This window comes from Agrobacterium sp. ES01 (assembly GCF_050320885.1).
Lineage (GTDB): Bacteria > Pseudomonadota > Alphaproteobacteria > Rhizobiales > Rhizobiaceae > Allorhizobium.
Genome location: NZ_JBNQTH010000004.1, coordinates 113620 through 171290 on the forward strand (window position 1 = coordinate 113620; position 57671 = coordinate 171290).

The window sequence follows — 57671 nt, forward strand, 5'->3', positions numbered from 1 at the left end:
CACCGATGATCTTGCCTTGTGCGTCGCGGATGGGCGATATCGACAGGGCCACGTCCACCGATCGCCCGTCGCTGCGCAGGCGTGTTGTCTTGGAAATCTCGACGCTCTCACCATTGGCGACACGGGCAAGAATATCGTCCTCCTGTGGATAAAGGTCAGACGGCACGATCATTCTTATATTCTTGCCGACCGCGTCTTCTGACGCATAGCCGAACAGCTTCTCAGCACCTCGGTTCCAAGCGACGATCCGGCCGTCCAAAGATTTGCACAACACAGCGGTGTCATTGCTTTCGACCAGTGCCGTAAACATCGCACTCTTGTCGAATATCGGCGCTTGCTCTTCCATAGGGGGTCGCCTTTCGCGAGCCTCTCGGCATCTAGAGGTCATCTGAGCATTCTTCCGGCGTTCCTGTTCGCCGAATTCGAGTGTCCAAGACATTCTTGCGTGCGCTTTGTGGAGGAGACCGGTGTGCCATCTGTCCTGAACTGCGAAGAGCACCGATCAATGTCCTGCCTCAGTTCACCCTTACCTTGTTGTTGTTTAGCGCTTCTGCCCAAGCTATGACCTTTCGGATGGCCGCATCCAGTTGCTCGGACGTGTTCGATCCGGGATCCTTGACGATATAGTCCATGGCCCCGCGGCGGGCGGCTTCTGCCTGAATCTTCTGGCCGCCGGAACCGGTGAAGATGATCAGTGGAAGCACGCGTCCCAAGGCCATTTCCTGCAACCTATCCAGAACGCGCAGTCCATTGACTTCCGGCATATAGAAATCGATCAGCGCACAATCGATGTGGTGTTCCTGAAACAGATCCAGGCCTTCCTTTGCATTTCTGGCGGTATAGACGCTGTAGTTGGGATCGGCTTGTTCAATAAGTTCCGAGAAGAGTGCCAGATCGGACTCACTGTCATCGATCATCAATATGTTTGTCACCAGTGGTCCTCCTTGATCACGACCTCATGCCTTGTAAATGAAATGTTGCCCTTCGGCGTCGCTTAGGGACAGTCCGGGCAGTCGCGCGATTACCGGGGCAAGTTTTTCGTAATCGAGCGGTTTAACCAGGTAGTCGGCTGCCCCGAACGATAGCGATGTGTTCATATCCTGATCGCTATCTGAGCCGCTGCAGATGATCACCGGTATCTGCTTCAGCAGGTCCTTGTATGCCATCAGTTTGAGCACTTCGAAGCCATTGATATCCGGCATGTTCAAGTCCAGCAGCATGAGATCGGGCAGGGGGGCATCTTCGAAAGGCGGTTCCTGTTCGATATATGACATCGCTTCGCGCCCATCGCCGACCGAAATCAGGTTCATCATGACCTTGTCGCGTTCCAACAACACCTTGGTCAGAACCACGTCGTAATGCGAATCGTCGACCAGCAGCACGCTAGCTAGTGACGGTTTGTTTGACATGGGTAATGCCCTTCCCTGGTTGACTCGGGAGTTCGAAAAAGAATGTCGATCCTTCACCGAATTCGGACTCAACCCAGATCTTGCCTTCATGTCGTTCAACGACTTTCTGGCAGATGCTCAGTCCAAGTCCAGTTCCGGGAAATTCCTCTGTTTTGTTCAAGCGCTGGAAAACGTTGAATATTTTTTGAGAATGCTCCTGCTTCAAACCGATGCCATTGTCCTTGATGGCAAACTGATATCCATGCTCCAGGCGCTGTACGGATACATGAACCCGTGGCCTTCGACCTCGGCAGAACTTCAGGGCGTTGCCGATGAGATTCTGGAAAAGCTGGAATATCTGCATGCGGTCCGCGCGGATCCAGGGCAGGATATCGTGGGTCACTGTCGCCTCGGAATTGTCCAGGCTGTGTTTGAGGTTGTCGAGAACTTTTTCGATCTCCTCATTCAGGTCTATATCCTCCAGAGCCAGATTCTGGTTTTCGAGCTGAGAATAATTCAAGATTCCCTTGATCATCTTTTGCATCTGGGTGGAGCATTCGTGAATGTATTTCAGGTATTGCCGTCCGCTGTCATCCAGCCCAGTTGCGTGATCCTGAAGCAGCAGCGAGGCAAAGTTCTCGATTGACCGCGCTGGCTCCTTCAGGTCGTGCGAGCAGACATAAGCAAAACGCTCAAGTGACTCGTTGGTCCGGCTTAGATGTTCAAGTGCAAGCCGACGCTCCGTCACATCATAGATGAAGCCGGTCATGCGCTGCGGCTCTTTGCGCTCGCTCCACATGGCCTGCCCACTGGCGTTGGCCCAGAAATAGGTTCCATCTTCACGACGAAGACGGAACTCCACGTCAAACTCGAATCCTCGATCGAGATGTGCCTGCAAGATATCCATAATGTCGCGGCGCTCGTCTTCGTGGATCCTCCGCTTCAATTCGTCCATCGAGGGCGAAAAATTCGGGTCCCTTATACGAAGCATGGATAGCAAAAGATCAGACCAATGCATCCGGCCGCTTTTGATATCCCAGTCCCACATACCTGCCTGCGACCCTTCGGTCGCAAGCTGATAACGTTCCTGACTGTTGCGCAATTCATCCAGGGCCTGCTGCTCCTGGGCGTTGTTGACGTAAGTGAGAACGGCCCCGTTCACCTTACCGTCGCTATCAAGATATGGCTGAATTCGCTCCATATAGTAGGTTCCGTCACATTTGAGCTGCCGCGCGCGAAGCTTTCCTGTGTCAACGACCTCCACAATGTTACTGCGTAGTTGCGGTATGTCGATTTTCGTCGCGATGCCGGTGATCGGTTCGCCGATTGAGTTGTGGGTGATAAGGAAGATCTCACGCGCACTATTGTTATAGCGCGTCAATCGCAACGACTTGTCGACGACCACAATCGGGATGTTGATGCTTTCCTTGATGTTTTCCAGGTTCTCATTGGAGATCGCAAATTCCGCGGTCTTGATCTGAAGTTCCTCGTTGACGGTCAGCAATTCCTCGTTGGTCGACTGGAGTTCTTCATTGGCAGTCTCTAGCTCTTCATTGGCGGACTGCAGCTCTTCGTTGGTCGACTGCATTTCCTCGTTGGTGGACTGAAGTTCCTCGTTGGACGTTTCCAGTTCCTCTACGACCGTCTGCAGATGCTCCTTAGTCGCTGCCAGTTCCTGCTCCAGTTCCGCGAGCATGGGATCTGTGGCCCTTCCGCGAGAATCGCCATCTTCCGGAGTCGCGAGCAATTGCTCGCGGCGGTCGAAGGAGACCAGCAGAAGTTTTTCGCTGGACTGCTTTAAGGGAAGTGGGCGGATGTGAATGTCGACCCGATGGGGGACATTGTTGATCATCAGCTTTTTGGGCAGAACTGATTTTTGCAAGTTCTCTCGCTGGACCTTGTAGACCAGCGCTCGCAATTCCTGACGGAATTCGCGTCGGGCAATTGACACCAGATTGGTGCTGGCTTCGCCAGGTGACAGCTGGATATAGGGCTGAACATCTCCGTAAATACGCAGGATGTTCATGTTCTCATCGATCAGCAGGCTGTCCGGAGAGAGAGCCGAGACGACCGCATCGGGAAAGTCGTGATTGGTTTTCCTCTGAGCCGGTGGAGGGGTCGCCGTGACACTCTTCGATACATTCGAATAGGATGCTTTTGCCGAGCGGATGGCATCGTAGGATGACACCAGTTTGCGCTGGTAGATCTTGGCGCGATTGTCGAGGGGCTGAAACAAGTTGGCGCCAGTGCCTAACGCCTCCGACTTGCCGAGGTAGAGGATACCATTTGGGTTTAGTGCGTAATGAAAGAGGTTCATCACGGTCGACTGAAGCTTGCTGTTGAAATAGATCAGCAGATTGCGGCAACTGATGAAGTCGAGGCGCAGGAACGGTGGGTCGCTGAAGACGTTGTGACGAGAGAACATCACCATGTCCCGCACAGACTTCAGAACTTCGTAATTCTCGTCCTTGTGGCGAAAATAGCGGTCGCGGAGATCTGTGCTCATGCCTTCCAGAGTGGTGGCGGAATATACGCCCTTTCTGCCGAGTGACAGGGCATCTGTGTCGATGTCGGTTGCAAAAAGCTGGAAGTTATATTGCTGCTGTAATTGTCTTATCCCGCCGACAGCCTCGGCAAACATGATGACAATCGAATAGGCTTCTTCACCCGTCGCGCAGCCCGGGATCCATACGCGCAGATCGCTTCCGGCCTCCTTTTCGCTCAGCAGTTTCTTGATGACATTGGTAAGACTTTTAAAGGCCTCCTTGTCCCGGAAGAAATAGGTGACGCTGATCATGATGTCCTTGAACAACAGGTCGAGCTCTTTGGGGAAGGACTTCACGTAAGCGAGGTAGTCGTCCAGATCTTCCGACGAACAGGCGGTCATTCGCCTGTTGATCCGGCGGTAAAGGGTTCCGGACTTGTAGTCGCGAAAGTCCACGCCTGAACTCTCCTTCAGCAGATGGAGCAGTTCGTGCATGGTGGATCGGCTGACTTCTTCTTCCTGCAGCAGTTTGAGATTGCTGGGCGTACGGATGATCGACAGAATCTGCTGACCGATACGCGCGGCCGGAAGCACGAGATCGATGGAGCCGGCGGCGATCGAATTGGCCGGCATGCCGTCATATTTGGCTTCTTCCGGGTCCTGGGCAATCGTCAGGCCGGCTTCAGCCTTGATTGCGCGCACCCCGTGGGAGCCGTCCGATCCGGTGCCGGACAAGATGACGCCGATGGCATGATCGCCGATTTCCCGGGCGAGCGTTGCGAAGAAATAATCGATGGATGGCTTTGGCGAGAGCTCGTAGGGCGGGCGGCTGAGATGCAATTCGCCTTCGTGAACATAGACGTCGCTATTGGGCGGCGTGATATAGATGACCCCTGGTTCAGGCGTCAGGCCATCTCGGACCTCTTCAACCGGCATCGACGTCTCTCGGCCCAACAATTGCACAAGCATGCTCTGGTGCTTTGGCGAGAGATGCTGGGCGATGATGTATGTGATGTTGGGTGCAGACCGGGGAAGCGTCTTTAACACTTCACGCAGAGCTTCCAGTCCACCTGCCGACGCACCAATGCCGACCCAGTACAGACCGTCTTTGACGTGTGTTGTCTGACCATCCTTCTGCTTCCGGTCGGCGTCATCCTTGAAGGTATCCGCCCTGTTCCTGGCGCCGGACGATGGCTTTCTTATCGTCGTCTTCTCTGTCGCTTTCTTCGCCACTGGTCTGATCGCCTCGTTACTGTTTGCAAAGCTTCGGAGTGCTGAAGATCGTGAAAAGGTCCGATTTCATTAAGGATTACTATTTTTACCACAAGTTGCAATACAAGCGCGGGCTTATGTAGCAAATTATTGTGATCGATCCTCATTTCGCGTTCTCCTGGCGCAACTTACCTTGGAGCAGGCGCGAAATTCTTGAAATTCTCTGTGGACGAATAGGCCTTCCGCTGATTGCAGCATGTCGGGTTTGCATCGGTCGGCCTAAGTTCCCAATTCCGTTTGCATTTGAATGTAACCCCGGCCGGTCTGCCGCTTGTTTTCGAGATTGAAATGGCTTCCAATACCGTTCCCACAGCTCCTGCAGCCGCAGCATTCGTTACGATGCTGGACCTTGCCCGTTCGCAGCGACTGTCTGTCACGGATCTGTTTCAGTATGCGGAGACACGCGGGCTTGCCGGTCAAGGCGGTGAAGCGATTGAGATCTACAAGGCGTGGATTGCCTACAACGATACGCATCCATTCCTGCATCTGGTTTGCTTCAACTACTCGGTTGCTCTGCGGCAGTCGGGCGATATCCCTGGTGCCATTCACGCGCTCCGCGCATGCCTGAAACTGGATCCTCAGTTCGGCCAGGCGCACATCAATCTCGGGCGCGCCTTGGAAGACAGCGGATTATTGATGCAGGCGATCCAGCAATGGCAGAGCTATGTGGAGTTGACGAAGGACAGCACTGCAGATCGTGTGCTGCACCGGCTGATGACCTTGCAGCATATCGGCCGTGTGATGGAAAATGCCGGGCTGATGGAAGACGCGGAGAACGCGCTCTGGCAGGCGATTGAACTGCGTCCGGACAAGACGGAAGCGGGGCAGCACTGGAGTGCTCTGCGGCAACGGCAATGCAAGTGGCCGATCCTGGTATCTTCGACCCATGTAACGACGCGGCAATTGCTCGATGCCATGTCACCTCTTGCACTGGCCTGCTATTCCGATGATCCGATGTTCCAGTTGGCGCGAGCCTATAAATACAACCAGTCCTTTGTCGGTCGCCCTGATACGAGTGCGTTTGTGAATAAAACGCCCAAACTCAAAACCGGCACAGGTGAGCGTCTGCGCGTGGGTTACCTGTCATCGGATTTGCGCGATCACGCAGTCGGTTTTGCGCTTCGTGAAGTGCTTGAATTGCACGACAAGGAGAGCGTGGAGGTTTACGCCTATTATTGCGGCGATCCCGTTGCCAACGACGTGACGCAAACGCGGATGAAGGCGGTCGTGGACTGCTGGCGCGACATTGGTTCGCTCTCTGACGAGGCCGCAGCCCGCCAGATTGCGGAGGATGATATCGACGTTCTCGTGGACGTGAACGGTTATACCAAGCATGCCCGCACCAAGATATTCGCTTATCGTCCGGCGCCGGTGATCGTCAATTTCTGCGGCTATCCCGGTTCCATGGGCAGTCCGTTTCATCAGTATATGATTGCAGACGAGCACATCATTCCTGCGGAGCACGAGATCTACTATTCGGAGAAGGTGTTGCGGATCGCATGCAATCAGCCCATTGACCGTAAGCGTGAGATTGCGGATGCGCCTTCGCGGAAGGAGGCGGGGCTGCCGGAAGATGCATTTGTGTTCGCCTGTTTCAACGGCATGCAGAAGATAACCGAAAGCACCTTCTCGCAATGGATGACCATTTTGAATGCCACGCCTGGCAGTGTGTTGTGGATACTGACCGGCGGAGAGACCGTGGACAAGCGCTTGCGGGAGATTGCCGCCCAGGCAGGCGTTGCGGAAGGTCGCCTGATCTTCGCCGCAAAGGCACCGAATGCCAAACATCTCGCACGTATTGCTGTTGCTGATCTTTTTCTGGATACATTTCCCTACGGCGCACATTCCACAGCGGGAGACGCGCTTACCGTCGGACTTCCCGTCCTCACTTTTCCGGGCAAGAGCTTTGCATCCCGTTTCTGCCACAGCATCGTTGCTGCAGCCGGTGTTCCGGAACTGATTTGTACGGGTCCTGAACACTATGTCGAACGTGCGATCGGTTTTGCGAAGGACCGTCAGTCACTTGAAGCCGTCAGAGAAGCGCTGAAGTCTCGTCGCGCGACAAGCGCCCTTCGCGATATTCCGGGCCTGGCGCGTCGTCTGGAGGAACTCTACTGGCAGATGCAGGGCGAATGCGAGCGCGGTGAGACGCCGGTTCCGGATCTGCGCAATCTCGAGCTCTATTATGAAATCGGTGCAGAACTGGCGGACGGAAATGCAGCGTTTGTGGATGAGGATCGCTACCGCGCCCGTTATCGTGAAAAGCTGAAGGCCTGGAACGACTATGCGCCGATCGTGCCGGACAACCGCTTCTGGACGGAAGCGGAGGCTTTATCGCTGTGATCATTGAACGCGGCAATCAACCTGTTGCAATCGTTGGGGCCGGGCTTTCGGGCGCGGTCATCGGGCGAGAGCTTGCAGAGGCTGGTCATCGGGTGGAGATCTTTGAAAGCCGCACGCATGTCGCTGGAAATTGTCACACGGAGCGCGATGCCGAAACCGGCGTGTTGGTTCATGTCTTTGGCCCACACATCTTTCATACAGATGACAGCGACGTCTGGGACTATGTCAACCGCTACCAGAAGTTCATGGCCTTCAAGAGCCGCGTGAAGACAACAGCCAAGGGTCAAGTCTACTCGCTGCCGGTCAACCTGCATACAATCAACCAGTTCTTTGGGAAGACGTTGCGACCCGACGAAGCGCGTGACTTCATCGAAACGCTTGCGGATAAAACCATCGAAGTGCCTGAGACTCTGGAGCAGCAGGCTCTTCGTTTTGTCGGGCGCGAGTTGTATGGGGCGTTTTTCGAGGGTTACACCCAGAAACAATGGGGCTGTGCGCCCAGCGAGTTGCCGGCATCAATCCTCAAGCGATTGCCCGTGCGCTTCAATTATGATGACAACTACTTTTTCCATAAATATCAGGGCATGCCCGAACATGGCTATACAGACATGGTCGAACGCATTCTGGATCATGCCAATATCACAGTCCATCTTGAGACGCGGTTCGAGCGAAGCCTTGCCCAGGACTATGCGCATGTCTTCTATTCCGGGCCGCTCGATGGCTATTTCGATTATGAAGAGGGGCGTCTCGGGTATCGTACTCTCGATTTCGAGCGCTTTGTCTATCAAGGCGATTATCAGGGCTGCGCGGTCATGAACTATGGCGACCTATCGGTGCCTTACACGCGCGTGACAGAGCACAAGCATTTCTCTACCTGGGAGCAGCATGAGGCCTCTGTTTGCTACAGAGAGTTCTCGCGCGCTTGCGGCTCTGACGATACGCCCTATTATCCGATCCGGCTGGTAAAGGAAAAAGAACAGCTTCGCCGATATGTTGATCTGGCTGAAAAGCAAACCGGTGTGACCTTTGTCGGTCGACTTGGTACCTATCGCTATCTCGACATGGATGTGACGATCCGCGAGGCCCTGGATACTGCGCGTGTGTATCTTTCTTCAGTGGCGCCCATGCCGGCCTTTGTGCACGCTCCGATATAGTTTGATCGCGCTCCTACAGCTTCAGGCAAGCCAGTTCTCATAAAAATCAGTTCGCTGGGCGATGGCCTGTGCGGCTGGGTGCGTTTTCATGCCCATTTGTTCGCGCATAAGCCGTTGTCGCTCACGGATATTGTGATTTTTAATGGTAGCATTGAAGGCTTTTCTCCATGACTTCGACCATTTCTTCCATGACCACGAGTCAGATCAGATCACTGTCAACAGCGGCGGTGGCAGCGTGGTCAACAGAGGATGTGAGTTCGCTTTCAACGCAGCAGATCAATGTCTTGTCGTCCGCGCAGATTTCGGTGCTGGATACTGAAGATGTCGATGTGCTGACGTCCAAGCAGCTGGGGGCGGTTTCTCCGAGCGCCGTTGTCGGTTTGACATTGTCTCAATTGGCTGTTCTTGACCGCCAGGATATCGAAAGTTTCAGCTCCTCGCAGATCGCCTCGTTCTCGACGACGCAGATCGGCAATTTCACGACGGTTCAGGCTGAAGCCCTTACGTCATCTCAGGTTTCAAGTCTCAACAGCGCTCAACTGGCTGCGTTGGGTCCTGATGATTTGATGACCTTCTCAACCGCTGATATGGCCGCGATCAACGCCTATGCAGTCGCGGGCTTATCCACTGAGGTCATGGCTGCACTCTCTACAGCGCAGGTTTCCGCCTTGAGCACCGGTGCTGTCGCACGATTGTCGACGGCGCAGGTCTCTGCCTTGACCTCGGCTCAGATCGCTGGCCTGAATACCTCGCAGATTGCTGCCTTGACGGCGTCGCAGATTTCGGTTCTGGGCACGGATGATATCGCGGCTTTGTCCGCTTCACAGGTTTCGGCCATCAGTCCAACCACAATCCGCTATTTGTCCACAGCGCAGATCACGGCGCTGAGCACGGGTCAGGTTGAGGCGCTGACATCCAGCCAGATCGCCACGCTGACATCTCAGCAACTGAGTGCTTTCGGCGCTGATGATCTCCTTACCTTCTCGACTGCGGATGTCGCTGCAATCAACCAGTCGTCCATCGCCGGGATTTCGGCTGACAATATCGCCGATATGACGACCGATCAGATCGCTGCGCTGAGCGTCAACGTCGTCAAGGGATTGTCGAGCGAGCAGCTCATTGCGTTGAGCACCGCGCAGGTGGAGGCGCTGACGGCGGCGCAGATTGCAGTCCTCAGTGCGGCCCAGTTGTCGGCCTTCGGTTCGGATGACATAGCGACCTTTACCGATGCCGAATTTGGCTCCATCAATTCCAGCGCCATTATCGGGCTTACGACCGAAAGCGTTGCTGCGTTGCGCACCAGCCAGTTGACATCGTTGAATTCGGCGGCAACTGCACGTCTGACAGCAGCTCAGATAGCAGTGTTGAGCACGGATCAGGTGGCAGCGCTGTCGACGCAGCAGATTTCCGCTCTCAATGCCACGCAGATTGAAGCGCTGGGCGCGGTCAATATCGCTGTGATGTCCACCGATCAGATCGCGGCGGTGGCGACAACGTCCATCAGTCGGCTGACTGTCGATCAGATCGAAGCCTTGAATACGGCGCAAACCGAGGCGCTTACGTCGCGTCAGGTTTCAGCGCTTTCGACATCCCAGCTGGCTGCTCTTGGTTCCGATGATCTTTCGGTCTTTTCTGTTGAGGACATTACGGCAATTTCGGCGCGCTCTGTCGGCGGGCTGTCGACTGATGTTCTGTCGTCATTGTCTACCGAGCAAATTGCCGCAATCAGCCGTGAGGCAGTCGCGCGCCTGAGTGTTGAGCAGCTCAATTCGCTTGGAAGTGCGCAGCTTGCTGCGCTCTCTGGTAGTCAGATGGCCGCACTTACACCGTCCCAGGTTGGCGGTCTTAGCACCGCAGCCGTGTCTGTGCTTTCTTCAGACCAGATCACCGCGCTCAGTGCCACATCGCTGCGCTATCTGAGCACGGAGCAGATTACGGCTTTGAGCACCGGGCAGATCGCAGCTCTCAGCACAGCCCAGATCAAGGTGCTGAATGCGACCCAAATGTCTGCCTTCGGCGCGGATGATATTGCCTCGCTTTCGCTGGCCGATATATCTGCGATCGGGCAGAGCGGTCTGTCCGGTTTGACGACAGACGCGATTGCCGCTCTCACGACCGCTCAAGTCGCAGCGCTGAATTCCACTGCCATTCGCAGCCTCACGTCAGATCAGATCATTGCCTTGAGCACCAGTCAGGTCGAAGCGCTGACGTCTGTCCAGATCGGAAATATCGTGAAGACCCAGGTCTGGTACCTGGGAGCGGACGATTTGGCCACTTTCTCGGCAGCGGATATGGCCGCTTTGACATCGGCCGCAGCAACAGGCCTGTCCACCGAGCATATCGCGGCTCTGTCGACGGAACAGGTTTCCGCCTTGAGCCCTGCAGCTATCGCCCGCTTGAGTGGCGGGTTGCTCGCCACTTTAAGCCCCGAGCAGACAGCCGCATTGACGACTGCGCAAATCGCCGCGATCGGTGGAACCCAGGCGGCCGTTCTTACGACGGATCAAATCGCAGCCCTGACAACGGGCCAGGTGGCTGCGTTGAGCACGAGCGCTGTTTCCCGTCTTTCGAGCGACCAGATCGTCGCTTTCAGCACAGCTCAAGCCGAGGCGTTGACATCAAAACAGGTTGCGGTTTTCAGCTCGCTGCAGGTTTCGGCATTCGGTGTGGATGACATTGCCACTTTCTCCACCTCCGACATCGCGGCGATCAGCGGGTCAGGTGTTAGCGGGCTGACCACCGATCTGATGGCGGCGCTGTCTACTGTCCAGCTAGCAGCTCTTGCAACGACCTCAGTCAATCGCTTGTCCAGCGACCAACTCGGGGCGCTCTCCACATCACAAGTCACGTCGTTTACGACCGCTCAAATTGCCTCCTTGAAGTGGCAGCAGATTGCCTCCCTCAGCACCGACGCCGTTGCTGCTCTGTCGCCTGCACAGATGGCAGCCATCAGTGCATCCGGAATCACCGGGCTGACGTCCGAGCAAATCGAAACCTTAAGCACGACCCAGGCAGAGGCGCTGACCACATTGCAGGTGAGCGCACTGGCCTCTTCGCAGTTGGCCGCGTTCGGTGCAGATGATATCGCGACTTTTTCGTCCGGCGATATCGCTGCGATCAATGGCAAGATCGTCTCCGGTCTGCCTGTCGAGTTTCTGGAGGCATTGTCGACAGCACAGGTTGCAAGTCTGGGAACATACGCGTTGTCACGACTGACTGCAGACCAGATCGAAGCCTTCAGCACGGGACAGATTGATGCTTTGACATCGGCTCAGATCGGTGCGCTGATAACAACGCAACTTGCAGCGCTCGGCGCCGATGACATTGCAACATTCTCCACCGCGGATATTGCGGCGCTTAGCTGGTTGTCTATTCCCGGTTTGTCCGAGGAGGCGATCGAGGCGCTGAGTTCCGCACAGATCGCTGCGCTGACGACGAGTTCGGTCAACAGATTAACCGCCACCCAGATTGAAGCGCTAAGTACGGCTCAGGTCGATGCCTTCACCACCAAGCAAATTTCGGTGATGACATCGACGCAATTGTCGGCGCTTGACGTCGAGGATATCGCGACATTCTCCACTGCCGATATGGCCGCTTTGACGGCGGCTGCCGTTTCGGGATTGTCTGATGACGTTTTGCTGGCGTTGACGTCAACACAGCTTTCTGCGCTCAGCAGCGCTTCTGTCGGGCGGCTGACGGCAGCGCAGATCGAGACGCTGAACGCGGACCAGATCAAGGCATTTTCAACTTCGCAGCTTTCTGCGCTCAGCGCGGCCCAGGCCGCTGCGTTGAGCGGGGATGATGTTGCCGGACTGTCTTCAGACCAGATTGCAGCGCTCAGCGCAGCCAGCGTCGGCGGATTGACCGATGTCGCGATAGAGGCTTTCACGACCGCCCAAGTCGCCGCGCTTTCCACCAAACAGGTGGCTGCCCTTCGATCAAACCAGATAGCCGCCCTGAGCGAAGACAATATTGCTGCCATGTCTGCAGACCAGATTTCCGCCATCAATGGTGGCGCGATCAAAGGGCTGACACAGGAGCAGATCGAAATCCTCAGCACGGCACAGGCGGAAGCTCTGACGTCGAGCCAGGTCGCAGCGCTGAATTCCCAGCAGGTGGCGGCATTTGGCACGGATGACATCGCAACCTTTTCAACGAAGGATATCGCTGCTCTTACCGGCGCTGCCGTGACCGGTCTGTCGACTGAGGTCATCGCATCGCTTTCCACTGCGCAGCTGGAAGCGCTTGGTACCGCCGCAGTTTCCGGCCTGACCAGCGAGCAGATCATTGCGCTCAGCACCGATCAGGTTTCTGCCTTGTCGACGAAACAGATGGCGGCCTTGACCTCGCAGCAGGTCAGCGCATTGGAAAGCAGTGACCTTGCAGTCTTGACGACCAAACAGATTGCCGCCTTGAGCGCTGAGGGTATTGCAGGGTTCAGCACCTCCGATATCGCCAGCCTGACCACGGCACAGCTCGAAGCATTGAATCCTGCCCAGGTTGCCGCACTTTCGTCAGCCCAGATTGCCGCGCTCGGCACCGACGACATTGCGACCTTCTCAACCAAGGATATTGCCGCCATCAGTTCAAGCGCGATGGCGGGGTTGACCACCGGCCTCATCTCCGCGCTGACCACCGACCAAATCGTGGCCTTGAGCATTACCGATATAACGCAGTTGAGCACGCTGCAGATCAATGCGCTGAGTACCGCCCAGATCGAGGCGCTGACAGAAAAGCAGGTGGGTGCGCTCGATTCAGAGCAGGTCAGCGTTCTTGAGCCCGAGGATATTGTCACTTTCTCGACGAAGGACGTTGCAGCGCTCGGTTCTGACACGATCAAGGGTCTCACCACAGAGGCCGTTGCAGCGCTCACCACGCTTCAGATTGCCGCTCTTTCCACAGCGGGCATCTCGGGCCTGACGACGCGGCAGATCGCTGCGTTGAGCACCGATCAGATCGCAGCATTGACGACACGCCAGATCACTACTCTCAGCTCCCAGCAGATTGGGGCCTTTGGAACAGACGACATTGTCGGCCTCTCCACCAGCCAGATCGCGGCTTTGGGAACGGCTGGCATTGCCGGCTTGTCGACAAGCCAGGTCAACGCCCTGAACACCGCGCAGGTTGAGGCACTTTCCGCCACTCAGGTTGCCGCCTTGAGCTCCAGGCAGCTTGCCACACTTGGTACTGACGATATCGCTGTCTTTTCAACGGCGGACATTGCGGCGATTGGCTCTGGCGTCATTTCCAGCCTATCCACAGCGGTCATTGCTTCACTGACCCCGACGCAGATCGCGGCGCTGAGCAATTCCGGCATTTCCGGCCTTTCGACAGAGCAGGTGAATGCGTTCAGCACAACGCAGATTTCCAATCTGTCCACGCTCCAGGTCAGCATGCTGAGCTCGCGGCAGGTTGGCGCGTTTGGCACGGACGATATTGCGGCGCTGACAACAGCGCAGATTGCGTCTCTAAGCACCGCCGGACTGGATGGGTTCACCACGTCGGATATTGCCAGCCTTTCTTCGGAGCAGGTGGAAGCGCTGACGGCGACACAGGTGGGCTCGTTGAGTTCAAGTCAGATTGCAGCGCTTGATCTGGCGGACTTGAACACCTTCTCCAATGCTGATCTTGCCGCCATTGGCTCCAATGCTATTGCCGGCCTTTCGCCGACAATCATTGCTGGACTGTCGGCCTCACAGATATCTGCCTTAAGCACGCTTGGAATCTCTGGTCTCTCCACGACACAGGTCGCAGCGCTTGGCACCGCACAGGTCGCAGCGCTGACCACGGAGCAGATAACGGCACTGAACTCGCGCCAGGTCGCAGCACTCGGTAGCGACGACATAGCCGCTTTGTCGATCGATCAGGTCGCAGCGATCCAGGGCGAAGCCATTGCCGGCCTATCAACTGCGGTGATTGCGGGTCTCTCTACGGCCCAGATCGAAACCCTGCCCACAGAAAGTGTCGCAGGCCTGACGACGAAACAGGTCGCCGCGCTTAGCGCAAGTCAGATCCAGGCTTTGACGACAGAGCAGGTCCATGTGCTGGGCTCACGGCAGGTTGCTTCACTCGGGACGGATGATGTCGCTTCACTGACGACGGCCCAAATCGCGGCTCTGGGAACTGCGGGTATTCCTGGCCTAACGACAGATCAGATGAATGCGCTGAGCACGGCACAGCTGGAAGCCTTGTCTTCCACGCAGGTCGCGGCGTTGAGCTCACGGCAGGTCTCTGTTCTCACAAGCGACGATATTGCAGTCTTCTCGACCGCCGATATCGCAGCGATCAGTGGCGATATCATTTCGGGTCTGTCGACAAGCGTTATGGCCTCGCTTTCCTCCGAGCAAATGCAGGCTTTGAGTACGGCGGGAGTCGCTGGTCTGTCCACCGAACAGGTCATTGCTTTAAGCACGGCGCAGATTGCTGCGATGTCGACACAGCAGATCAACGCCATGACCTCACGACAGGTCGCGGCACTCGACATCGACGATATCGCGGCGATGACAACCGGGCAGATCGCGGCGCTGAGTACAGCCGGCATCAAGGGACTTGCGCCAACCGACATTTCCAGTCTGACCGACAGTCAGATGGAAGCGCTGACCGCTGACCAGATTGGCGCTTTGACATCCGCGCAGATCGCTGTCCTCGACATTTCGGATCTGGAAATGTTCTCGACCTCCGAGCTTGCTGCAATTGGCTCAAGCGCCGTCGCCGGTCTTTCGCCGGCCGTGATAGCGGCTCTGTGGCCGGACCAGATCGAGGCGTTGAGCACGGCTGGCATCTCCGGTCTTTCGACCGACCAAATCGCCGCTTTGACTGGCGAGCAGATCGAAGCCTTGACCACTGCACAGGTCGCAGCACTCAGTTCCAAGCAGATAGCAGCCCTCGGATCCGATGACATTGCCTCGCTGACCACCGCGCAGGTCGCCGCGATCAGTACGTCCGCGATCAGAGGATTGACCACCGCAGATATCGCGGCACTCGATCCAAACCAGGTGGACGCGCTGACGGCATCGCAGGTGGGTGTACTGACCTCCGAGCAGGTCGCCGCCCTTAGCCTCGAAGACCTCGAAATGTTTTCGACGGCCGATATGGGCGCGATCAGTTCCAGTGCGATCAAAGGACTTTCGACCGCCACAATAGCCGGACTTTCCACTGCGCAGATCGCTGCCTTGAGCGCTTCGGGCTTGCCCGGCCTGACGACGAGCCAGATCAACGCCATGAGCACGGATCAGGTTGAGGCACTGACTTCCACGCAGGTTGCGGCCCTGACATCGAGTCAGATTGCTGCGCTCGGCGCCGACGATCTCGAAGTGTTCTCCACTGCCGATATCGCTGCGATTAGTGCAGAAGGCATTCTCGGCTTGTCGACCGCGACCCTGGCGGCGCTTACGCCCGATCAGATATCAGTCATCGGCACGGCTGGCATATCGGGCCTTTCCACGGCGCAGCTCGCTGCATTGGGCATTGAACAACTGGAAGCGCTGACGACGGCGCAGATCGCCGCTCTCAGCTCTCGTCAAGTTGGTTCACTCGGAACTGACGATATTGCGGCACTCTCGGCCGATCAGGTTGCGGCCTTCAGCGCGACGGCCGCCAAGGGGCTAACCGGAACACAGATCTCTGCCATGAGCGCAGAGCAGATTGATGCGCTGTCGACCGGTCAAATCGCTGCTTTGAGTTCCGACGCGATCTCCGGGCTGAGCTCCGACAAGTTGGGATCGCTGTCGACTGCAGAACTCGCAGCGATCAGTCACGACGGTATTCCAGGATTGCCTGCCGCCTTTATCGCGGCACTTTCAGCCGCGCAGATTGAAGCACTGAGCACCAGCGGTGTTTCGGGACTGACAAGCGCGCAGGTGAGCGCGATGAGCGCGGGGCAGATCGATGCCCTGTCTACGGACCAGATCGCTGCGTTGAGCACAGCTGGCCTTGCAGGTCTGGCCGTCGAGGATATGGATATGTTCTCGATCGAGGAACTCCAGCTTATCGACGCGGCCGCTTTCAAGGGCATTTCCACTTCCGTCATCGCGTCGCTCTCCACCGATGAGATTGCAGCTCTTACAACCGGCCAGGTTTCGAAGATGAGCTACAATCAGGTCCTGGCCATGAGCACGGGGCAGGTTGCTGCCTTGTCGACCGACCAGCTTGGCGCATTGACCGCCATCCAGGCGGCGGCGATCGGGGTGGACGATATGGCCACATTCTCGACTGATGAAATCATGGCGCTCGGGACCAATGCAATTTCAGGACTAAGCACGGCGACGATCGCGTCTATGACGACAGCGCAAGCTGAAGCGTTGACGCCGGCGCAGGTTGCGGCTCTGACGTCTGCTCAGGTCGATGCCATGTCCATGGATGAGTTGCTCACCTTCTCGACCGAAGACATTGCGGCGTTCAGTAGTGCTGGTCTCGCTGGGCTGTCCACAGAAGACATCTCTCAGCTTTCAAGCGAGCAACTCGGCGCGATCATGGATACGCAGATGGGCAAGCTAACACCGGAACAGATCGCGGCGGTTATCGCAGCGTATGTTTAATCCGATGAGGTCCGACGAGGCTAGCAGCCGCTTTCGCGCCGGTTGAATAGCGGGCTCGAAAGCTAGTGGAATGTGATTCGTTTGTTCGAATTGCAGACTGAAAAAACCTGCGCTTCAGGTCGCGCAGTGTTTTTTCAGTCTTTCCAAACTTTTATATATTTCGATTATTATCATTATTAACAGTCACTTAGGTGCGCGCCAGAAAATGTTTGCGCTGTCATTTAGATTGTTCGAATATAAAAATTGACAGGAATCATCAATGCGCTCAAAACGTGTAGTGTGGTGAAGGAGCAATCATGCAACTTCGGTCCACATGGCTACGGTAAGGAGGCGCTGGTGTATGGGGCATATCGTAAGAATGAGCCGGTTAAGGCGTTCTGGACGCACGTGAAACCTGAAGGTCACGTCGCCAGCCGGCCCTCGATATGCCTGGACACTGGGGAGTTTCCAGACCCTTGCCGGCAAAACTCGGGAGGGAAAGTCGCCGGAATTCTTCAGTAGCCCGCAAGGGCTTGGGTGAGAGAGCTGGTTTCAAGGTCCGCCAACCTGTTTGCGCTAATCCTCGTTATGCGCTTTTCCAGCTCTCTCATTCCCAATTTTGTTAACGTAATCAGCATTTGCTCACCTGCAGGTGAGCAAGTCTTTGTTCGTCGTTTTCGTGATTGCGCTTGTTTCTCGTGCCGGACTTCGAAATTCAGATTCTAACCGCCAAGTTCTGAATTTGTCTGTTCTTGCATGGGCTTCTTGAATTCGATGATCCAGTTCTACCTGACTGTGCACATGATCGAAATCCCAAGTTCTAGGGATACGGACATAGCATCGAACCGCGGTGCTATTCGAATAGAGTTAGAAATTCTTGACGGTGGTGCGTTGAAAGACGAAACAGGACAGAATGGTATGCAACAACTGCTTGACGTTAGTCTGCATGAAGGACCGGAGATGGAGCGTGCGATCAATCGCACCGACTTCTTCCGTTTGTTCAAGTCAGTGACCCGCGCTTATGGATTCGATCTCTTCCTGGTATTCAGGCACACACAACATCATCAGGGTCTGAGGGCACATAGCGACTTCCTGCTCACAAACTTGCCCGAAAGCCAACATGCTGCCGCTGCGCTGGCGATGACGAGCGCTCCAGGAGATTTGCTGCAACTTATTCATCGATTGAGCACTCCATTTTTCCATAAGCTGCAAGCCAATTTCTTCGATCGACGTGGGCCGGCGGGTTGGGGAAAAGAGAGCCGGGACTTCATGTTTGTTCCGCTCTATGCACCGGATGGAAAGAGGTATTGCCTGCTGCTCGGTGGAGAGCGCGCATTGCCGTTGAAGCGTGAGACTGCAGAAATCCTGCTCGACAGCCTCCGCGTTTTCAACAAGTACTACGACAAGATCATCACTTCAGAGACATCGCCGACCCTCACCGCGCGTGAAACCGAAGTCGTTCGGTGGACGAGCGAAGGCAAGACGTCGGCGGAAATCGCCATCATCCTCGGGCTTTCCGAGCATACGGTCATCTCGCATATAACGGCATCAGCCAGAAAATTGAATGCCGTCAATCGCACCCACATGATCGCCATCGCGATCAAGAAGGGTATCGTTTCTTAAAGAGGACAGGACGCTTCAATGGAAAAGGGAGAATGGAGTTGAAGTTGGAATTATCGAGCAAGGCAGTCTCATCCGCGTCGCCAATCACCATTCTTCTTGTCGATGACGAGCTGCTGGAATTCAAGGTACTGGAATTGAAGCTGGCATCGACGCCCGAATTCAAGCTCGGCGTCGATTATGCGGCCACTATCGCTGAAGCAGTCCTCAAGGTCAGGGCTGGCGATTATCAGATGATTCTGGTCGACAACCGTCTCTTTCCCAACAATGATTTTCGCGAAACGGTGCCGCAACTGCGGCGCGCGGGCTATACCGGTCCGATCGGCGTGATCTCTGCAGACATCTCGGACGCGTATTTTCAGCAGTTTCCGCAATACGGTGTCGATTTTCGCATCGGCAAGGATGAGCTCGATTACCACGCCATTCGCCATATCATCGGCGAGTATGTGAACAAGAAGCTTCCGGATGATTGGTACCAGGAAAGCGGTGTGTCGGTGACGGAAAATGGTCTTTCGTCCTGACGCTCAGCTTGGCCGTTTTCAGCGGCTGCAAGGCGGGCTGTGATCACTGGCCGGGCGAAACCATGTTCGTGACGGGCAGGGATATTGTCATGACGGTTCCGGCATCACCGGTCTTGGAGACCTCGATATCTCCATCAAGTGCCAGCAGGATTGTCTTGCAAAGGGTGAGACCCAGTCCAGGGCGGCGTGGCCGCCCACCTGACGGGCGGCTCCAGTAGGGATCGAACACACGTTGCGTGTCGTCCGGCGCAATGCCCGGTCCATCATCCTTGACATGTACCTTGATGCCGCCCTGGCTCCGTTCACCTTTCACAATGATCGTGGGCGGTGCATCAACTCGATGCAGCAGAGCGTTTTCGATCAGGTTGACAAAAACGAAGATGAGTAATTCCTCGTCACCTATTGCCTTCGGTAGCGAATGTGCCTCTACGGCGCCTTGAGCTTTTTCGATATCTGCCGACATTTCACGTATCGCGCGCTCGACCACGGCGTCGAGGCTTACGGTATCGCGTTTGGGTGTTTTGGTCTTCGCCGAAAACCCCATCACTGTCTGCACGCGCGTTTTCAGCTCTGCTCCTTTCTTCTCTATCGCGTCCAGCATTTCCTTTTGCTGCGGGGTGGCTGTGGCACCGAGATCTGATGCCAGAATGGACGCAAACATTGACATCAGACGGAGCGGCCCCTGTATGTCATGGGATGTCGCGGACATGAATTGTTGCATGCGGCGGACTGCTTCGGACTGCCGTTCGACCACCTGCTTTCGTTCAGAACAGTCGGAGAAGATTCCTCTGGCCATGGGTGTGCCACTGGCGTCTGCCGCGCTGGCGCCCTGCATCTCAAACCAGCGCCACTGGCCGTTGTTATCGCGAACGCGAAATTCGATGGCCTGACGTTTTTCAGGAGCCGCAGTCAGTTGCTGGCAAAATTCCGAAAATGCCAGCCTGTCTTCCGGGGGCATACTCTCCATCAGGGCGTCCTGGGTGCGCTGTTCCGCATCCGCGTGGCGACCATCCACCGACTTGAAAACAAAATGCCGGGCGCTGAGGTCGGCATGCCATTGACCGAATTCACCGAATGACTGTTTCATCGCATTACCCTCCAGTCCCCCTGTAAAGCTTGCCCTTTACGCGTACTGCTTTGGGCTACTGTCTCTCGCAGATGATCAGGCGGCAGGTCACATTTCAAGTCTCTAATGGTTGTCTAGATAGATCCGAGCCCTGAATGCCAGAGGCTTGGTCATTAGTTTATGTTTGAAATAATTTGTTCATAGCTAGCGTCGCCAATGTGCAGGTAATGTGAATCATGACCATGGATTTGGATTTCATTGGGGGCGAGGTGCAGGAAGGCAAACAGGAGCTCAGGCTCTGGCTGAAGCTTCTGGCCACGACCAAGCTGATTTCGCAGGAGCTCCGTCGGCGTCTTCGCTCGGAATTCGGCGCAACGCTGCCCCAGTTCGATCTGCTGGCACAGCTCTATCGAGAACCTGATGGTTTGAGACTCGGTGAATTGTCGAAGCGAACGATGGTTACCAACGGCAATGTCACCGGCCTTGTGGAACGTCTTGAAACAGACGGACTGATCAGGCGAGTGACATCGGGTGCGGATCGACGTGTCACAGTCGCGCGCCTGACAGACGAGGGGCGCGCGTTTTTTGGCCGCATGGCGGATGCCCATGAAGGCTGGATCCGGGATCTGATGAGTGACGTCGATCCCTCCACGATCCGCACGCTGCTGGAAGATGCCGACACGCTGAAGCAGTCTGCCCGTACGCATCTCTCCGGTCCGGAAGAAGGCTAGACATCACACACCCAGATAGCGATCCTTGATGTCGGTGTCGATTTCGACTGGCTTGCCGGCCCAGACGGATCGACCGTTTTCCAGGATCACACAGCGATCGGCGACCGGTAGCAATTCCGATAACGTCTTATCGACGAGCAGGATCGAGAGTCCGTCCGTCTTCAATGCACGGATCGCCCGCCATATATCGTCGCGGATCACCGGAGCCAAGCCTTCCGTTGCTTCATCCAGGATCAGAAGTCTGGGATTGGTCATCAGTGCGCGACCGACTGCCAGCATCTGCTGCTCGCCGCCCGACAGGGTCCGTGCTTGCTGATTTCGACGCTCGGCGAGCCTTGGAAAAAGGTCGTTGACCCTCTCAATCGTCCAGTGTCCATGACGGGCAGCGGCTGTCAGGTTTTCGTAAACGGTCAAGGATCCGAAACACCGCCTGCCTTCCGGTACAAGCCCAAGGCCACGTTGCGCGACCTTGAAGGCGGGCTGGCGCGCTGTGGGCTGTCCGCCAAACATAATGGAGCCGCTTTTGGGTGGTGTCAGATTGCAAATCGATCTGATGGTGGTGGTCTTGCCCATGCCATTGCGGCCCATCAACGCCACGACTTCACCTTCGGCAAGGGAAAGATCAACGCCGAAAAGCGCCTGGCTGCTACCATAGAAAGTCTTGATGTCTTCCACCTGCAAGAGCATCAGGCATGTTCTCCTAGGTAGGCGGTACGCACTGCTGGGTCGCTGCGTATCTCATCAACAGTGCCGGTTGCAATAATCTTGCCGTAGACAAGCACGGATATGCGATCGGCGAGTGCAAAGACCGCATCCATGTCATGCTCGACCAGAAGAATCGGAGTCTCGTGGCGCAGTTCATCAAGGAAGTCGGTCAATGCCCTGGAGCCTTCCGGTCCCATGCCCGCCATCGGCTCATCCAGCAGAAAGGCTTTGGAGCCCAATGCGAGTGCAATAGCCATCTCAAGCTTTCGTCTTTCTCCATGCGAAAGTTCGGACGAGGGAAGGGTTGCGCGCGACGCCAAGCCCACTCGTTCCAGAATTGCCATGGCCGGTTCAGTCAGCGATTTGTCGCTGATGACCGGTTTTATGAAGCGGAAACTTGAACCCTGACGTGCCTGTACGGCCAGCATGACATTGCGTAGTGCGGAAAATTCAGGCGCAATCGAGGAGATCTGGAATGTGCGACCGAGGCCCCTGCGCGCACGCGCGGCAACACCAAGGGATGTGATATCGTGTCCCTCAAGCCGGATTGAACCCTGGTCTGGGTGAATTGTGCCGCAGATCTGATGAATGAGCGTCGATTTGCCGGCGCCATTTGGGCCAATCAGCGCGTGGATCTCGCCGGGTTTCAGGTCTATACTGACATGGTCGGTGGCGCGCAGCGCGCCAAAGTTCTTCACCAAGCCTGAGATTTCGAGCACGGGATCAGCCATGACGCGCCTTTCCGGCCAGAAGGCCCATCACGCCGCCACGGGCAAAGAGAACGGTGCCGAGCAGGATAAGCCCAAGGAAGAATTGCCAACGTTCGGTCACTTCACCGAGATTGTGCTCGATCAGAACGTAAAGTGCGGCACCTGCTACCGGACCGAACAGGCGACCGGTGCCGCCCAGAATGATCAGCACGATCAGTTCACCCGACATGTGCCATGACATCATGGAGGGACTGACAAAGCGGTTGAGATCGGCATAAAGCGCGCCGGCAATGCCGGTGATCATGCCGGAGATGGCAAAGGCGACCAGCTTGATCGGGAAGGGTGCAATGCCGACGGCTGCCGCGCGTGTTTCGTTCTGCCGCGTAACCTCGAGTGCGGTGCCAAAGCGGGAGCGGCGAATAAGTGCGACGATCAGGATACCCACAAGCATGGCGCAATAGGCAATGAGGAAGAAGTTCATCGGTACCATGGTGTTGGTGCCGGGGAACTTGTTGCGCAGCACGATGGACAATCCGTCCTCGCCGCCATAGGCCGGCCAGGAGACGGCGAAATAGTAGACCATCTGTGCGAAGGCCAGCGTGATCATGATGAAGTAGACGCCGCTGGTGCGCAGGCTGATGGCACCGACTGCCACACCAATTACCCCGCAGGCGATTGCCGCAGTCATCCAGATGATCGGCATCTGCGTGGTGCCTGGAATTCCAAGCAGCAGCGGCTCGGCGGAAAAGCCGTGCGCTGCCAGAATGCCAGCGGCATATCCGCCAATTCCGAAGAACAGGGCGTGGCCGAAGGAGACCAGTCCACCGAGACCGAGCGCCAGATTGAGGCCGACGGCAGCCAATGCCAGGATCACGATCCGGGTTGCAAGCGTGATGTAGAAAATCTGCCCGACAGCCTGTGCGGCAAAGGCGGCAGCCAGAAGCCCAAGGGCAATGGCTGCGTTGACGATGTTCTCGCGGGTCAGCATGGTCATGTTGATGGCGGCCTATGCAGTGAACAGGCCACGGGGCCTGAATGCGAGAATGAATGCCATCATGATGTAGATGAGCATGGAGGAGATGGAGCCACCGACGGTGCCGGCAGCGGATGGCACGAGAAACAGAGATAACATCTGCGGCAGCAGCACACGCCCCATGGTATCGACCACGCCCACCAGCAGCGCTGCGAAAAAGGCACCCTTGATCGATCCGATGCCACCGATGACGACGACGACGAAGGCGAGGATCAGCACCGGTTCGCTCATGCCGACCTGCACCGACTGCAAGGCTCCGACCATGGCGCCGGCGAGGCCCGCAAGGGCGGCCCCCAGCGCAAACACGACGGTGTAGAGCGTCTGTATGTCGACCCCCAGAGCACCAATCATTTCACGGTCATTTTCTCCGGCGCGTATGCGGATGCCGAGTCGGGTTCGCCCAATCAGCAGCGCAAGACCAAGTGCCACGAGAGCGCCGACGACGATGACCGCCAGCCGATAGAGCGGATAATGCACGTCGCCTGGAAGAGAAACCGCCCCTTGAAGTGCTGCGGGTATGTTCAGGTAGAGCGGGAAAGAGCCGAAGATCCAGCGGGTGCCTTCCGAAAAGATCAGGATCAGGGCGAAGGTGGCCAACACCTGATCGAGATGGTCGCGGTCATAGAGGCGCCGGATCACCAGCACTTCGACGATCGCGCCGGCTGCAGCGGCTGCGATCAGGCTTGCCGCTAGCCCCAGCCAGAAGGAACCAGTGGCGGCTGCGACCGCGGCACAGGCGAAGGCGCCCACCATATAGAGGGAGCCATGGGCCAGATTGATCAGGCCCATGACGCCGAAGATAAGGGTCAGGCCAGCGGCCATCAGGAAGAGCATGACACCCAGCTGAAGGCCGTTGAGCAGTTGCTCGATCGCAAGTGCAGCGGTCACAAGCAGTCCTTACTTACATCTTGCAGTCTTGAGCATAGGCATCGCCATGGTCGGTAAAGGCGGTGCCAATGATCTTGTTGGTGATGACGTCACCTTCCTTCACCACCTCGCGGACATAGATGTCCTGGATCGGGTGCTGGTTGGTGTTGAACTTGAACTTGCCACGCGGAGAGGCAAAGTCTGCCTTCAACAGTTCGGCGCGGAAGGCTTCTGTGTCTTTAACATCGGCCTTGGCCGCTGCCGACAGGATCAACTGCGCGGCGTCGTAGCCCTGCAGGGCATAGATCGAGGGCAGGCGATCATATTCGGCCTGGAAGCCTTCGACGAATTTCTTGTTGGCTTCGTTGTCGAGGTCATGAGACCACTGGCCGGAATTTTTCGTGCCGAGCGCTGCATCGCCCATGGCGCCCAGAACGTCCTGGCTGAACGAGAAGCCCGGGCCCATGACCGGGATGTCGATGCCCGACTGGGAATACTGCTTCATGAAGGCGATGCCCATGCCGCCCGGCAGGAACATGAACACACCATCGGCACCCGACGCACGGATCTGCGCGATCTCGGCGGCATAATCGGTCTGGCCCAGCTTCGTGTAGATTTCAGAGGCGATTTCACCCTTGAAGTAACGTTTGAAGCCAGTCAGCGAATCCTTGCCGGCCGGATAGTTCGGCGCCAGGATGAACATCTTCTTGTGGTCCTGGTTGGCATATTGCCCCATGGCCTCGTGAAGATTGTCATTCTGGTAGGCCGCGTTGAAATAGAGCGGGCTGCAACCGGCACCCGCGAGCGGAGCGGGTGCCGCGTTTGTGGAGATATAGAATTTGCCCTGCGCGACGACGCCCGGCTGGACGGCCATCAACAGGTTTGACCAGACGATGCCCGTGAGGATATCGACATTGTCCTGTTGGATCATCTTGTCGGCGAGTTGAACGGCCATTTCCGGCTTTTGACCGTCATCCTCGATGACGACCGAAACGTCCTTGTTGCCGGCATTCTTGATGGCCAGCATGAAGCCGTCGCGGGTGTCGACGCCAAGACCGGCGCCTCCGCCCGACAGCGTGGTGATCATGCCGATCTTGACGGGCTCAGCCGCGGCTGTGCCGGCAATGCCGAGGCTCAAGGCCAGGGCGGCGGCAGAAACGAATGTTTTCATGGTTCCCTCTTCTCTTTTTTCTGGTCCGGTTGCCGCGCACACTAGCGGCAGCGGCGGTTCTTACCAATACGTTCAATCCAATCTCCAACGCCAAAACGATCCGCGTCAAGCCGAGGAGGGTAAACAGGTTCCTTTGATTTGCCGGATTTTCTTCAAATGTTAGCGCTAGATCGTTGCCGGATACGCCGAGACGTTGACAGGGACGAACTGCAGTCCGAATTTGGCTCCAACAATGGCCGGCTTTCGTGTCGTCGCCACTCAGTAATATCTCAGTCTGGAGGAACGATGCTTCACCGTATTGACGACTGGTCGGATGCTTATGCCAATGGACCGAATATTCCGGGCGGAGACAGGTGGCCGGGACTTTGGGTTGAGCCAGCCAAGGCCTTTCGCGAGGAAATGAACGCGGCCGGGCGGGCAAAACTGGATATTGTCTATGGGGATAGAGAGCGAAACAGGCTGGACCTTTTCATGCCTGCGGGAAAGCCAAAAGGACTTGTTGTGTTCGTGCATGGCGGCTTCTGGGTCCGGCTCGACCGGAGTTTCTGGTCGCATCTGGCTGCGGGGCCTCTGGCGCATGGATATGCTGTGGCCATCCCCTCCTACACGCTTTGCCCTGAAAATAGCGTAAGCGGCATTACGCTTGAAGTTGGCAAGGCGATCGAGATGGTGGCTGGCATGGTTGAGGGACCGATCCGTCTGATCGGGCATTCCGCAGGCGGTCATCTGGTCAGTCGCATGGTGTCTTCCACTTCGCCGCTGTCTCGCGAAGTTGCAAGCCGTATCTCGATGGTGGTCTCATTGTCTGGTCTCCATGATTTACGGTCATTGCTGTCGACCAATCTGAATGAGGGTATCAGGTTGGACAGCCAAGAGGCGTTGCGCGAAAGCCCGGCACTCCTGGAGCCTGCGCCAAATACGCGGATCATTTGCTGGGTCGGCGGCGCAGAGCGCTCGGAATTTCTGCGGCAGAATGCTTTGCTGGCCAATATCTGGAAAGGGCTTGGAGCGATGACGGACTGTGTGGAAGAGCCTGACCGACACCACTTCAACGTTCCCGATGGCCTGACTGATGCCGACCATCCCCTGACGCTTGCATTGATGTCCTGACGGTTTGTCTGCCGCCCCGCCGGTTGTGGAGTCATAAAATAAAGGTGATATTTTCAGTCTAGTATTGCGCTCGTTTTAAAACATGATAATTCGTATCAAGAATTTAGACGTGACATTGACCCTCGCCCAGCCAGCCCAAAGCCAGCCCAGCGAGACGAGGGATAGCCGAATACATGACTGGAAGACCAAATCCTGAAATTGCGGGTTCGACCGAGCATTCGAGGGAGCGACATTCGCCGGTGACCGCGCGGTCGGTTGCGAGTGTGCCCGTCGTCGATAGCCGTGACTTGTTTAATGGCAAGCAGGAGGTCGGCATCATTCATGAGGGTGCCCTCTACCGTTTGAAAATTACCCGTCAGGGCAAGCTTATTTTGAACAAGTGAAGAGCTGGGACCATGAACAAGACAATTCATCCATCTGATATTCGCCAGGCGCAGGCCGATAATCCGCGCATGCGTTCGCGCGATCTCGCCAACCAGATTGGAATCTCCGAGGCACAATATGTGGCGGCCTGGTGTGGCATTGGAACCGTGCGTCTTCGGATGGAATTCGACGGCCTTTTCTCTGCCTTTTCCGGGCTTGGCGAAGTCATGGCTCTGACGCGCAATGAGAGCGCGGTTCACGAGAAAGTCGGTGTCTATGACAATTTTGTGCCGGGCAAGATGGCTGCCATGATGCTGGGCGAAGCCATCGACATGCGCATGTTTCCCGGACAATGGGTCCATGGTTTCGCGGTTGAGACGCGTGACGGCGAGACAGTGCGCCGCAGCCTGCAGTTCTTTGACCGCCACGGCGAAGCGATCCACAAGATCCATGCCCGGCCTGCGACGGACCTTGAGGCGTGGAGCGCGCTCGTTGCCTCCTTCGCCCATGAGGATCAATCCGAGCATATCGAACTTGAGGTTCGCCAGCCGGAGGTCAAGGATCTTGTTTCAGAAACTCCCGTCGATGAACTGCGCGAGCGCTGGAGCAAGATGACGGATACTCATCAGTTCTTCGGCATCTTGCGTTCGCTTCGTCTCGATCGCTTGCAGGCCCTCAGAGATGTCGGCGAGGATTTTTCCTGGCAGATCGATACGGCCTCAATCCACAAGATGTTGACAGCATCGGCGGAACAACAGCTCGCCATCATGTGCTTCGTCAACAATCCGGGCTGCATCCAGATCCATTCCGGAACGGTGACGACCATCAGCGAAATGGGGCCCTGGCTCAACGTGCTTGATCCCGGCTTCAATCTGCATCTGCGTCAGGATCAGGTTCGTGAGGTCTGGGCCGTGCGCAAGCCGACCGATACCGGACACGTGACGTCGCTTGAGGCCTATGACGCCAATGGCGAGTTGATCGTGCAGTTCTTCGGCAAGCGCAAGGAAGGCCAGGATGAGCTTCAGGGCTGGCGTCAGGTCATGGAGAACCTGCCGCGTGCGAGCGATCGCAAGGCTGCTTGAGGGAGATGGCGATGTTTTCTTTGCCTGCTTTGCGTCCGGTAGCCCTTGTCGCCGCGCTGCTTGTGTCGGCTCTTTCGAGTGTGCATGCGGCCTCCGCTCAATCGGACGAGGCACAGCGTATTGTTGTCATTGGCGGGTCGGTGACGGAAATTGCCTATGCGCTCGGCGCGCAGGATCGGTTGGTTGCGCGTGATAGTACCAGTCTCTATCCGGCCGAGGCAGCTGAACTGCCCGATATCGGATATATTCGCCAGCTTTCGCCTGAGGGGGTGCTGTCGGTCAATCCGGATATGATCATCGCACTTGAGGGATACGGCCCGCCGGAAGCGGTTTCGGTCATCCAGCAGTCGGGTATTCCGCTTGTCGAAATTCCGGACGGGATCGATCGACCGGCAATCGTCGAGAAAATCCGCGCCACGGCAAAGGCTCTCGGTCGGGTGGAGGCCGGCGAGCGTCTGGCGCAGACTGTTGAGGCCAAGCTGGAAGCGGCGGAGGCTGCGGCAGCCTCTGTCAAAGACAAGAAGAAGGTGCTGTTCGTGCTGTCTGCTGCCGGTGGGCGTATCATGGCAGCCGGGCGCGGAACCCATGCGGACGGTATCATTACGCTGGCCGGTGGCGTCAATGCCATCAGCGATTTCGAGGGTTACAAACCGCTTTCCAACGAGGCGGTCATCGATGCGGCGCCGGATCTCATTCTGCGTATGCGCGGCGGCGGCGATCACTCCAAGGATGAAGAGGTGCTCCATCACCCGGCGATCGCGCTGACCCCTGCCGGAAAGGCTGGCGCGATCCGAGGCATGGATGGTCTCTATCTCCTGGGCTTCGGTCCGCGCACCGCAGATGCCGCGGCCGATCTCGCGGCCATGCTTTATGGCGGCGACGACAACCAGGGCAACTGACCATGTTGCAGATCGTGTCCGCCTCCAGGCTGAAGGGCGACGTCGTAACCGCTGGCGAGGGCGATCGTGCCGGCCGAGCGCGTGTCGTGCTCGGCTGCCTCGTACTCGGGCTCCTCAGCGCGGCGTTTTTCTCTCTGTTCTTCGGCGCTTTCGATGCGCCGGTATGGCGCATTGTGCTTTTCTATGCCGGGCTTGATGATGGCCAGGGGATCCGCGCAGCCGATTTTCTCGTGCTCGAAAGTATCCGTTTTCCGCGGGTGATCATGGGGGTGATGATCGGCGCTTCGCTTGCCATATCCGGTGCCGTAATGCAGGGGCTGTTTCGCAATCCGCTCGCGGATCCCGGTATTGTCGGGGTATCGTCCGGCGCCAGCCTGGGCGCCGTTACCGTGATCGTGCTCGGCAATACCGCTCTTGCACCATATCTCGCCTTTGCCGGCATGTATGCGGTCTCGCTTGCTGCGTTTTGCGGCGGGCTTGTGTCGACTTTTCTGCTTTACCGCATCGCTACCCGTAACCGCCTGACCTCGGTCGCGACCATGCTGCTGGCCGGCATCGCGCTCGGGGCGTTCGCAATGGCCATCACCGGCGTGCTGATTTACATCGCCAACGATACTCAACTGCGGGAGCTTTCTTTCTGGGGGCTCGGTTCGCTTGCGGGCGCCACCTGGGGCAAGCTGCAGGCGGCCGCATTGATCATCGTCCCGGCGCTCGCCGCCAGCCTGTGTCTCCCTCGTGGTCTCAATGCTCTGGCATTCGGCGAGGCGGCAGCCCGGCATATGGGCATTTCCGTTCAGATGGTGAAGAACATCGCCATCGTTGTCGTTGCTGCTGCCACTGGCGCTTCCGTGGCTGTTTCGGGCGGTATCGGCTTTGTCGGTATCGTCGTTCCGCATCTGCTGAGGCTCTGGATCGGACCGGATCACCGCTATCTCATTCCCGCTTCCGGTCTTCTCGGCGCAAGCTTTCTGCTCCTTGCCGACAATATCAGTCGCACCATCGTTACCCCAGCAGAACTGCCGATCGGGATCGTGACCGCTGCGATCGGTGCACCGTTTTTCCTCTGGATATTGCTGCGCCGGCGCGGCCTTCTGGATATGTGAGGTAATGCCTGTGACACTGACAGCCAGCAATCTGACTGTGCGCTATGGATCGCGCGAAATCCTGAAAGGCCTGAATTTCGAGGCGCGGGCCGGCGAGGTGACGATGATCATCGGTCCCAACGGCTCGGGCAAGTCGACCTTGATGAAGGCGCTTTCCGGCGACCTGCCATTTGGGGGATCCATCCGGATTAATGGAGATGATATCTCTGCACTCAAGCCGCGCGAGATGGCAGCGCGGCGCGGGGTGTTGGCACAGGAAACGCAGCTCTCTTTCCCCTTCACGGTCTCCGAGATCGTGCACATCGGTCTCCAGGCAAACGGTGATCCTCCGACCAGCATTGGCGGACGGGAACAGCGTATCTACGAGGCCTTATCGGCGGTCGATCTTGCCGGTTTCGGGGGGCGCTTTTATCAGGAGCTTTCAGGTGGCGAGCGCCAACGCGTGCAGCTTGCACGCGTGCTTTGCCAGGTCTGGGAGCCGGTCAACGCCACTGGTCCAAGCTGGCTATATCTGGATGAACCCATTTCCAGTCTCGATATTCGCCATCAGGTCGCCGTGATGGAACTCGCGCGTGACTATGCCAATCGCGGCGGGGGAGTGGTTGCCGTGATGCATGATCTCAATCTTGCCGCAGCGTTTGGCGACCGGGTGGCCCTGATGTCGCACGGCGCGCTTGCAGCATTTGGCCATCCGCGCGATGTGTTTCTCGATGATGCCGCACCACGCGCGTTCGGATGCCCGCTCGCGGTCACTCAGGGTCATGAAAACGCAGGCGGGCTGGTTATCCTGCCTTGCGCGGTGGCGGCGCGTCGCATGCCTGCCATGCCCGTTTAAACGGCGGCCGGCCTCGGCCAGTTCTTGATGCCGCCAGTCCAGGTTTCGAACTGCTTCGACAGTTGCAGGACGTCCATGTCGCCAAAGCGCGGGCCGATGATCTGAAGTCCGATCGGCATGCCGCTTTTGGAGAAGCCGCAATTGATCGACGACGCCGGCTGTTCCGACATGTTCCACGGTACAGTGAATGCTATGTGTTCGAATGGCAGGTGGGGATCATTCGTGGGTGATGCCCAGTCCGCGGGATAGGAAATGATCGGATTGGTGGGGGACAAGACCGCATCGACCGTGGCGAAGAGCTCGGCGCAGGTTTTGCGCATTTCTATCGTCTGGCCGAAACCCTTGACTGCACCGACACCGGACACCGAAGCGCCGCCCTTTGCCCATTCGTAGATGTAGGGCAGGATCCTGGCGCGACGTTCCTCGCTCAAGGGGGCGATGTCGCCCCAGAATTTGGCACGCCAGAAATTGTCGAGACCATCGAGCATTTCCCGTGTCAGGACCGGCGCGACTTCAAAAACGAGTGCCCCGGCATCCTCGAAGCGCTTGGCCGCTTTGAGGACCGCGTCTCTGATTTCGGGATCGACTGCCAGTCCGCAACCAGCATCCAGCATGACGCCGATCTTCTTGCCACGCATATCGATTGCGTGATCCATCCAGTCGAAATCATTTGCGGGAAGACTGGTTCCATCGCGCCAGTCGGGTCGTGACAGTGTTGCCATCGCATATGCGGCGTCATCTACCGTGCGCGTCATGGGGCCGGCGCAACGACCGACATAATAAGGATCGACGGGAATGCGACCGTGGCTGGGTTTGAAGCCGAAAAGGCCGGTCCAGCCGGCGGGCAGCCGCACGGACCCGCCTATGTCTGTGCCGATATGCAAAGGTCCATATCCGGCAGCGCCTGCGGCACCAGCACCGGCGCTGGAGCCGCCAGGATTCTGGGTCATGTCCCAAGGATTGCGGCTCAGCTTGTGAAAGCTGGAAAGGCCGGACGACAACATGCCGTAATCCGGGCACGTGGTCTTGGCGAAAATGACGGCGCCATCTTCCTTCATTCTGGCGGCAATTGGCGCATCGGCGGTTGCCGGCACCAGTTCGACTGCAGCGGTGCCCAGCGGTACGGGCTGACCTTTCGTGGCAATCAGCTCCTTGAGCGTGACCGGAATACCGTCAAGCGCACCCTTTGTCTCGCCTTTGATCCAGCGTTCCGTCGATGCGCGAGCCTGGGCGCGGGCACTGTCCGGATCATAGGCATACAGCGCCGCAATCTTGGGCTCGAAAGCGTCGATGCGCGCTTCCACGGCTGCCCAGTATTCGAGTGGAGACAGCGTCCTTGCGCGGTAGTGGTCGACAATCTGCGGGATCGTCAAATCGAGCAATTCACTCATTGCGGCATCCTTGGTCTTGCGTGATCAAATCGGGATAGGTCGTTTGAACGAATGTCATCAAGGCGATAGGCGCTGTGCCATCTCTTCAGCCCTGTGACAGGCGACCTGACGGCCCTTGTCCATGGTTCGAAGCTCTGGTCGTTCCGCGACGCAGCGCTCGACTGCCAGCGGACAGCGGTCCCGGAAAACGCAGCCGCCTTGTCCATTGAGTGCAATTCCGGTCGCTGGAGCTTTCGCCGGTGGGCGACCGAAACGGGTGATGCTTGGCTCGGCATCTGCAAGTACCTTTGTATAGGGATGATGGGGCTGTTCGAAGACCTCTTGTGCCGGTCCCGTCTCGACCAATCGCCCGCGATACATCACGCCAACTCTATCGGCGATGCAATCGACGACCGCCAGGTTATGCGTGATGAACAGGAAGGTGACGCCGCGCTTTTCGCGCAGATCCATCAAAAGGTTCAGAACCTGTGCCTGCACCGACAGATCGAGTGCGGAGACGGCTTCGTCCGCGACAACAAGCTTGGGCTCGGTGATCAGAGCACGGGCAATGGCGATGCGCTGTCGCTGACCTCCGGAAAATTCGTGGGGATGGCGATCGGCATGGGCCGCTTCCAGTCCGACGCTTTCGAGCATGTCGGCGACCCGTTCCCGGATTTCCGATTTTTCCGGGCGGCGAGCAAGGACGTGCATGGGTTCGGCGATGGTACGACCAACACGGAAGCGTGGATCGAGTGAGCCGAACGGGTCCTGGAATACCATCTGAAAATCTTCACGCTTGGCGGTCAGGTCTTTCTCCGGAAGCGAAAACAGGTCCTGATCGTCAAAGATCACATTGCCAGCGCTTGGTCGATCCAGCGCCATGACGATACGGGCCAGTGTCGATTTTCCGCAGCCGCTCTCGCCGACGATACCGAAGATCTCGCCCTTGTTGATGGTCAGCGTGAAGTCGTCCAGCGCACGGGTGACATGCGGCGTTCCGAACAGGGTGGAACTGGTATAGTCGCGGGTGAGGCGGCGCATATCGAGAAGAGGCTTGGTCACGTTTTTGCTGCCTCCTCTGCCGCCCGTATGCAGCGTACGCCTCTGCCATCGTCAAACCGCGTCCAGGCCGGTTCAGTCGTATGGCAGGCGTCGATGACATCGGGACATCTGTCTGAAAAAACGCAGCCTTGCGGCAGATTGGCAAAACCTGGCACCGTGCCTGCAATGGTCGGCAACCTGCCGCCATTGGCTGCGCGGTGCGGCACGGAGCTTATCAGGCCGCGTGTATAGGGATTAAGCGGTCGGGTCAGGACATCTGCGGTCTGACCTTCCTCCATGATGCGGCCGGCATACATCACGATGGTTCGGCTGCACATACGGGCTATGACGCCGAGATCGTGGCTCACCAGAATGAGCGACATGCCATATTCGTGCACCAGATCGTCAAGAATATCGAGTATTTCGGCCTGAACGGTCACGTCCAGCGCAGTCGTCGGCTCATCGGCGATCATGACGGACGGCTTCAGCGCGAGGGCAATTGCGATGCCGACACGCTGCCTTTGGCCACCCGACATTTCGTGCGGATAAGTTTCGATACGCTGCTTGGCGTCTGGAATGCGCACCTGCTCCAGGAGGTCTATCGCCTCCATTCGTGCCTCCCGCCAGCTTACGCCGCGGTGCCAAACCAGCCCCTCGGCGATCTGGTCGCCAATGGTCATCGCCGGGTTGAGGGCTGTCAGCGGTTCCTGGAAGATCATGGCGATGCGGTTGCCGCGAATTTCACAGAGACGGTCTTCATCGGCATCGGCGAGGTTTTCGCCCTCAAAGATGATGCGTCCGCTCGTCCGTCCGACGGGCGGTAGAAGTCCCATGAGCGAGAGAGACAGCAGTGATTTTCCAGATCCGCTCTCGCCGACAATGCCCAGCGTTTCGCCGGATCTCAGGTCGAAGCTCACCTCGTTGAGGATGCGTCGTTCGCCACCTTGCGGAAGACGAATGCCGACCGAGAGGTCTTCGACGCTGATCAGGGGGTGGGTCGTCATGCGCGGCCCTTTCCCTTGGGGTCGAGCAGATCGCGCAAGCCGTCGCCCAACATGTTGAAACCGAAGACGGTCAGCGCGATGGCAAGCCCCGGCAATATGGCAAGCCAGGGGGCCGGACCAAGATAAGTTTGGGCTTCGGCCAGCATGCGCCCCCAGGTGGGGGCCGGGGGTGCCATGCCAAGGCCCAGGAAGCTGAGACCTGCTTCGGTGAGGATGGCAAGGCCGAGCTGGATCGTGGCCTGCACGATGATCTGGTTGGAGATATTCGGCAGCACATGCTCAACCGTGATCAGCACCTTGCCCTTGCCCGCGCCGCGCGCTGCGAGAATGTAGTCCCGTGACCAGATTTGTGATGACGCGCTGGCCGTAACGCGGGCAAATACGGGGATCATGAACACCGCAATTGCGATGATCGCCGTCAGGCGCCCGCCACCCATCAGCGCGCCGAGCATCATGGCCGACAGGATAGGCGGGATTGCGAAGACAACATCGTTGATGCGCATGATGACGGCTTCCAACCAGCCGCGTCGTGCGGCAGCCGCCATGCCAAGAATGGATCCGACTGTGCCACCCAGGAAGACAGCCGCGGCCGAGGTGGAGAGCGAATTCCATGCGCCGACCATCAGTCGGGACAGGAGATCGCGGCCGAACTGATCGGTGCCAAGAAGGCCAAAGGCCAATGGTGGCTTCAGTTTCTGGACGATCTGCATCTTCGACGGCGACAGAGGCGTCCACACCAGCGACAGCAGGGCTGCTCCCACTAAAAGCGTGATCAGTGTTGTGCCGATGGCGAGGTTCGGGTTGCGCAAAAATGCGCGTGGCAGGCGGGCAAGAACTGATCCGGTCATTGGCCACGGCCCCGCATTCTCGGGTCAAGCAACAGGTAGGTCATGTCGACGAGGAAATTCATAATGATCACGAGACCTGCGAAGAACAGTACCACGTCCTGCATGACGATGATGTCGCGCTGGTTCAGCGCCTGATAGGCAAGGCGACCCAGACCCGGAAGGTTGAAGACGTTCTCGATCAGGATCGCGCCAGCGATCAGGAAGGTAAACTGCAGGCCGAGAATGGTGACAATCGGGACGAGCGCGTTGCGCACGGCATGTCGCCAGAGCGCCACGCGTCGGCTCACGCCCTTGGCGCGTGCGGTGCGCACGAAGTCCTCGTTGATGACCTCTAGCACAGACGATCGCGTTACGCGCGTCAGCACGCCGGCTTGGGGAAGGGCGAGGGCAATTGCCGGAAGTAAAAGCGCCCGCAGCCCATTTAAAATGCCGCGATCCCAACCGGGGAACCCACCGGCGGGAAACCAGTCCAGCGAAATGGAGAAAACCAGGATCAGGATGAGAGCAACCCAGAAACCGGGAAGGGCTATAAAGAGTTGCGAGAACACACCTGCCGTGTAGTCGAAGGCGCCGTTGCGACGGCTGGCGGAGATGACGCCCAGCGGGATGGCGATGACGATGGACAGAAGCACGGCCATGACGGCAAGCGGTAGCGTGACCACCAGCCGGTCGGCGATGAGGCCAGCGACCGGAACGCCATAGGTGTAGGACTTTCCCAGGTCACCGGTCGCAACATCGAGCAACCATTGCAGATAGCGTAGCACGACGGGTTGATCGAGACCCAGTTCGCGACGAAGGGCGTCCAGTGTTTCCGGGCTTGCGGATGTACCCAGCATGATGGCTGCGGGATCGCCCGGCAGCACGTTCATCACCAGAAATATGAGGGCCGAGACCGCCGCGAGTGTCAGCAGAAGACTGCCGCAACGACGGAGAATGAGAGCGGGCATTGCTGGCTTCCTACGATGCCTTCCGTCGAGAAGACATGGAACTCACCTTATTGAATGCTGGTCGGCCGCCGGGCGCAATGCAGGCAGCCGACCGGCATCATCAATCTTCCCAGTAGACGTTCTTCAAAACGTTGGACGGGATCGGTTCATTTTCCCAAAGCCCCTGGATCTTCTTGTTCCAGACACCGAGTTTGGGCATCACGAACAGATAGAGGGCCGGCACATCTTCGGCGAGGATCTGCTGTGCCTTGCCGTAGAGCTTGTTCTGCTCCTCGGTATCGGTGGTCGCCTGGATCTTGTCGAGGATATCGTTGAACTCGGGGTTCTTGTAATTGAAGTAGTATGGGTCACGCGCATAGATATCGAGATCCATGGGCTCGGCATGGGCAACGATTGTCATGTCGTAGTCCGTGCCCTTGAAGACGTCGGCCACCCATTTGGCTGGAAACTCGGTCGGCTCGATATTCATGGTGACGCCGATTTCGGCGAACATGGCCTGCATCACCTGTGCCGAGCGTGGCGCATAGGCCATTTGCGGGGTCTTGATGGTGAATGTGAAGCCGTCGGGATAGCCGGCTTCCGCCAGCAGTTCCTTGGCCTTTTCCGCGTCGTAGGGCAAAACGCCGGTGGTGTCGACATAACCCGGATCGTTTGGCGTGTAATGGCTGCCGATCGGCGTGCCATAGCCGGACCATGCGCCCTCCACGACCGTTGCACGATCCACGGCCATCATCAGTGCCTGGCGAACGCGCTTGTCGTCGAACGGCTTGCGGGTATTGTTCATACCGGCAACGACTTTCAACTCGGTATTGCCGATCACCGTCGTGAGGTTTTCATCGCCTTCGAAGCTGTCCATCAGCTCGGGAGCGGCAAACTCCGGAAAGGCGTCTACATCGCCGGACTTCAGCGCTGCGGCTTGTGCCTGGGCATCGTTGATAAAGCGGAACGTCACTTTCTCGAGCTTGGGAAGATTGTCCTTGTCCCAATAGTCGGGGTTGGCTTCCAGCTCGACCTTGTCGCCCTGGGCCCAGTTGACGAATTTGAACGGGCCGGTTCCAATCGGGTTGGTCTTGTCATTTTCGGCGCTCTTGGTGCCGACGATGACCGATGACGGCCAGCCGAGCCAGTAGAGAAGGCTGCCGGTGGGCTTGGTAAGCTTGATCACCAGTGTCGATGGATCGACGGCTTCGACACTTTCTATGGTCGAAAAGAAACGCTTCTGCGGATTGACGGAATTCTCGCCGCGCGCGCGGTCGATGGATGCCTTGGCCACATTGGCATCGAAGACTTCGCCATCGTGGAAGGTCACGCCATCCTGCAGCAGAAATGTATAGGTCAAGCCATCTTCGGAAATATCCCAACTTTCTGCGAGCTGGGGAAGAATTGCGCCATCTTCGCTGATCGTGACCAGACCTTCAAAGATGTTCTGCCAAGTCACCTGGCCGATCGCGACAGGGGCCGCAATTGTGGGATCGAGACCGGTTGGCTCGATACTCATGCCGACTGTCAACGTGGTATTGGCGGCGAAAGCCGGCATGCCAATCAGGGTGGCAACGCTTGCAGTCAGCGCGAAGGCCATTCCCTTGAAACGGAATTTGCCCATGGGAGGCAGAAAGGTCATCTCGATATTCCCCTTGTTCAGCGTTTTCATTGTGACGGTGTAACACCGGATAACGCATTTGCGAAAAGACTGGCAGTTTTCTGCTGACCACACAATTGCGAATTTTGTGTTCTCTGTGATGCGAAAATACATGCACTCATCGACCCAGCTCCTCGCGCATGAAGCGGTCGATTGCATCCAGCAGCTTTGCTGCCGCGAAAGATAGCTGTCGATCCGCGGCCACGCACAGGTCGACATACGAGCGTACCGACTTGCCGTCTGCCAGAGGGATAGCAGCCAATTGGCCGGAGCGGCACTCGCGCAATACAGTCAGCGCCGGCAAAAGCGTGACGGCTGCGCCGCGCAGGACCAGTTCCTTCTGCATTTCCAGGGAGGAGGTGACGAAGACCGGGTCGAGAGTTTGTCCGGCGGAACGGAACAGAGTATCGAAGGCTTGCCGTGCGCCGAAGGACTGATCGGGTACGGCAAGGGGGAAGGACGACAGTTCGGCGACAGTCAGTTCCTTGAAACGCGCCGCCGGATGGTGGGTTGCCGCGATGACGTCATAAACCACTTCTGCGCGCAGCCTCACCTTGGTGTCGGAAGACTGTTTGGAAAAGAGAGTGACTGCGATATCGGCGGATGCGCTTGCCAAGGCGTCGACGGTTTCGCGGGCGCTTGCAATCGTCACTGTAAAACGGATGGCCGGGAATTTAAGGCTGAATTCGGCGAGGGCCGGTGCCAGCAGATTGGCGACGGTTGCGCCGCTGGCATAGATGCTCACATTGCCGCGCTTCATGCCTTCGAGATCGTCGATCAGCTGGCGCACATGATCGAGTTCGCGCAGCGTCTTGCCCGCTCGATCCGCCAGCAGTTCTCCGGCGGCGGTCAGGCGTACGCCGCGACTGGACCGCTCCAACAATGGGGTGCCGAAGTGATGTTCCAGTTGATCTATACGGCGCGACAATGCCGTTGGCTGTATGTTCAACCGTTCGGCGGCAGCGCGGATCGAGCGAGTGCGGACCAGTTCGTCAAAATAGAGAAGTGCTCGAATATGCATGTCGCGTCGGTATCCGTCTGTCCCGGCGAATTCAGTATGGGTGCCGTTGGCCCACCTCCCGGGCGGGGACGGTAGTTGCAGTTGCTTCGAACTGCAAACGGGAAGATCGGCTTTCAATGGATCTCGTGGCTAATGCTTTCTTTCGGCCTCGATTGACCTGGCATTGACGAAGACCGATTTGCCTGCAAACCAGCCGTTGAATGCCACGCCCGAGCCGAGAAACAGGAAGAGTAAAACGCACCATTCAAACCCGCCGGTCCAGTCGCGGATCAGCCCGACAATCAAGGGGCCGATGGCTGCGAGTATATAGCCAATGCATTGGACCATGCCGGACAGATGCGCCGCCACATGGGAATCACGCGAGCGCAAGACGATCATGGTCATGGCAACCGCAATCAGGCCGCCCTGGCCTATGCCCTGCATGATGGCCCAGAGCCATATCGACCATAGCGGCGCAAACAGCATGCCGATGAGCGCTGTCACGGAAATGATGCATAGCGTGGTGTTGATGAGGCGCTGATCCTTGCCGCGGACAGCAAGGTGCGGAGCAATAAGACAGGCGCCTGCCTGCACCATAACCGAGATTGACACCACAGCACCGGCAGTCACGCCATCGATGCCGCGTGCGCGCAAGATCGGGACCAGCCAACCAAATACGCAATAGGCCAAAGCCGATTGAAGGCCCATGAACAGGGTCACATGCCAGGCGGTACGATCGCGCCAAAGCCCTTCGACCCGGACATTGTTACGACGCGCCTGACCGCCCACGCGCAAAACCTGCGGCAGCCAGATGGCGGCGACGATCAGCGCCGGAAGACCCCAGATTGCCAGCGCGCCAGACAGCGACCCGTCGAGGGCGTGTTCGACCGGAAGCGTAATGCCGGCTGCCGCCGCAGCACCCGCGCACAGCGCCATCGTGTAGAAACCGGTCATCAGCGCGGCATGATGGGGGAAGTCGCGTTTGACCAGACCAGGCAGCAAGACATTGCCAACGGCGATGCAGGCGCCTGCCAGTGCCGTTCCCACATAAAGAAGCGAAAGCGAGTTCATTCCGCGAAGGGCAGTGCCAAGACAGATCAAGAGCATGACGCCGAGCAATGTTCTCTCGGTGCCAAAGCGCTGGGCGAACCGGGGTGCCAGCGGCGAGAACAGGCCAAGGCAAAGGACCGGCAGTGTGGTCAGGATACCTGCGCTGAACGGCGTCAGATCGAAAGCGGTTATAATCTCGGGAAGCAGCGCCGAAGCGCTGGAAAACAGCGGGCGCAGATTGAAGGCGATCAGGACGAGGCTGAGGGCAAGGATGAAACGGGCGATTGGAGTCTGTCTCACCAGTATTCCGGTCGGCGACTTGGCTTCATCGTCGATCCACTGTCTGGAAGCTTCTTCAAAAATTCCACTTGTCGGACTCTCCTGCTCTTTCATGACGATTTCGGGTCGTTGATATTTGTCGGGCTCGGAGCGTCCATTTCGCATTCGCCAACGCATCGGATGCATAAGTGAATAGCCAAGCCGTAGTCGCTGGTAAACCAAGCATTCAAAAAAGAGCCCGCAATCAAGCGGGCCCAGTCTGCGGGGAAAGCGGTTGGAAGGTTGATGGCTAGTGGTCAGGCTTGGCCTTTGAACTCGTATGTCTTGATGGACTCCTCCTTCATCTGGATCGAGAAGCCCGGGAGCGACGGCGGCATATAGGCCGCATTCCGGATTACACAGGGATCGATGAAGTGTTCATGCAGGTGGTCGACGAATTCGATCACGCGACCGTCCTTGGTGCCCGACACCGCGACATAGTCGATCATCGACAAATGCTGCACATATTCGCATAGGCCGACGCCGCCGGCATGAGGCCAGACGGGAAGGCCGTATTTGGCGGCCATCAGCAGAACGGCCAGTACCTCGTTCAGCCCGCCCATGCGGCAGCTGTCTATCTGCACGATGTCGATGGCGCCGCCTGCGATCATCTGCTTGAAGACGATGCGGTTCTGGCACATCTCGCCGGTTGCCACCTTGACCGGCGCGACCGCGTCGCGAATTGCCTTGTGGCCGGCAATGTCATCGGGGCTGGTCGGCTCTTCGATGAAGAAGGGTTTGTAGACCGAAAGCTCCCTGATCCAGTCGATGGCCACACCGACATCCCAGACCTGATTGGCATCGATCATCATATAGCGGTCGTCGCCAATCACTTCGCGGGCGATGCGCAGACGGCGTTTGTCGTCTTCGAGGTCGCGGCCGACTTTCATCTTGATGTGGGTAAAACCCTGGTCGACCGCTTCCTGGCAAAGACGGCGCAGCTTTTCGTCGTCATAGCCAAGCCAGCCAGCCGAGGTCGTGTAGCAGGCATAGCCTTCCCTTTCGAGGATGGCTATGCGCTCCGCCTTGCCGGGCTCGGCTTTCTTCAGGATCGCCAGCGCCTCGTCCGGGGTCAGGGCATCGGTCAGGTAGCGGAAGTCGACAATGGAGACGATTTCTTCCGGGGTCATGTCGGCGACGAGACGCCAGACCGGTTTACCGGCTTCCTTGGCCAGCATGTCCCAGACGGCGTTGACGACGGCACCTATTGCCAGGTGCATGGCACCCTTGTCCGGGCCGATCCAGCGCAACTGGCTGTCACCGGTGATGTGGCGCCAGAAGCGGCCCGGATTTTCCTTGACCCATGCCAGATCGAGCCCCACGACGAGATGCTCCAAAGCCCGGATGGCCGCGCAGCAGATTTCGTTGCCGCGTCCGATGGTGAATGTCAGGCCGTGGCCTTCGATACCGTCCTTGTCGGAGCCCAGAATGACATAGGCAGCCGAATAGTCCGGATCCGGGTTCATCGCATCGGAGCCATCAAGGCTCTGGGAGGTCGGAAAGCGCAGGTCTAGTGCCTGCAGACTTGTGATCTTCGTCATGTTGCTCGCTCTGGCGCGTGGGTTAGCTGTCGGCCCGGAAGGTCTGCTTCTGGGTGCCCAAGCCTTCGATACCGAGTTCGACGACGTCGCCGGCCTTGAGGTAGCGCTGTGGTTTCATGCCCATGCCGACGCCTGGAGGTGTACCGGTGGAGATGACGTCGCCCGGCTGCAGGGACATGAACTGCGATAGATAGGAGACGACATGGGCAATGCCATAGACCATGGTCTTCGACGATCCGTCCTGCATCTTTTCGCCATTGACCGTCAGCCACATGCCCAGGTTCAGCGGATCGGCAATCTCGTCCTTGGTCACCAGCCATGGGCCGATGGGGCCGAACGTGTCGCAGGACTTGCCCTTGGTCCACTGTCCGGCGCGCTCGGTCTGGAAGCCGCGCTCCGAGACGTCATGCGAGACGCAGTAACCGGCGACATAATCCAGAGCGTCAGCTTCAGATACATATTTGGCTGTCTTGCCGATCACGACGCCAAGCTCGACTTCCCAGTCGGTCTTTTCCGAGCCGCGCGGGATCAGCACGTCATCATTCGGTCCGCAAATGGCGGAGGTGGCCTTCATGAAGATCACCGGTTCTGGCGGAACGGTCGCGCCCGTTTCGGCAGCGTGGTCGGAATAGTTGAGGCCGATGCAGATGAACTTACCAGTGCCGGCGACGCAGGCGCCGATGCGGTCTTCGGTCAGTTCTGGCAGCGACTTGGGATCGAGTGCTGCAATCTTTGCCAGACCTTCCGGCGAAATCGCGGTGCCGCCAATATCGTCAACGTGAGCGGAAAGATCGCGGATCTTGCCGTCGGCATCGAGGAGTGCAGGCTTTTCCTGGCCGAGCGGGCCTACGCGCATGAGTTTCATAAGAGTATTCCTTTCGAAGTGTCAGATGGTCCAGCCGCCGTCGATGGCATAGGCTTGGCCGGACGTATAGGTGGCGCCGGCGAGATAGACCGCGAGATCTGCGATCTCTTCCGGTGTGCCAAGACGGCCCATGGGCTGGCGTGCAATGAAGGCTGCGCGGGCGGTGTCATAGTCACCCTGGGCGCGCATGCGTTCCTGCAGCGACGGGCTTTCTACCGTGCCGGGGCAGATTGCGTTGCATCGGATGCCCTGTGTCACATAGTCGGCGGCAACGGATTTGGTGAGGCCGATGACGGCAGCCTTGGTGACGGTATAGGCGCAACGGTTCGGTACGCCCTTGGTGCTGGATGCCACGGATGCCATGTTGATGATCGATCCGTCACCACGGGCGATCATGCCGGGCAGGACCGCGCGAATGGTGCGCATCATGGCGCGAACATTGAGCTCAAAGGCGAAGTCGAGATCCTTGTCGTCCATATCGAGCACGGTGCCGCCGTGGACGACGCCCGCGCAATTGAACAGCACGTCGACGTCGCCGAAGGCCTGTATGACGCTCTGGACTTCGTCGCCGTCCAGGACATTGAGCTTCGCGGTTTGGATCGATGCTGAACCGGCGCCCTCGGCAAGACTTTCCAGCGCTGCCTCGTTGATATCGGTTGCCAGCACGGTTGCGCCGGCTGCGGCAAATGCCAAGGCGCTCGCCTTGCCAATGCCCTGACCGGCGGCAGTCACCACGACTTTCTTCTTCACGAGAGAAGCCATAATGGTATTTCCTCCTGGGTTGTCATGTTGTCAGACCACTAGGGATGACGGACGATAATTTGAATGTGATCGGCCATCCGCACAAGCGCATTTCCGCCAATTTGTGACCTGTTTTCCGCGAATAATACTCTCTGCGACCGTCTTCATGACGGCCGTGCCGCAAGGGGGGTGGCCGGTGCAGCGCTCGATTCGTAAAGCGCTTCGACCAGCGCCATGGTCATCCAGGCGTCCTCGGCAGAAGAGACAAGCTCGCTGTCTTCTCCGTTGGCAAAGCGCTGCAGGTTTGCCATGCGACCGACAAAGGCATCCGGGAACCATGTGCCATTAAGCGGCACGGTGACCCACTCGGATCCGCCTTTGGGGTAAATCTCGAGAATGTCCGGCTCGCCGCGGGGATAGTCCAGGTTGACGCCGAGTTGCACATAGGCTGCACCTTGCGTGCCGGACACGCGGAATTCGCAGGCTTGATGGCGCCGGCCAAACTTGTGGTCGTGATTGATCGACACTGCGCAGCGTACGCGATCACCATAATCCAGGATCGCTGTCGTGCGCGTCTGCGCCACCTCGTGGTTGGGATGACCAATCGATTTCGCATGCACACCCGCCGGATCTCCCAGCACCTGGCGGATCACGTCGAGATAATGGATCGAATGCATGGCGATTTCGATACGCGGCAAGCCTTCGAGAAATGCCCAGAGCGACCAGGGGGTGTCGAGGGCCAGATAAACGTCGAAATCGACGACTTCTCCGAGCATGCCCTTGGCAATCGCGTCCTTCAGCGCCAGCATCATCGGGGCGAAGCGAAGCTGGAAATTGACGGCTGCCTTGAGCTTCTTGTTGCGGCAGGTCGTCAGGATTTCGGTGGCAGCAGCAATATCCGCTCCCATTGGCTTCTGGATCAGAACAGGTGCACCGTCGGGTAGGGCAGATAACACTCTGGCATGGGCCGCGGGGGGAATTGCGAGGTCAAAAACAGCGTCTTTGACGGATACGGCTTCTTCCACTGTTTTGTAGGCAGTCACATCCCACGTGTCTGCCAGTGCTTTGGCCTTATCGAAATCCGGATCATAGAGTCCAGCAATTGGAAATCCGCCTTTTCTGTACGCCGGAAAATGGGCATCGCTGACGATCGAGCCAGCGCCGAAGGTGACGATTGGGCGCGGGCTCGTGGGCAGCGACCAGGCTTGGGTGAGGGTGGTCGGGTCAAAGGTCATTTGGCATCTCGATCATGGGAGCATGGGACCGTCTGGCTTTCCAGACGTCGGATGGAGTCACTCATGGAAAAATACCTCCGGCATCCGAGCCCACCACTCGCCATTCTGGCGCGTCGATAGTGCTTCCTGACAGGGGATACAGACAGACCACCATTCCTGGGTCTTCGGGTCGGCAGCCATCTTTGCCATATCGGCGTCGTAGTCGGTGCCGTGATATTCGAAGAACGAGAAGAGCAGGTTTTCCGGCTCTTTCAGGAAGATCGAATAGTTCTTGATGTTGCAGGCCGAGATCATCGCCAGTACCTCGGGCCACACATCCGCATGCAGTCTCTTATACTCTTCGATTTTTTCCGGCCTTACGCCGATCACCATCCCGATGCGCTGCATCACTTTCTCCCTTAATGAATGTCCCGGTTGAATTCCGGGATCGAGCGTTTTGCAATCGCATCCCAGTCCCACTCGATGCCGAGGCCGGGTGTGGAAGGGGCGAGTGCCATTCCGTTTTCGATCACCAGCCTGGATGTCGTGATGTCGTCGAGTTGCGGAATATATTCGACATATTTGCCGTTCGGTACGGCGCAGGTAAGGCTGACATGCAGCTCCATGAGGAAGTGCGGGCAGATCGGCATATCGAAGGCCTCTGCTGTATGCGCGACCTTCAACCAGGGTGTAATGCCGCCGATGCGACCTGCATCCACCTGCACGATCGAACAGGCACCCTTCTGCATGTATTCGCGGAAGTGGCGGATGGAATAGAGTGATTCGCCGACGGCGACCGGTGTCGAGGTCGAACGGTTCAGACGCACGTGTCCGTCGATATCATCGGCGGCAATCGGCTCCTCCAGCCAAGCCAGATCAAGGTCGCGCAGGCGGTCTGCACGTCGGATGGCCTCGTCTATCGTAAAGCCCTGATTGGCATCGGTCATGATCTCGTAGCCGTCTCCGACAGCCTTGCGCACGGCCGAAAGACGGGCAACGTCATCAGCGCCATGCGGTTTGCCTATCTTGACCTTGGAGCCTTTGAAGCCCTTGGCCTTTGCATCCAGCGCATCCTCGACCAGTGCTTCGGTGGGGATATGAAGCCAGCCGCCCTCGGTGGTGTAGAGCGCGCAGCGATCCCTGGCACCACCGGCCAGTTTCCACAGCGGGATATCTTGCTTGCGGGCGCGCAGGTCCCACAGTGCGTTATCGATGGCCGCCAGCGCAATGGAGGTGATGGCGCCAATGGTGGTTGCATGGGTGGCAAATTCAAGCTCGTGCCAGATGGCCTCTATCTGCTCTGCATCCTTGCCGATCAGGCGCGGCAAGAGGTGATCGGCGAGAAGCCGCATCACCGATGAACCACCGGTGCCGATGGTGTAGCTGTAGCCGGTGCCGGTTGCGCCGTCGCTGTCGGTGATTGTCACAAGCGGCGTTTCCTGGCTGACGAAACTCTGGATCGCGTCGGTGCGGACGACCTTCGGTTTCAGGTCTACCATGCGGATTTCAATGCGCTCGATCTTGGCCATCTCACCTCCCGAATGACGTCACGTCTGCATTCTCACAGACAACGAGATGCCCTGGGCCTTCGCGCATTAGCGCGATGGGGTCGGTATGAAATCCACTGACATTGCAGCGGGGGTGCTGCTGGCTGAGCGAGCTCACGACAATAGGCCGGCTGTGACGCCGGTCATCAAGCGGTTCATGATTTCCTCCCAAATCACTATGCACTGGCCTCATGAAGGAGGCGAGTATTCATATACAAACTCTTTATTCATTTGTCGTCAAGCTCAGGTTGATGAGAGACCCGAGTTCTGCGTATATGAAGCAGATTATTCACTGAAGGACATCTCCCTTGACGGATGATGACAACGACCGCTACCGCGCCCCAGCACTGGACAAGGGGCTGGATATTCTGGAGCTTCTGGCGGCTGTCGACGGCGGGCTGACGCAGGCGGAGATCGCCAAGCGGCTTGATCGCAGTCCGAATGAATTTTACCGCATGCTCGACCGGCTTGTCCGACGCGGCTATGTCACCCGTATCGATGGCGACCGTTTTACTTTGACGCTAAAGCTCTTCGGCCTTGCACAACTCCATGCGCCGGTGCGCAGACTGGTGTCCTTTGCTGTGCCGTTGATGCGGGATCTGGCTGAAGCCTCTCGCCAGGCCAATCAGCTTTGTGTCTTTGATCGCGGTTATCCGGTTGTCATTGCCCAGCAGGAGGCGCCCGGATACTGGGGCATTTCCATCCGCGTCGGCTCGCGCATCAGCCTTTTCGATACCGGGTCGGGACATGTTCTGCTTGCATTCCGTTCCAGGGAAGAGCGGGAGATGATGATTGCCGAAAACCTGGGAGACAGCGGCGATCAGCACCATATCACGCCCGAATTTATTGCCCGTCTCGATCAGATCCGCGAACGCGGATACGAGATGATGCCGAGTGCGCAGACGGCGGGTGTGATCAATCTGTCTGCGCCTGTTCTGGGAGCCGATGGCAAGGCGGTTGCCGCTGTGACCGTGCCCTATATCACCTTGATCAATTCACCTGGCGCACCGGACATCACCACAGCGATCCAGCTGGTTACCCAGACCACACGCAAGCTGTCAGAAATGACCGGATCGAATTTCGGTACGAATGTATGACGAAGACGACGTCAGTTCGTATTTGAATAGCTGATTTTTCTGTGGCAGTTTCGCCGCGCTTGGAGGAAGCCGCATGATTATCGATACCCATCTTCACCTCATCTACCGCGACCGTCTGTCCTACCCCTGGCTCGCGGATGTGCAGCCGCTTGATGCGGATTTCACCTATGACATCTATCATCGGGAGGCGCGGCGGCTGGGTGTCGCCGCAGCGCTGCACATGGAGGTGGATGTCGCACCCGAACAGATCGAGGCCGAGACTGTGGTGATCGGCGGGATTGCCGGTGAAGATGGAGGCCTGTTGCGCGGTGCCATTGCTGCGTGTCGTCCTGAAGAGGATGGATTTGCCGACTACCTGCTTCGACAGCAGGCCAACCCTTTCATCAAAGGGTTCCGCCGCGTTCTGCATGTGATGCCCGACGACCTGTCGGAAGGCGCGCTTTTTCGTGAGAACATCAAACGTCTCGCCGGTACCGGACTAACCTTCGACCTTTGCGTCAAACCACATCAGCTGGACAAGGCAATTGCTCTTATCGATCTGGCGCCGGATGTGTCCTTCATCCTCGATCATTGCGGCGTACCGGATATAAAGAGTGGCGCTTTCGATGTCTGGAAGAAACCCGTCGCGGAAATTGCACAGCGTAAGAACGTGACGGTAAAGCTCTCGGGCATTGCAGCCTATGGCGCGGATGACTGGACGCTGGAAGATCTCAAACCTTACTTCTCCCACGTCACAGAAAGCTTCGGCTTTGACCGCATGGTCTGGGGCAGCGACTGGCCGGTGTGCACACTCGGCGGCGGGCTTTCCACATGGATCGGCGCCACCCACGCGCTTCTCTCTGGTGTCAGTCTTGAGGACAAGGCTTGCGTGCTCTCCGGCAACGCCATGCGCATCTGGAAATTGCCAAAAGAGATCAAGGCCGCGTCTTGATCGCGGCCTTTGGCGCTTACAGAATGTGCCTTCGCAATTAGGCTCGGGCTTCCTGCAAAAGCTTGAAGCTGGAATCGGCAAGTCCCTTGAAGCCGCCGTCGATCATATAAGTGAAGCCGGCACCTGGATCTGCTGCGCGTTGCGCATCGCTGTAGCCCTGCCATGCGCTCGTCACCAGCATCTTGTCCAGTTTCTTGCCGACGAAGCAGGGGCAGCTTGTCTGGGCTGCCTGCAATTCGTAAGTGCCGACAAGACTTCCGTCCGGTGCAAATCCGGATACCGAGCCACCACCCCAGGCAGCATTCCAAAGCACTCCATTTGCGTCGACGACCGAGCCATCGTAATGCCCACCGAGCGGCAGGCTGGGTTCCTGCAGGAATATCTCCGGCTCTCCGATCGGCATGCCGGTCTGCGGATCGAGCGGAATGCGCCAGACGGTGTTGATCGCGGTGTCTGAATAGTAGCCTGTTCGGCCATCGGGGGAGAAGCAGATGGAATTGGGAATGGTGACCTTGCGCACGATCGGCTTCAGATCCTGCCCATCGAAGATATAGATGGTGCCAGCCTGCCATTCGGCATTCTTTCCCATGGTCCCGATCCACAACTTGCCGGACGGGTGGACGCGCCCGTCATTGGAGCGATTGCCAGGATTGTCTGCTTCCATGGGCGTCAGCAACGACAGGGCGCCGGTTGACCGCATACGAAGATAGATGCCGTCTTCTGCAGCCATCAACTGACGGTCGTCATCGACGCGCGCAAGGACAGACGCCATGACCGGCAGATCGTGGGAAATTATCTCTCCGGTTTCGAAACGGTGCTCCCACAGCGTCTTGCCGGTAATGTCGAACCAGAAAGCCGTGTCTGTCGAGACGTCATAGGACGGCCCTTCGCCAAGGTGGCAGGGCGGGGCCGGCAGCTTGTGTGTATTGGCGGTGATGATGGTCACGATGTCTCTCCTCCCGCAGGCTGAGTTGGCGCCCAGACTGCAAACACTTCGTGCTTCGTCTCCGGCATTCCCGTCTTAGCGCAGCCTGCTTATTAGTATGTATGCTGCGCGTCAACGGGAGCCGTCTTTTGTTCGCTCCTTCGTATGGGATAGGCGCGTTATCTTTGCTTGTTCTTGTTGTAGACGTCGAAGATGACGGCTGCGAGCAGAACCAGGCCCTTGATCATCTGCTGGTAGTCGATACCGATGCCCATGATCGACATGCCGTTGTTCAGCACGCCCATGAGGAATGCACCGACGACGGCGCCGATGATTGTGCCGACGCCACCGGACATCGAAGCGCCGCCGATGAAGACGGCCGCGATTACGTCGAGTTCGAGCGCAAAGCCCGCTTTCGGTGTTGCCGTGTTCAAGCGCGCTGCGAAGACCAGGCCTGCCGCTGCGGCCAGCACGCCCATATTGGCGAAGGCAAGGAATGTCAGCCGTTCGGTCTTGATGCCGGACAGCTTGGCTGCCTTTTCGTTGCCGCCAAGCGCGTAGACGCGGCGACCGATCACGGTGCTGGAGGTGATGAAGGCATAAATGACCGTCAGCACGCCCATGGTGATCAGAACGTTCGGCAAACCGCGGAATGTCGACAGCTTATAGGTGATGAAGATCAGGGCCGCTGCGACGATCAGGTTGCGGGCGACGAAGAAAACGCCGGGTTCATCCTCGATGCCATATGCCTTGTTGCGGGAACGCTGGCGCATGCCCATCCACAAAATGGTGGCGGCGGTGACGACACCGGCTGCGAGCGCCAGCACATTGACCTTGCGGGCGTCGAACACCTCGGCCAGTGCCGCGCCAATGCCAGCAGGAAAGATGTCGGGAACGAAGCCGTTCGCCAGAAGCTGGAATTCGCTTGGGAAGGGGCCGACGGACTGGCCCGCCAGCAGCCATAGCGACAAACCGCGGAAGACAAGCATGCCGGCAAGCGTGACGATGAAAGAGGGGATGCGCCAATAGGCCACCCAATAGCCCTGGGCGGCACCAATAACACCGCCGACGACAAGGCAGACCACGATGGTGAGCAGGACCGGCAAATGGTAATTGACGATCATGACCGCTGCGAGCGCGCCGACAAAACCCATCACAGAACCGACCGAAAGGTCGATATTGCCCGACACGATGACGATCAACATGCCGAGCGCCATGATGATGATGTAGCTGTTCTGCAGCAGCAGATTGGTCACGTTGACGGCACGCAACAGCGTGCCATCTGTGACTATCTGGAAGAACACCATAATGACAATCAGTGCCAGCAGAAGCCCGTATTCACGCAAGTGAGAGGCGAGATAGGCACCAATCCCTTCGCGCGGTGTTTCTGCTGCTGAGTTCTTACTCGTACCGAGTTCCATCGCCGCTATTCCTTATTCGTTGACGATGAGAGACATGATGCGCTCCTGACTGGCCTCTTTGGCTGTCAGTTCTCCAACTAGCGCACCCTCGCTCATGACGTAAATTCGATCGCACATGCCCAGCAGTTCGGGCATCTCCGATGAGATCACGACCACGCCTTTGCCCTGCGCGGCCAGATCATTGATGATGGTGTAGATTTCATATTTCGCGCCGACATCGATGCCGCGCGTCGGTTCGTCAAGGATCAGTACCTCCGGCGATGTGAAAAGCCACTTTGCCAGCACAACCTTCTGCTGATTGCCGCCGGACAGATTGACGACCTTCTGGAAGACCGACGGCGTGCGGGTGGCCAGTGCCTCGCGATACTGTTCGGCGATCCGGGTTTCCTCGTTGCGGTTCAGCACGCCGTTGGACGATACGTCTTCCAGATTGGCGAGCGTGGTGTTGAAGCGAATGTCTTCGTCCAGCACGAGGCCCAGAGACTTGCGATCCTCCGTGACGTAGGAAATACCGGCCTTGATGGCGCGGTCGACAGTGGAGACATCGATCGGTTGTCCCTTGAGCTTCACTTCGCCGGAGATGTTGCGGCCGTAGGACTTGCCGAAAATCGACATGGCCAGCTCGGTGCGGCCGGAACCCATCAAGCCTGCGATGCCCACGACTTCGCCGGCGCGGACATTGAAGGAGGCATTCTTGATGACTTGCCGGTCGCTGTGCTCCGGATGCCAGGCATTCCAGTTGTTGACTTCGAGAAGCACTTCGGCCGGCACTCGGTTGTGCTCGGGAAAACGGTTGGTCATGTCGCGACCGACCATGTCGTGGACAATCTTGTCTTCGCTGAGCCCTGCCTTCGCATCCAGTGTGGAGACACTCGAACCGTCACGAATGATGGTCACGGTATCGGCCACGTAGCGCACTTCATTGAGCTTGTGGGAAATGATGATGGAGGTAACGCCCTGCGCCTTGAGCTCGAGCATCAGGTCCAGCAGTTTGCGGCTGTCGTTTTCCTGCAGCGAGGCTGTCGGCTCATCCAGGATGAGAAGCTTCACGTCTTTGGAAAGCGCCTTGGCAATTTCCACGAGCTGCTGTTTGCCGACGCCGATCTTTTCGACGACGGTGGTCGGTGGCTCTCTCAGACCAACCTTGGCCAGCAGGTCTTCCGCGCGCTGGTTGGTCTCGTGCCAGTCAATTACACCCTTGCCGGCCCGTTCATTGCCGAGAAATATGTTTTCGGCGATGGAAAGCTGCGGCACAAGGGCCAGTTCCTGGTGAATGATGATGATGCCGCGATCTTCGCTGTCGCGAATGTTGCGGAACTGCGCTAGTGCGCCGTCGTAGAAGATCTCGCCGTCATAACTTCCGGCGGGATAAACGCCGGACAGGACCTTCATCAATGTCGATTTGCCTGCGCCGTTTTCGCCGCAAATCGCATGGATTTCGCCTTCTTCGACTTTGAGGTTCACCTGATTCAGGGCTTTGACACCCGGAAATTCCTTGGTGATCTGCCGCATTTCGAGAAGAGTGGCCATCTTGTTGCTCTGACATATTCTGTTTTGTGAAAATGGCGTGGCCGGGTCGTGACCGGGCATGGCGCTCTCGCCGGGCGTGCCGGCGAGAGGCTTGTGTCAGATGTCCAGACTTATTGGACCTGATCCTTGGTGTAGTAACCGCTGTCGATCAGGATCTTTTCCCAGTTGCTCTTGTCGACCGAAACCGGCTCGAGCAGGTAGGATGGGACAACCTTGACGCCGTTGTCGTAGGTCTTGGTGTCGTTGATCTCAGGCTCGGTGCCTTCCAGCAGAGCATTGACCATGCCGACGGTGACGCGAGCAAGTTCGCGCGTGTCCTTGAAGACCGTGGAATACTGTTCGCCAGCCAGGATCGACTTGACCGAAGGTACTTCTGCGTCCTGACCGGTGACGATCGGCATTTTCATGTCGCCGGAACCATAACCTACGCCCTTGAGCGAAGACAGGATGCCGATGGACAGGCCGTCATAAGGAGACAGCACGCCGTGGACCTGCTTGTTGGTATAGTTGGCCGAAAGCAGGTTATCCATGCGGGCCTGGGCGACTGCGCCGTCCCAGCGAAGCGTACCGACCTTGTCCATGCCAACCTGACCGGACTGGATGACGATGTCGCCGGAGTCGATCATCGGCTGGAGAACGCTCATGGCGCCGTTGTAGAAGAAGAAGGCATTGTTGTCGTCCGGCGAACCGCCGAAGAGTTCAACATTCCATGGCTTCTGGTCGGGGAAACGTTCTTTCAGACCAGAGACCAGCGAGGATGCCTGCTGTACGCCAACCTTGAAGTTGTCGAATGTGGCGTAGTAGTCAACGTTGCCGCTGTCGCGGATCAGGCGGTCATAGGCAATGACCTTGATGCCGGCGGCGGCAGCATTTTCCAGAGCGTTGGACAGTGTCGTGCCGTCGATTGCGGCGATAACCAGAACGTCTGCACCCTTGGTGATCATGTTTTCGATCTGGGCGAGCTGGTTAGGGATATCGTCTTCGGCATACTGAAGGTCGGTCGTATAGCCGGCAGCCTTGAACTGTTCGACCATCGAATTGCCGTCTGAAATCCAGCGAGCCGATGATTTGGTCGGCATTGCAATGCCGACGGATCCCTTGTCCTGCGCGTAGGCCGGCGCAGACAGAAGCCCCGCGCCGAGCGCAAGCGAGGCCAGTACGGAAATCAAATTCCTCATTGAGTAACTCCTCCCGAGTTAGCAAATTGCACCTGCCGGTCTCCCTCCGGACAACCCAGGTGCTAACAACTGTGGATCCGTTAATGATCCTGCCGCAACGTTAAATAGGGTTGGACTTGCATTTCAATTGTTTTGATTGACAATATGCATACCAAAATTGGTAAGCTCTTATATGCAAAATCTATCTAGTAGACTACAAATTCGTGATTTACGCCTCATCCAGGCGATCCATGACAGTGGGCAGTTGGCAATGGCGGCGGAACAGTTGGCCATGACCCAACCGGCCGCATCGCGGCTTTTGGCTTCGATTGAACGCACGGTGGGTTCCCCACTTTTTGTGCGCCATCCGAAAGGCATGATCGCCACCGCGATGGGTGAGGTACTCTCCCGCGGAGCGGATAACCTTCTGAATACACTAGAAGAATCTCTGCGTGAGGCGCATGCGGTGGAACTTGGACGCGCGGGCACTGCTCGCGTCGGCGCGGTTACCGGCGGTGCGGTCGCATTTGTGGTGCCGGCAATCCAGCAACTTAAAAAGACCGCAGCCCTGTCCGATATTCATATCGATGTGGCGCCGAGTGACGTGTTGATCGACGGTTTGCTGCGCGGCCAATATGACTTCGTGTTGTCACGCATACCCTCGGGTATTGACGCACGCCTTTTCACGGTTCGGAGGGGCCGGGTTGAGATTTTGGAGTTTCTGGTTCGCAAAGACCATCCGCTCGCCAGCCAGCAGAAGGTGCCGCTCGCAGCGCTGACGGCGCATGAGTGGCTTATCCAACCTCGTCAGTCGCCAATGCGCCAGGCCGTCGACGAAGCCTTTATGGCACGGCAGATCCCGCTGCCCCAAGAGATCGTCAACACGACCTCGCTCCTGGTGATGATATCTTATCTGACATCGACGGATGCGATCGCGCCGATCACTCGTGAAGTGGCCGACCTTTTGCGCTCTGGCAAGATCGATTGCGGTCTTGTTTCTCTGGATGTCGATGATCAGATCATCGTCAATCCGTATCACTTGATCACCCGTCGGAACCAGGCGCTGGGGCCGCTCGCTGTTCAGCTTCGCGACCTGGTGTTTCAGCGTCTGGCCGGGGAGGTGAGTGAACCCGGGCTATAACGTCGCGTCGGGTCTTACTTGCCCCACTTCAACGCGATGAGATCGAGTTCGCGCGACAGGTCCAGCAGGCGTGTCTTGGTACGCTCGGACATTGGCTTCAGCGGATGGCGAACATAATCGCTCTTGATGACGCCACCTTCCTTGAACACCGTCTTGCAGGCCCGTAGGCCGCACTGACGGTTTTCGTGGTTGATCAGCGGCAGGCAGAGCTTCCACTGTTCGAGAGCACCAGCCACATCGCCTGAGCGGTATTTCGTGACGATTGGGCGGATCTTTTCGCATTGCAGGCCGGAGGTCATGGTGCCGGTCGCGCCGGCGTCGAGATCGGCAAGAAGGGTGACCGCTTCCTCGCCGTCGAACGGGCCGATGATATCGGGGCCGCCGGCTTCGATGAGAGCCGCCAGCTTGTCGGCGGCGAATGGCATTTCCAGCTTGAAGTAGCTGACGTTCTCGATTTCCTTGGCCATGCGGGTAAGGAGTGGTACCGGGAGCTGAACGCCGGAGAGAGGCGCATCCTGTACCATGATCGGGATGGAGATGGCATTGCTGACCATCTGAAAATGTTCGAAGACGCCTGCTTCTGCCGGTGCAATGCCAACGCCATGATAGGGTGGCATCATCATGACCATGGAGGCGCCGAGGCTTTGGGCAGCCTTTGCGCGCTCAACGACAATGTTCGTGGCGAAGTGACTGATGGTGACAATGACCGGAACTCGGCCGGCGACATGCTCCAAGCTGACGCGCATCATCGTTGCGCGCTCTTCGTCGGACAACACGAACTGTTCGGAATAGTTGGCGAGGATGCAGATGGCATCCACGCCCTGGTCGATCATGCAATCGAGGACGCGGCGCATGCCGTCTTCGTCGACGCGACCGTCATCAAGGAATGGCGTCGGGGCAACGGGAAGGATGCCTGTCAGCGGCGTTTTCATAAGGATATCTCCTGTAATCATCGTGATGCTATGCCGGTATTATCCGGCGAACGGGGTTCCTGGTCGTTTAGACGACCAGGACAGTGTCTGGATTCACCAGTCGAAAGCAGCGACCAGCCTGCGCTCGCCGCGAGAAAAGGCATCTGAGACATGGAAGAGCGGGCGCAGATCCATGTCTATGCCACCAGCATTCACCAGATCGGCAAACTGCTTGTAGAGACGTGGATATTCGCCGCTTAACGGCGCATCCTCTGTGGTGCCCTGTTCCTTGCCATCAATTGTCATACGGGCGCCGCCGTCCAGCAGCTTCAGCGTGCCATCGGCGGTCTCGACCTCAATGGTCCAGGTTTGCTCGCCTTCCTGACGCCAATCGAATTCCGCAGTCACGCTCTCAGCCCCTTCATAGAAGAAGCGAAGCGATGCTGCGATCGGGGTCTGGCGGTTTTCCGGAACTTCCAGAACAGCCTCTGACACATGCATCGGACCGGGAAGGATCTCGGTCAGGATCGACAGCGCATTGATGCCGGGATCGAAGACACCAAGCCCGCCGGGCTCGAATATCCATTCCTGTCCCGGGTGCCATCTGCGCACATCCTCTTTCCAGATGGTCGTAACACGGCTGATCTTTCGTTTGGCGAGCCACGCCTTTGCGGCCGCTACCCGGTCAGCTTCGCGCGAATGCCAGGTGGCAAACAGCGAAAGACCGGCTGCACGGGCGATGTCTGTCAGTGCATTGCATTCCGCAATTGTCGCGCCCGGTGGCTTTTCCAGCATGACATGGCGCCCGGCTTTCAATGCCTTGACGGCATATTCGTAACGCGGCACCGGCGGCAGGCATAAAGAGACGCAATCGACCTCGGGACGGGCGGCCAGCATGGCGTCGATGTCGGTGAAGGCTTCCACCCCATCGACATCGCCATTGCGCGATACTGTTGCAGCCAATTGCCAATCAGAGGACGCGGCAATCGAAGGAATGTGCTGGTCGACGGCAATCTTGCCAATGCCGACCAGCGCGATCTTGCGTTCCGTCATCAGTGCGAATCCTTGCCTACGGCGCTACCGCGGCCTCCTTTGAGGAAGTCGAGGTCGGCACCGGTATCGGCACCGCCAACGAATTGCTGATGCAGCCATTCATAACCGGAGGGAGCCTGATCGTGGTTGGGCTTCCAGGCGGCAAGACGGGCTGCCAGCTCTTCTTCGGAGATGTCGAGATGCAAACGGCGTCCAGCGACATCGAGCTCGATCATGTCGCCATTGCGCACTACCGCCAGCGGTCCGCCAACAGCGGCTTCCGGCGAGGTGTGCAGAACGACGGTGCCGTAGGCCGTGCCGGACATGCGGGCATCGGAAATCCTCACCATATCGGTTATGCCCTTTTTCAGCACCTTGGGCGGAAGGCCCATATTGCCGACTTCGGCCATGCCCGGATACCCCTTGGGACCACAGTTCTTCAAGACCATGATGCAGGTCTCGTCGATGTCGAGATTGTCGTCGTTGATCTTGGCCTTGTAGTCGTCGATGTCTTCGAAGACGACGGCGCGGCCACGATGCTGCAACAGATGAGGGCTGGCCGCCGATGGCTTCAGCACCGCGCCGTTGGGGGCAAGGTTACCCTTGACCACGGCAATGCCGCCCTGCTGCGTCAACGCCTTTTCAAGCGGCAGAATGACGTCTTCGTTGTGGTTGGTGACGTTCTTTACTTCTTCCCAGATGCTGTCGCCCGAAACCGTGATGCTGTCTTTGTGTAGCTGACCTGCTTCGCCAAGGCGCTTGAGGACGACTGGCAGACCGCCTGCGTAGAAGAATTCTTCCATCAGATATTTGCCCGATGGCATCAGGTTGACGATGGTGGCAACGTCGCGACCGCAACGGTCCCAGTCGTCAAGGCTGAGGTCGATCTTGAGACGGCCTGCGATTGCCAGGAGATGAACAACAGCATTGGTCGAGCCGCCGATGGCACCGTTGGTGCGGATGGCGTTTTCGAAAGCCTGTTTCGTCATGATATCGGACGGCTTGAGGTCATCCTTGACCATCTGCACGATGCGGCGACCGGACAGTTGTGCGATCACGCGACGACGGCTGTCGACGGCGGGAATAGCGGCGTTGCCGGACAATGCCATGCCGAGCGCTTCAGCCATGGAGGCCATGGTGGAGGCCGTGCCCATCGTGTTGCAAGTGCCGGAACTACGCGACATCGACTGCTCTGCCTCGAGGAATTCTTCCTGAGACATCTCGCCTGCCTTTACGGCTTCGGAGAATTTCCACAAATGGGTGCCGGAACCAACACGTTCGCCACGGAAATATCCGTTCAGCATAGGACCGCCGGTGACGACGATGGACGGAATATCTGTCGACGCTGCTCCCATGAGAAGGGAAGGGGTGGTCTTGTCGCAACCGACCAGCAGAACGGCGCCGTCGATCGGCTGCCCGCGCATGGC

46 protein-coding genes (2 of these 46 only partly in view) are annotated in these 57671 nt (G+C 57.8%); 15 read left to right on the forward strand and 31 right to left on the reverse strand.

Annotated features, from left to right (window positions below; translation table 11 throughout):
• From ACQQ2Q_RS13470 to ACQQ2Q_RS13485, 4 genes are all read right to left on the reverse strand, one after another.
• On the reverse strand, window positions 1–346 hold the start of the coding sequence (locus tag ACQQ2Q_RS13470; RefSeq protein WP_428187615.1) for a sensor histidine kinase. Its footprint begins 1181 nt before the window's first position; only the first 346 of its 1527 coding nucleotides appear in the window; the start codon lies at window positions 344–346; its stop codon lies beyond the left edge, outside the window.
• Between the two features lie 169 nt (window positions 347–515).
• The gene (locus ACQQ2Q_RS13475; protein ID WP_428187616.1) at window positions 516–932 is read right to left on the reverse strand and encodes a response regulator; all 417 of its coding nucleotides are present in this window, start codon (window positions 930–932) and stop codon (window positions 516–518) included.
• A gap of 24 nt (window positions 933–956) precedes the next feature.
• Window positions 957–1409, reverse strand: a complete 453-nt coding sequence (locus ACQQ2Q_RS13480; RefSeq protein ID WP_428187617.1) for a response regulator — start codon at window positions 1407–1409, stop codon at window positions 957–959.
• Window positions 1384–5106 carry a chemotaxis protein CheB gene (locus ACQQ2Q_RS13485; RefSeq protein WP_428187618.1) on the reverse strand — a complete coding sequence of 1241 codons (3723 nt, stop codon included), beginning with the start codon at window positions 5104–5106 and terminating at the stop codon, window positions 1384–1386. Before ACQQ2Q_RS13485 ends, ACQQ2Q_RS13480 begins: the two co-directional genes overlap by 26 nt.
• A gap of 327 nt (window positions 5107–5433) precedes the next feature.
• Here ACQQ2Q_RS13485 and ACQQ2Q_RS13490 point away from each other — a divergent pair, with 327 nt between their 5' ends.
• The 5 genes from ACQQ2Q_RS13490 to ACQQ2Q_RS13510 all read left to right on the forward strand — a co-directional run bounded on the left by ACQQ2Q_RS13490 (window position 5434) and on the right by ACQQ2Q_RS13510 (window position 19299).
• The gene (locus ACQQ2Q_RS13490) at window positions 5434–7488 is read left to right on the forward strand and encodes a glycosyl transferase (protein ID WP_428187619.1); all 2055 of its coding nucleotides are present in this window, start codon (window positions 5434–5436) and stop codon (window positions 7486–7488) included.
• Window positions 7485–8642, forward strand: coding sequence for a UDP-galactopyranose/dTDP-fucopyranose mutase family protein (locus ACQQ2Q_RS13495; RefSeq protein WP_428187620.1), 1158 nt, complete (start codon window positions 7485–7487; stop codon window positions 8640–8642). Before ACQQ2Q_RS13490 ends, ACQQ2Q_RS13495 begins: the two co-directional genes overlap by 4 nt.
• A gap of 167 nt (window positions 8643–8809) precedes the next feature.
• Window positions 8810–17179 carry a beta strand repeat-containing protein gene (locus ACQQ2Q_RS13500; RefSeq protein WP_428187621.1) on the forward strand — a complete coding sequence of 2790 codons (8370 nt, stop codon included), beginning with the start codon at window positions 8810–8812 and terminating at the stop codon, window positions 17177–17179.
• Window positions 17180–17932: 753 nt separating this feature from the next.
• Entirely contained in the window at window positions 17933–18781 is an 849-nt protein-coding gene (locus ACQQ2Q_RS13505) for a LuxR C-terminal-related transcriptional regulator (RefSeq protein ID WP_428187622.1), read from the forward strand.
• Window positions 18782–18813: 32 nt separating this feature from the next.
• On the forward strand, window positions 18814–19299 hold the full coding sequence (locus ACQQ2Q_RS13510; RefSeq protein ID WP_428187623.1) for a response regulator: 486 nt from the start codon (window positions 18814–18816) through the stop codon (window positions 19297–19299).
• Window positions 19300–19342: 43 nt separating this feature from the next.
• On the opposite strand, the gene ACQQ2Q_RS13515 is transcribed toward ACQQ2Q_RS13510, so the two are convergent.
• Window positions 19343–20386, reverse strand: a complete 1044-nt coding sequence (locus tag ACQQ2Q_RS13515; RefSeq protein WP_428187624.1) for a PAS domain-containing sensor histidine kinase — start codon at window positions 20384–20386, stop codon at window positions 19343–19345.
• 221 nt (window positions 20387–20607) lie between these two features.
• Here ACQQ2Q_RS13515 and ACQQ2Q_RS13520 point away from each other — a divergent pair, with 221 nt between their 5' ends.
• Window positions 20608–21096: a MarR family winged helix-turn-helix transcriptional regulator gene (locus ACQQ2Q_RS13520; RefSeq protein WP_428187980.1), complete on the forward strand. Its 489-nt coding sequence runs from the start codon at window positions 20608–20610 to the stop codon at window positions 21094–21096.
• A gap of 3 nt (window positions 21097–21099) precedes the next feature.
• Here ACQQ2Q_RS13520 and ACQQ2Q_RS13525 read toward each other — a convergent pair whose 3' ends face one another.
• From ACQQ2Q_RS13525 to ACQQ2Q_RS13545, 5 genes are read right to left on the reverse strand one after another with little or no spacing between them, the layout of a single operon-like run.
• On the reverse strand, window positions 21100–21783 hold the full coding sequence (locus ACQQ2Q_RS13525) for an ABC transporter ATP-binding protein (protein WP_428187625.1): 684 nt from the start codon (window positions 21781–21783) through the stop codon (window positions 21100–21102).
• Window positions 21783–22532, reverse strand: coding sequence for an ABC transporter ATP-binding protein (locus tag ACQQ2Q_RS13530; protein WP_428187626.1), 750 nt, complete (start codon window positions 22530–22532; stop codon window positions 21783–21785). Before ACQQ2Q_RS13530 ends, ACQQ2Q_RS13525 begins: the two co-directional genes overlap by 1 nt.
• Complete coding sequence (locus ACQQ2Q_RS13535) at window positions 22525–23499, reverse strand: branched-chain amino acid ABC transporter permease (protein ID WP_428187981.1); 975 nt, start codon at window positions 23497–23499, stop codon at window positions 22525–22527. The genes ACQQ2Q_RS13530 and ACQQ2Q_RS13535 overlap by 8 nt, the downstream gene beginning before the upstream one ends.
• 18 nt (window positions 23500–23517) lie before the next feature.
• Window positions 23518–24432, reverse strand: coding sequence for a branched-chain amino acid ABC transporter permease (locus ACQQ2Q_RS13540; RefSeq protein WP_428187627.1), 915 nt, complete (start codon window positions 24430–24432; stop codon window positions 23518–23520).
• A 13-nt stretch (window positions 24433–24445) separates the two neighbouring features.
• Window positions 24446–25582: an ABC transporter substrate-binding protein gene (locus ACQQ2Q_RS13545; protein WP_428187628.1), complete on the reverse strand. Its 1137-nt coding sequence runs from the start codon at window positions 25580–25582 to the stop codon at window positions 24446–24448.
• A gap of 285 nt (window positions 25583–25867) precedes the next feature.
• On the opposite strand from ACQQ2Q_RS13545, the gene ACQQ2Q_RS13550 reads away from it, so the two are divergent.
• From ACQQ2Q_RS13550 to ACQQ2Q_RS13575, 6 genes are all read left to right on the forward strand, one after another.
• Entirely contained in the window at window positions 25868–26692 is an 825-nt protein-coding gene (locus ACQQ2Q_RS13550) for an alpha/beta hydrolase (RefSeq protein WP_428187629.1), read from the forward strand.
• A gap of 173 nt (window positions 26693–26865) precedes the next feature.
• On the forward strand, window positions 26866–27075 hold the full coding sequence (gene hemP / locus ACQQ2Q_RS13555) for a hemin uptake protein HemP (protein WP_428187630.1): 210 nt from the start codon (window positions 26866–26868) through the stop codon (window positions 27073–27075).
• Window positions 27076–27087: 12 nt separating this feature from the next.
• Window positions 27088–28137: a hemin-degrading factor gene (locus ACQQ2Q_RS13560; protein ID WP_428187631.1), complete on the forward strand. Its 1050-nt coding sequence runs from the start codon at window positions 27088–27090 to the stop codon at window positions 28135–28137.
• 11 nt (window positions 28138–28148) lie between these two features.
• Window positions 28149–29036 carry a heme/hemin ABC transporter substrate-binding protein gene (locus ACQQ2Q_RS13565; RefSeq protein WP_428187632.1) on the forward strand — a complete coding sequence of 296 codons (888 nt, stop codon included), beginning with the start codon at window positions 28149–28151 and terminating at the stop codon, window positions 29034–29036.
• A 2-nt stretch (window positions 29037–29038) separates the two neighbouring features.
• The gene (locus tag ACQQ2Q_RS13570) at window positions 29039–30139 is read left to right on the forward strand and encodes a FecCD family ABC transporter permease (protein ID WP_428187633.1); all 1101 of its coding nucleotides are present in this window, start codon (window positions 29039–29041) and stop codon (window positions 30137–30139) included.
• Window positions 30140–30143: 4 nt separating this feature from the next.
• Entirely contained in the window at window positions 30144–30974 is an 831-nt protein-coding gene (locus ACQQ2Q_RS13575) for a heme ABC transporter ATP-binding protein (protein WP_428187634.1), read from the forward strand.
• On the opposite strand, the gene ACQQ2Q_RS13580 is transcribed toward ACQQ2Q_RS13575, so the two are convergent.
• The 14 genes from ACQQ2Q_RS13580 to ACQQ2Q_RS13645 form a co-directional block, all read right to left on the reverse strand.
• Window positions 30971–32365, reverse strand: coding sequence for an amidase (locus ACQQ2Q_RS13580; protein ID WP_428187635.1), 1395 nt, complete (start codon window positions 32363–32365; stop codon window positions 30971–30973). The genes ACQQ2Q_RS13575 and ACQQ2Q_RS13580 overlap by 4 nt on opposite strands.
• 57 nt (window positions 32366–32422) lie before the next feature.
• Window positions 32423–33406 (reverse strand): ABC transporter ATP-binding protein, encoded by a 984-nt coding sequence (locus ACQQ2Q_RS13585; RefSeq protein WP_428187636.1) that lies wholly within the window; start codon window positions 33404–33406, stop codon window positions 32423–32425.
• Complete coding sequence (locus ACQQ2Q_RS13590) at window positions 33403–34389, reverse strand: ABC transporter ATP-binding protein (RefSeq protein WP_428187637.1); 987 nt, start codon at window positions 34387–34389, stop codon at window positions 33403–33405. The genes ACQQ2Q_RS13585 and ACQQ2Q_RS13590 overlap by 4 nt, the downstream gene beginning before the upstream one ends.
• Window positions 34386–35237 (reverse strand): ABC transporter permease, encoded by an 852-nt coding sequence (locus ACQQ2Q_RS13595; protein ID WP_428187638.1) that lies wholly within the window; start codon window positions 35235–35237, stop codon window positions 34386–34388. The genes ACQQ2Q_RS13590 and ACQQ2Q_RS13595 overlap by 4 nt, the downstream gene beginning before the upstream one ends.
• Window positions 35234–36184, reverse strand: coding sequence for an ABC transporter permease (locus ACQQ2Q_RS13600; protein WP_428187639.1), 951 nt, complete (start codon window positions 36182–36184; stop codon window positions 35234–35236). Before ACQQ2Q_RS13600 ends, ACQQ2Q_RS13595 begins: the two co-directional genes overlap by 4 nt.
• A 100-nt stretch (window positions 36185–36284) precedes the next feature.
• The gene (locus ACQQ2Q_RS13605) at window positions 36285–37763 is read right to left on the reverse strand and encodes an ABC transporter substrate-binding protein (RefSeq protein WP_428187982.1); all 1479 of its coding nucleotides are present in this window, start codon (window positions 37761–37763) and stop codon (window positions 36285–36287) included.
• 178 nt (window positions 37764–37941) lie between these two features.
• Window positions 37942–38844, reverse strand: coding sequence for a LysR family transcriptional regulator (locus ACQQ2Q_RS13610; protein ID WP_428187640.1), 903 nt, complete (start codon window positions 38842–38844; stop codon window positions 37942–37944).
• Window positions 38845–38973: 129 nt separating this feature from the next.
• On the reverse strand, window positions 38974–40266 hold the full coding sequence (locus ACQQ2Q_RS13615; protein ID WP_428187641.1) for a CynX/NimT family MFS transporter: 1293 nt from the start codon (window positions 40264–40266) through the stop codon (window positions 38974–38976).
• A gap of 182 nt (window positions 40267–40448) precedes the next feature.
• Entirely contained in the window at window positions 40449–41732 is a 1284-nt protein-coding gene (locus tag ACQQ2Q_RS13620) for an L-fuconate dehydratase (protein ID WP_428187642.1), read from the reverse strand.
• A 22-nt stretch (window positions 41733–41754) separates the two neighbouring features.
• Window positions 41755–42597 carry a fumarylacetoacetate hydrolase family protein gene (locus ACQQ2Q_RS13625; RefSeq protein ID WP_428187643.1) on the reverse strand — a complete coding sequence of 281 codons (843 nt, stop codon included), beginning with the start codon at window positions 42595–42597 and terminating at the stop codon, window positions 41755–41757.
• A 21-nt stretch (window positions 42598–42618) separates the two neighbouring features.
• Window positions 42619–43359: an SDR family oxidoreductase gene (locus ACQQ2Q_RS13630; protein WP_428187644.1), complete on the reverse strand. Its 741-nt coding sequence runs from the start codon at window positions 43357–43359 to the stop codon at window positions 42619–42621.
• Window positions 43360–43502: 143 nt separating this feature from the next.
• Complete coding sequence (locus ACQQ2Q_RS13635) at window positions 43503–44573, reverse strand: Gfo/Idh/MocA family protein (RefSeq protein ID WP_428187645.1); 1071 nt, start codon at window positions 44571–44573, stop codon at window positions 43503–43505.
• Window positions 44574–44630: 57 nt separating this feature from the next.
• Complete coding sequence (locus tag ACQQ2Q_RS13640) at window positions 44631–44960, reverse strand: L-rhamnose mutarotase (RefSeq protein ID WP_428187646.1); 330 nt, start codon at window positions 44958–44960, stop codon at window positions 44631–44633.
• An 11-nt stretch (window positions 44961–44971) separates the two neighbouring features.
• Entirely contained in the window at window positions 44972–46081 is a 1110-nt protein-coding gene (locus ACQQ2Q_RS13645) for a mandelate racemase/muconate lactonizing enzyme family protein (RefSeq protein ID WP_428187647.1), read from the reverse strand.
• A gap of 326 nt (window positions 46082–46407) precedes the next feature.
• On the opposite strand from ACQQ2Q_RS13645, the gene ACQQ2Q_RS13650 reads away from it, so the two are divergent.
• Together ACQQ2Q_RS13650 and ACQQ2Q_RS13655 are read left to right on the forward strand one after the other, a co-directional pair.
• Window positions 46408–47196: an IclR family transcriptional regulator gene (locus ACQQ2Q_RS13650; RefSeq protein WP_428187648.1), complete on the forward strand. Its 789-nt coding sequence runs from the start codon at window positions 46408–46410 to the stop codon at window positions 47194–47196.
• Between the two features lie 73 nt (window positions 47197–47269).
• The gene (locus ACQQ2Q_RS13655; protein WP_428187649.1) at window positions 47270–48127 is read left to right on the forward strand and encodes an amidohydrolase family protein; all 858 of its coding nucleotides are present in this window, start codon (window positions 47270–47272) and stop codon (window positions 48125–48127) included.
• 37 nt (window positions 48128–48164) lie between these two features.
• Here the strand turns inward: ACQQ2Q_RS13655 and ACQQ2Q_RS13660 are convergent, their stop codons facing one another.
• The 4 genes from ACQQ2Q_RS13660 to chvE all read right to left on the reverse strand — a co-directional run bounded on the left by ACQQ2Q_RS13660 (window position 48165) and on the right by chvE (window position 53181).
• Window positions 48165–49073, reverse strand: a complete 909-nt coding sequence (locus ACQQ2Q_RS13660) for an SMP-30/gluconolactonase/LRE family protein (protein WP_428187650.1) — start codon at window positions 49071–49073, stop codon at window positions 48165–48167.
• Between the two features lie 158 nt (window positions 49074–49231).
• Window positions 49232–50473, reverse strand: coding sequence for a multiple monosaccharide ABC transporter permease (mmsB, locus tag ACQQ2Q_RS13665; RefSeq protein WP_428187651.1), 1242 nt, complete (start codon window positions 50471–50473; stop codon window positions 49232–49234).
• A gap of 12 nt (window positions 50474–50485) precedes the next feature.
• Window positions 50486–52003, reverse strand: coding sequence for a multiple monosaccharide ABC transporter ATP-binding protein (gene mmsA, locus ACQQ2Q_RS13670; RefSeq protein ID WP_428187652.1), 1518 nt, complete (start codon window positions 52001–52003; stop codon window positions 50486–50488).
• Between the two features lie 110 nt (window positions 52004–52113).
• A complete protein-coding gene (gene chvE / locus ACQQ2Q_RS13675) occupies window positions 52114–53181 on the reverse strand; it encodes a multiple monosaccharide ABC transporter substrate-binding protein (RefSeq protein ID WP_428187653.1) in 1068 nt (355 codons plus the stop codon).
• Between the two features lie 172 nt (window positions 53182–53353).
• On the opposite strand from chvE, the gene ACQQ2Q_RS13680 reads away from it, so the two are divergent.
• A complete protein-coding gene (locus ACQQ2Q_RS13680) occupies window positions 53354–54301 on the forward strand; it encodes a LysR family transcriptional regulator (RefSeq protein WP_428187654.1) in 948 nt (315 codons plus the stop codon).
• 14 nt (window positions 54302–54315) lie between these two features.
• Here the strand turns inward: ACQQ2Q_RS13680 and ACQQ2Q_RS13685 are convergent, their stop codons facing one another.
• From ACQQ2Q_RS13685 to araD, 3 genes are all read right to left on the reverse strand, one after another.
• Window positions 54316–55233: a dihydrodipicolinate synthase family protein gene (locus ACQQ2Q_RS13685; protein WP_428187655.1), complete on the reverse strand. Its 918-nt coding sequence runs from the start codon at window positions 55231–55233 to the stop codon at window positions 54316–54318.
• A gap of 93 nt (window positions 55234–55326) precedes the next feature.
• Window positions 55327–56265: a Gfo/Idh/MocA family protein gene (locus ACQQ2Q_RS13690; protein WP_428187656.1), complete on the reverse strand. Its 939-nt coding sequence runs from the start codon at window positions 56263–56265 to the stop codon at window positions 55327–55329.
• Window positions 56265–57671, reverse strand: partial view of an L-arabinonate dehydratase gene (gene araD / locus ACQQ2Q_RS13695; protein WP_428187657.1) — the 3' portion only. The gene runs 336 nt beyond the window's last position; only the last 1407 of its 1743 coding nucleotides appear in the window; its start codon lies beyond the right edge, outside the window; it ends in the stop codon at window positions 56265–56267. Before araD ends, ACQQ2Q_RS13690 begins: the two co-directional genes overlap by 1 nt.

Coding starts and splice junctions, on each gene's coding strand:
- ACQQ2Q_RS13480 (WP_428187617.1), bottom strand. CDS start 1,409: ATGTCAAACAAACCGTCACTAGCTAGCGTGCTGCTGGTCGACGATTCG.
- ACQQ2Q_RS13490 (WP_428187619.1), top strand. CDS start 5,434: ATGGCTTCCAATACCGTTCCCACAGCTCCTGCAGCCGCAGCATTCGTT.
- ACQQ2Q_RS13500 (WP_428187621.1), top strand. CDS start 8,810: ATGACTTCGACCATTTCTTCCATGACCACGAGTCAGATCAGATCACTG.
- ACQQ2Q_RS13505 (WP_428187622.1), top strand. CDS start 17,933: ATGATCCAGTTCTACCTGACTGTGCACATGATCGAAATCCCAAGTTCT.
- ACQQ2Q_RS13510 (WP_428187623.1), top strand. CDS start 18,814: ATGGAGTTGAAGTTGGAATTATCGAGCAAGGCAGTCTCATCCGCGTCG.
- ACQQ2Q_RS13515 (WP_428187624.1), bottom strand. CDS start 20,386: ATGAAACAGTCATTCGGTGAATTCGGTCAATGGCATGCCGACCTCAGC.
- ACQQ2Q_RS13520 (WP_428187980.1), top strand. CDS start 20,608: ATGGATTTGGATTTCATTGGGGGCGAGGTGCAGGAAGGCAAACAGGAG.
- ACQQ2Q_RS13525 (WP_428187625.1), bottom strand. CDS start 21,783: ATGCTCTTGCAGGTGGAAGACATCAAGACTTTCTATGGTAGCAGCCAG.
- ACQQ2Q_RS13530 (WP_428187626.1), bottom strand. CDS start 22,532: ATGGCTGATCCCGTGCTCGAAATCTCAGGCTTGGTGAAGAACTTTGGC.
- ACQQ2Q_RS13535 (WP_428187981.1), bottom strand. CDS start 23,499: ATGCTGACCCGCGAGAACATCGTCAACGCAGCCATTGCCCTTGGGCTT.
- ACQQ2Q_RS13545 (WP_428187628.1), bottom strand. CDS start 25,582: ATGAAAACATTCGTTTCTGCCGCCGCCCTGGCCTTGAGCCTCGGCATT.
- ACQQ2Q_RS13550 (WP_428187629.1), top strand. CDS start 25,868: ATGCTTCACCGTATTGACGACTGGTCGGATGCTTATGCCAATGGACCG.
- hemP (WP_428187630.1), top strand. CDS start 26,866: ATGACTGGAAGACCAAATCCTGAAATTGCGGGTTCGACCGAGCATTCG.
- ACQQ2Q_RS13560 (WP_428187631.1), top strand. CDS start 27,088: ATGAACAAGACAATTCATCCATCTGATATTCGCCAGGCGCAGGCCGAT.
- ACQQ2Q_RS13565 (WP_428187632.1), top strand. CDS start 28,149: ATGTTTTCTTTGCCTGCTTTGCGTCCGGTAGCCCTTGTCGCCGCGCTG.
- ACQQ2Q_RS13570 (WP_428187633.1), top strand. CDS start 29,039: ATGTTGCAGATCGTGTCCGCCTCCAGGCTGAAGGGCGACGTCGTAACC.
- ACQQ2Q_RS13575 (WP_428187634.1), top strand. CDS start 30,144: ATGCCTGTGACACTGACAGCCAGCAATCTGACTGTGCGCTATGGATCG.
- ACQQ2Q_RS13580 (WP_428187635.1), bottom strand. CDS start 32,365: ATGAGTGAATTGCTCGATTTGACGATCCCGCAGATTGTCGACCACTAC.
- ACQQ2Q_RS13590 (WP_428187637.1), bottom strand. CDS start 34,389: ATGACGACCCACCCCCTGATCAGCGTCGAAGACCTCTCGGTCGGCATT.
- ACQQ2Q_RS13595 (WP_428187638.1), bottom strand. CDS start 35,237: ATGACCGGATCAGTTCTTGCCCGCCTGCCACGCGCATTTTTGCGCAAC.
- ACQQ2Q_RS13600 (WP_428187639.1), bottom strand. CDS start 36,184: ATGCCCGCTCTCATTCTCCGTCGTTGCGGCAGTCTTCTGCTGACACTC.
- ACQQ2Q_RS13605 (WP_428187982.1), bottom strand. CDS start 37,763: ATGGCCTTCGCGCTGACTGCAAGCGTTGCCACCCTGATTGGCATGCCG.
- ACQQ2Q_RS13610 (WP_428187640.1), bottom strand. CDS start 38,844: ATGCATATTCGAGCACTTCTCTATTTTGACGAACTGGTCCGCACTCGC.
- ACQQ2Q_RS13615 (WP_428187641.1), bottom strand. CDS start 40,266: ATGAAAGAGCAGGAGAGTCCGACAAGTGGAATTTTTGAAGAAGCTTCC.
- ACQQ2Q_RS13620 (WP_428187642.1), bottom strand. CDS start 41,732: ATGACGAAGATCACAAGTCTGCAGGCACTAGACCTGCGCTTTCCGACC.
- ACQQ2Q_RS13625 (WP_428187643.1), bottom strand. CDS start 42,597: ATGAAACTCATGCGCGTAGGCCCGCTCGGCCAGGAAAAGCCTGCACTC.
- ACQQ2Q_RS13630 (WP_428187644.1), bottom strand. CDS start 43,359: ATGGCTTCTCTCGTGAAGAAGAAAGTCGTGGTGACTGCCGCCGGTCAG.
- ACQQ2Q_RS13635 (WP_428187645.1), bottom strand. CDS start 44,573: ATGACCTTTGACCCGACCACCCTCACCCAAGCCTGGTCGCTGCCCACG.
- ACQQ2Q_RS13640 (WP_428187646.1), bottom strand. CDS start 44,960: ATGCAGCGCATCGGGATGGTGATCGGCGTAAGGCCGGAAAAAATCGAA.
- ACQQ2Q_RS13645 (WP_428187647.1), bottom strand. CDS start 46,081: ATGGCCAAGATCGAGCGCATTGAAATCCGCATGGTAGACCTGAAACCG.
- ACQQ2Q_RS13655 (WP_428187649.1), top strand. CDS start 47,270: ATGATTATCGATACCCATCTTCACCTCATCTACCGCGACCGTCTGTCC.
- mmsB (WP_428187651.1), bottom strand. CDS start 50,473: ATGGAACTCGGTACGAGTAAGAACTCAGCAGCAGAAACACCGCGCGAA.
- mmsA (WP_428187652.1), bottom strand. CDS start 52,003: ATGGCCACTCTTCTCGAAATGCGGCAGATCACCAAGGAATTTCCGGGT.
- chvE (WP_428187653.1), bottom strand. CDS start 53,181: ATGAGGAATTTGATTTCCGTACTGGCCTCGCTTGCGCTCGGCGCGGGG.
- ACQQ2Q_RS13680 (WP_428187654.1), top strand. CDS start 53,354: ATGCAAAATCTATCTAGTAGACTACAAATTCGTGATTTACGCCTCATC.
- ACQQ2Q_RS13685 (WP_428187655.1), bottom strand. CDS start 55,233: ATGAAAACGCCGCTGACAGGCATCCTTCCCGTTGCCCCGACGCCATTC.
- ACQQ2Q_RS13690 (WP_428187656.1), bottom strand. CDS start 56,265: ATGACGGAACGCAAGATCGCGCTGGTCGGCATTGGCAAGATTGCCGTC.